The organism is Halobacillus hunanensis, from assembly GCF_900166655.1.
Taxonomy (GTDB): domain Bacteria; phylum Bacillota; class Bacilli; order Bacillales; family Halobacillaceae; genus Halobacillus_A; species Halobacillus_A hunanensis.
Window position 1 is genome coordinate 1 of sequence record NZ_FVZB01000004.1, and the last position, 57,288, is coordinate 57,288.

Genomic DNA, 57,288 nt, shown 5'->3' on the forward strand with positions numbered 1-57,288 from the left:
AAAGCAGCATAGAAAAAGAAGGTAATTAAAGCCCACACTTCTTTAGGATCCCATCCCCAGAAACGACTCCAAGCTTCTTGGGCCCATATCATTGCAAAAATTAGCGCACCTAGTGTAAAAATAGGAAACCCGATAGCCACTGCGCGATAAGATATTTCATCAACAAGTTCTGGGTTCACTTTTTTCAAGAAAGGCTGAATTGCTGCTCCAATGCGCTTTCTTAAAAATAAACGTACAAGCCAGTAAATAACGAGGCCCCCAAGGAAGGCCCACAGTATGGTATTGAATTTAACAGCTGCATCCACACCACGCATCCACTCTGGCACATTAAAAAGTGGAGTCATATTATCGGTCAGTAACTCGCCGTCCGTTGGCCCAGCTATAGCTGGCATTTGGTAAGTAATCTCCACAGTTTGTCCTTCAACAGGAGCTTCGAATGTGGCTTCGTAATTCATCGCATTGAAGGTTGAAGAGATGATGATAAACGCTAAAGCTGCAGCTAGCATATAAATCACGCTCTCTAACCAAAAAGTATGCTTAGACCCTTTACTTTGATCCGTTTGGCGGATTAGAAAGATCAATCCTGCGACAAAACTAATCGATAAAATAGCTTCCCCAAGTGATGCCGTTGTTACATGGATATAAAGCCAATGGGATTGCAATGATGGAACAAGTGGGGATATTTCACTTGAAAACATACTCGCAAAAGCTATAATTAGCAGGGCTATAGGCAGTGCAAACAATCCTAGAATGTTGATACGGTAAATAAAATATATAACAATAAACCCCAGCACAAGCATCATGCCAAAAAATGTTGTAAATTCATACAAATTACTAACAGGAACGTGATTACTCGCAACCCATCTTGTAAAGAAGTAGCCGACTTGACTAAGGAAACCTATAATAGTCAATACTATGCCAATGTTACCTGCCGTTCCCGCATTCTTCCTTTTTTTATCACGAATCGTTCCTCCGAAGAAAAATGTAGCAATTAAATAGATAATAAAAGCAGCATAAAGCAGGTTACTGCTTATTGTAGTCAACTCCATTTTAGATCCTCCTTGATGGCCCCTTAGAGGCTAATTATCCATCTCTTGTTGATCCTTAGGTGACTCTATCCCCGTACCGTCAATCACTCGTTCAATATCACGTTTTAATGCAAACCAGTTCTTGTTCGTATGGGCCGCGATCCATACTCCATTTTCCTTTGGTTTAATCCATATCCTTCTATGATTCCAGTACATCCCTTGAATGACGCCAATCATGAAAATGGCTCCACCTAACGCAATGAAAGGAAGCGTATAATCCTTACGAACCGTCAGTCCGGTTACATCCCGTACATCAAATTCGGTTAGGCCTATTTTATAATTATTTTGACCCGTCGCATCAACATTGACACCAATTCCCACAAAACTTATCTCTGGTTTCGATTCACCTGGTGGATACACATTAAATACAAATGCTGGGTTTTTTGGATATTTAGATACAGACACGGGTTCACCGTCTTGGAGTTCATATTCCGGGTAGTAAGAATCAAGAACCACACGATAGCCACTATCGAGTTGGTATTCCGATTTTGGTTCAGACAAATTCACAGTAAATTGCCCATAAGAGCTATCTTCATTGTTTTTATCATGAATCTTGAACGTCATTTCTTTAAATTCATTTAATTGATAGCTTGCCTGATAAAGAGCAAACCCACCGAATTTAATGGGATGATTCACGCGAATTTGATCTTCTTTAATTTTTTCAAGCTCAGGATCTCCGCCGACTAAAATAGGATCTGTTCTTTTATAAATAACAGCATTCGTTTGATAGGTCTTCGGTACGGGCCCTCCATTGTTTTCAAGGGCCTCCTGAAATCGTTCGACGTCCTCGTCGTATGTTTCTAGAATAAACTTTTCATTCTTGATGTAATATTGTCCCTCCGTACCGTTTATAACAGCCGTCTCACCCTCTCGGACCCAAATGTAATCATCAACATAAAGAGCAGGAATGAATCTGAGCAACGTCCCCAGTAGAAAGATAATTAAACCAATGTGGTTGACATAAGGTCCCCATCTAGAAAAACGGTTTTTCTCTGCCAAGATATGACCATCTTGCTCCTTAACCTTAAAATGTCTCTTTTCCAAGTTAGCCTTCAGTTTCTCCCTATCAACAAAACTAGATTCCGTCACACCGAATATTCTTTGCTTTTTCATAAATAGATCATGACGTTTAGGTTTTTGTATTCTCAGTGTTTTATAAAGAGGTACAAACCGATCGATACTAGCAATAACGATTGAAATGCCAATCATCGCAAGTAAAAGCATATACCACCAGGAGCTATATAAATTGTGAAAGCCTAACTGATAATAGATCTGTCCTGCTAAACCATATTGATCAACGTAATGGGTTGAGGCACTAACACCAGGAGGTATATACATTTCTTGTGGAAATATCGTTCCAACTGCTGAAGCGATTAAGGTAAGTACAATAAGCCACACTCCAACTTTAACTGACGAAAAGAAATTCCATACTTTATCGATGATTGTGCGATTATACGTTTGGGATCTCCTGGCACTCCCATCATATCTCATATTTAATAAGGATTGATTATCGACCCCATAGTTATGCTGATTTGCTATAGGCTTACCACAGGCTTCACATAGTACCGTTCCCTCTGGATTCACATGCCCGCATTCACATTTAATGTTTGTCATACACAAACCTCACAATTCAAAGGTTCTATGCCTTTTAAGTTATCTATTGTAAATACCCGTGGAGTTGTTTTGGCTAATCGCCCTTGCTACGAATTATTTCCTTACCGACAGCAGCAATATACTAATGAGGCTGAATGCAAGTAAAGCTAAAAAGGGAATGGTTATAAAGCCAAACCAATTGATGTATTCAGAACTACAAGGAACCCCTTGCGTACAGGGCTTTATTTTAGCAAACCCAGGTACCTTCTGCTCCATATAATGAAAGATGGAAACAAGTCCTCCGATGATGGATAAAGGTAATACATATTTTATAACTTTCCGATCATTGAAAAACGTAGCAATGCCAAGGATGATACTCATCGGATACATAAAAATTCGCTGAACCCAACAGAGCTCACAAGGAACAAACCCCCGAATATCACTGAAGTAGAGACTGCCAAGGGTGGCAAGGACAGAGATGATCCAAGCCATGTAGAGAAGATAAGACGGACGGTTTTTCTTATTTTCCATAGCCTTATCCATTATTATCATCAAGATTTTGGTTGATTAAACTAGTAATTGCTTTGTAATCAAACGGGTTTTCTAAGATTTGACCATTGATCATGATGGTTGGAGTTTGTTGGACGTCATATTCGTTGACCAGATCCGTATCGTTTTGAACTTCTTGAGAAATGGCACCTGAGTGAAGATCCTGTCTCATTTGTGTTAGATCTATGGAAGGAACACTTTCCTCAGCTACCTCAAGAACTTTTTCATCTGACAACCATTTTTGATCATGATTTACGTCTGGTTGGGCCTCAAAAAGAGCTTTATGAAAATCCCAAAAAGCTTCCGGTTTTTGTTTGTAAACGGCTTCTCCAGCTTGGGCAGCTAATTTAGATCCTTCTCCATGAAACGGAGTATTAATATAAGTAAAATTGGCTTTTCCAGTATCAATGAATTCCTCTTTTAATTGCGGATACACACGCTTACTCCATTTCTTACAGGCAGGGCATTTATAATCACCGAATTCAATGATTTGTACAGGTGCATTATCCTCTCCCATAGTGGGGTGGTTTTTTATCGAAGGGGATTCACTTGTCGTATGGCTTTCTTTTTCTCCTGCACTTTCGCTTTGGTTATTTAATAAAACAAGGGTGGTAATCAACCCTATAATTACTAAAGTAACCACCATAATTATAGGCATAGGATTCTTTTTAGACATGGACTTCACTCCTTAACGGTTTATTTTTTAGCAAGATACGCTAGATTTAGAACAACCCTATCATGAAAATTGATTGGGGTTTACGCATGATTATAACGATTCCATGACATTTAAGGCTTTCTACGATCACTCTCTTTTTTTCTCTTATTTCGTTTTAAAAGGATGACTATGAATATCGTGTATATAATAGATATACCTACAGCCATGAGGGTTATAGACACAAAAAATGGATCAATCATAAAAGAACTCCTTTCTTTGAAAAAATCTACTTCTTTAAAACTTTTTCAATTGAACCGATTATAGTTTAACACCCAAATATATACCCATTCAAATAATTATTTGAATGTTGGCATAATGTTATCTTTCATTTTACAACCTTATGTTCTAGTTGAGAGGAAACTAGTGTTAACCGATGAGTATCTCATTCCTTTTTAAGATCTAGCATTATGAAATGTGATCTCGAAAATAACAAAAGGCACTCTGGGAAAGAGTGCCTCATAAATGAAAAATAGCTATTAAAGGAACAAATCAATTTACTCGTTTACAAAATGCTCTGGTAATTCATCAATTTGTGCATCCTTCGCTCTCTCCAATCGTGCCCATTTAAAGAATACATAGGTTATCGCCGTACCATAGGAAAACTCCTGAACGACCTTCATAATGATACCCCCTAGTCGCTGATCCTGTAGTGGGCCAAGCCATGGGAAAAGTTGGGGTGATTCAAAGATAGAAGGATATATTACATCTCCCCCAAAAATAATTAAAGCACAGGCTGGTGTTATTAACAGTCCATTCGCAAACATATAACCAAGTTTCTTTAAATAGGACATGTCGTTAATTTGACCTTCTGGTGCCAAAACTTGGATCCACATTAAGAATGCAGATGTGTTCAAGACAATATGTAAGATCTCCAGTAGAATAAATTCCTCCAGAAAGTATTCATAGATTGATGGTATATGGTAAAAGGACCAAAGTGCATTAAATAATATTAAATTAATCAAAGGAGACTTTAAAATACGTAAAATTTTTGGTTTGAATATTTTTTCGTCCAAAAAATGATAAAACCCTTGTGGCATACCTAATAGAATAAGGGGGGGCATGACAATATACATCAAAGATGTTTGAAGCATATGCGCACTAAATACAAGATTGTTGGATAAGATAGCAAGAGGGCCTGCTAATGTAATATAAATGGTTAATAACCCTAATAGAAAACATATCTTCTTCCTAAGATTACGTTCTCCTAAACGTTTCTTTGATATTTTACGCATTGTCCTAAGGTAAGCAATGTAAACCACTATTAAAGACAAAAGTAAAATGGGATTTAGTATCTCGAACCAAGTGTACTGTTGAAATAAATTCCCTTCACCAGTTGCCCTTACATCTGGGTTATGAGCAAATGCTTGAATGGGTAAAAAGATAAACAAGAACAGTGTTAAACCTAGTATGTTTAATCGATTCTTTACTTTCATATTTTTATCTCCTTGTTTTTCGGCCATTTCCTATTTACATAGAAAAAAATTCCGAATTGGTATTTTCAAAAAACAATGTAAACAAACGTTGTCTCTGAATTTAACATGCTTTATAAACTTTTTGAAGTGCGTTTTGTGTTTACTTATAAGTTTGGTTTACGGACCAACTGGATAAACCTCCTCAATAAATCAGTGACATAATTGGTGTAAATACCCGCGTTGACATATGCGCAGTAAACGCATAAAATATAAACTAATAATCAAATAATTATTTGAATGAGGGTGGTAAAATGAGTAAAGATATAGTGAACGCTGGGTCTCCCGATACATGTGATACATTTTGTTACGATGAAGAGATCGTTAACCGGATACAACCTCAAATGGATAACGTTCAGGGTGTAGAGTTGATTTTTAAGGCATTATCCGATGCCACACGTTTAAAAATTGCCTATGCTTTAACATTAGAAACGGAGCTATGCGTGTGTGATGTGGCCAACATCATTGGTTCAACCACGGCAACGGCTTCCCATCATCTACGATTATTACGAAATATGAAATTGGCTAAGTATCGAAAAGAGGGGAAGCTTGTCTTTTATTCTCTAGCTGATGAACATGTCCATCAGTTAGTGTCTATCGCGATGATTCATTCAAAAGAAGGTGATTCTAATGGAAGACCATAAAAACGTTTATCGTCTTCAAGGATTATCCTGTACAAATTGTGCCGCCAAATTTGAAAAAAACATACGCGATATTCAAACCGTTAATGATGTCGATCTTAACTTTGGCGCATCTAAAATAACAGTCCATGGGGATGCATCGGTTGAACAGTTGGAACAGGCAGGAGCCTTTGATGGAATCAAAGTTTATCCTGAACGCCAACGACAACCAGAGAAGAAGGAACCTTTTTGGAAGAACCGTGGAAATGTCATGACGATGGTTTCTTTATTCTTCATTGTGATTGGATATGTTCTATCGTTTCAATTAGGGGAAGATGACGTCATAACGATTGGCACGTTTGCGACAGCAATCTTAGTTGGGGGTTTTGAATTATTCAAGGTAGGTCTGAAGAACCTAACCAAGTTTCAATTTGATATGAAAACCTTAATGACCATTGCCATTATCGGTGCTGCTGTTATTGGAGAATGGGGGGAAGGTGCTGTTGTTGTTTTCTTATTTGCTTTGAGTGAAGCACTGGAAGGCTACTCCATGGATAAGGCACGCCAGTCCATTCGATCTTTAATGGACATCGCCCCCAATAGGGCTACCATTAGACGTGGCGATGAAGTTATGGAAATGGACGTTGAGGATGTTCAAATCGATGATGTTATGCTTATCAAACCAGGGCAGAAAATCGCTATGGATGGTGAGGTCGTCAAAGGTCAATCGTCGATTAATCAATCAGCGATAACAGGAGAATCCATACCAGCCCATAAAAACGTTGGAGATGAAGTATTTGCCGGAACGTTAAATGAAGAAGGTGTGTTGGAAGTTCGTGTGACCAAGCACGTAGAAGATACAACGATTTCCCAAATCATTCATCTAGTTGAGGAAGCACAAGCTGAAAAGGCACCGTCTCAACAGTTTGTCGATAAATTTGCCAAATACTATACTCCGGCTATTATAACGATTGCTTTCCTTGTCGGTGTTATTCCTCCCCTTTTCATGGGTGGGGTATGGTCCGAATGGATTTATCAGGGTCTAGCTGTTCTAGTTGTTGGTTGTCCTTGTGCGCTTGTTATTTCAACTCCAGTCGCCATTGTTACGGCGATTGGAAATGCTGCACGTAGGGGCGTGCTTATTAAAGGTGGAATTCATTTAGAGGAAACCGGGCGTTTAAAAGTCGTGGCTTTTGATAAGACGGGGACCCTCACTGAAGGTGTCCCTGAAGTGACAGATATAGTGTCTATATCAGGAATCGAACAGGAAAAGTTGTTAGGTGTTGCAGCTGCTATTGAAGAATATTCACAACACCCCCTTGCTTCAGCAATTATTCGTAAGGCTGAACAGGATAATACGGAGTCCTATACAGCTGAAGATTTCCAATCCATTACAGGCAAAGGTGCAAAAGCGTCCATCAAACAAACGACGTACTATATTGGAAGTCCATCTTTATTCCATGAACTAAGCTCTATTTCAAACGAAATACAACAACAAGTCAAACACCTACAAATACAGGGTAAAACTGTCATGCTGGTTGGGAACGAACAAGAAATAAACGGCTTAATAGCTGTGGCTGATCAAGTTCGCAAGGATAGTCCGTCCATCCTTCAAAAACTGCACAAGTTAGGTGTTAAAAAGACGGTGATGTTAACAGGAGATAATGAAGGTACAGGAAAGGCCATTGGTCAACAGTTAGGGATAACCGAAGTGAAAGCTGAACTCTTGCCCCAAGATAAACTGGATGCCATTAAGTCTCTTCGGGAACAACATGGAAATGTCGCAATGGTGGGAGACGGTGTGAATGATGCCCCTGCCTTAGCAACGGCTACGGTTGGTGTGGCTATGGGGGGAGCTGGAACAGATACAGCCCTAGAAACAGCCGATATCGCTTTAATGGCTGATGATTTAGATAAGCTTCCTTATACCATATCCTTAAGCCGGAAAGCTTTAAATGTGATTAAACAAAATGTGACCTTTGCCCTTGGAATAAAAGTTATAGCTTTGTTACTAGTTATACCCGGTTGGTTGACTCTATGGTTGGCAATATTCGCTGACATGGGAGCCACGCTTATTGTCATTTTAAATTCCTTACGATTAATGAAGTCAAAATATGGTGGTTAAATATAAATCCCCTTTTCCTTTTTGGAAGGGGATTTTTTAATAATTAAACGATCGTAATCTCGTTAAAACCGAATAAATCATTTTTTTGAGTGGAACATATAGGGAAGGAAGTAAGGGGAGGATCAAACATGAAATTGAACAGCCCTAGGTTTGGAGCATGGTTTAGTACATTTGCCTATTTATTGGTTGCTGCCATTAAAGTTATAATTGCTTTACAAGCTGCCTCAGTTGCGTTATTAGCAGACGGCTTAAATAATCTTACCGACATTGTCACCTCTGTAGCGCTTATTATTGGGTTATACATAGCTAAGAAAAAGCGTGATGATAATCATCCTTATGGACATTTACGGGCTGAAAACGTAGCTTCCCTATTAGCCTCATTTGTCATTGCTATGATCGGTTTTCAAATCTTATTTGATACAACTCGTTCCATTATTAATAATAATTACGCTACCCCAGACCCCTTAGCTTCTTGGATTGCTTTTGGAAGTGGAGCCTTCATGTTTATTGTTTATTTTATAAATCGTAATATAGCTTCTAAAGCCAATAGCCAAGGTTTAAAGGCCATTGCGAAAGACAACTTTTCCGATGCTTTAGTGAGTATTGGTACGGGGATTGGAATATTAGGAGCACAGTTAGGTCTTTCTTGGTTGGATCCGATTACAGGTGTTGTGATTGGTCTTGTAATCCTATGGGCAGCATGGGAGATTTTTGAGGAAACTTCTTTGATTTTAACAGATGGAATTAACCCTGATGACATACAAAAATACAAGGAGACTATTTCCAATATTGATGAAGTCGAAAGTGTGAAAGACATAAAAGCAAGGACTTCAGGTAGTAAGGTTATAATAGATGTAGCCATTACACTTCCCCCAAATCTTACGGTTAAAGAAGTTACCCATATTGTTAATAAGATAAAAGAATTAACAAAAGAAAAGCATGATAGTCTTGTCACGTTGGTAGAAACTGTTCAATGCAAATAAAGTTACTTGCCTTCAACGTCTGAAAGCCGCATTTTCAATAAAGAATGCGGCTGTTTTAAAAAATTATTTCGTTATTTAGCAATCGCGTCCCTTTTGTGGAACTAGAATATGTACATTTAAAGGAGTAACCTACTCCTTATGAGATGGCATTTGTCAGCCACCTTCTATACAAGTAGTCGTTGAACTTCCAACAATAGCATTGAGTTCTTGAAGTAAAGGAGTCAACGCATTAGCTTCAACCATTGTCCCTAAAGCTTTTTCAGCTAGTGGAATATTGTGTTTCTTAAAAACATCGACTGTATTCCCCCAAACTTCAACGATAGCTTTGGGTGACATATTTGATTGTATAATCACTTTGATAACCTCCTTTTTATTGGCGTGGGGCAAACAACATAACAGAAACTCCAACTAAGCATATACCTGCACCTACCCAGTCATAAAAATCAGGCGTTTTTTTATCAATACCCCATCCCCAAAGGACAGATAATATTATAAAAACACCTCCGTAGGCCGCATAAACTCTCCCGAAAGAAGGGAACGTTTGAAACGTAGCTATAACACCATACATAGCTAAGGATAAGCCACCTAACATCCCCCAATAAAAAGGTTTTCCTTCTCTCAGCCACAGCCAAATAAGATACCCACCACCAATTTCAGCTAACCCAGCTAAAAGGAATAATACAATTGTCATAACCAACCCTCACTTCATTTTTTACCGTTTTTAACCTTTTACATAAGACATTCTACAAACTTGCCCGGACAAAAAGATGGATTGGCCATAAAGGGGAATTCTCTTCTTTCACATGATCTAGTCAGGGATATTTGAAGTTAACTTCCAGCTGAAGTATAAGGTGTGTAGCAATAACAATAGGATTAGACTTATAGCGAAAAACAAAAAGCTAAAGCTGTAAGGGGTATTAATAAAAAGCGCTTGTTGGAGTGAAGTAACTAACATAATCACCCCTACACTAATGGTTGTTTTAAGAAGGAGCTGCTTCAACCTTTGGGGTTTACTAAACAATCTCATAAGAGTAGTGGCTGTAAACCAGTATATAACAACCAGTGCAGTAAGAAAGATCATGTTTTTAGAATCTAATAGTAAGCCCGTAATGAAACTGGAAATATAAAAAAACACAATGTAAATAACAATAAAAAAATAAGGAAGTTTATGAGCTGATTTCATGAAACATAGATTCTCCTTTTTATAGTTAGAATATTTAATGTTTCAAGGTCTTTTGTCACAGACAAAAGACCTTTATATTATTGAATTCCTATCATCAAAGCAAAATAGAATGATAAAACCATAAGTAAGGTAGCGCTTGAAGTCATGGCTACCGATTCCCGTTTAACGGCTGCCATAATAGTTATCGTCGTAAATAACACGCCCATAATACCTAAAAGAAGACTCATGGGTCCAAAAGAAAAGCTTACGTTAAATATTCTTAAAGACTCTGCATTTTGAATGGTTTCAACTAGATCACTTTGCGTAAAAGTTGTGTATAGGGGGGAAGCCCCATAAGATTTTATTAAACTATAGATTTGATGCGGAGGCCATGACTGCCCCATGAATGCGGTCAGGCCAAAGATAACCAAAGCATACATACTTTCTAATCGTGCCCACTTCAAGGGGTTAAAAGATACATCATTGTTCCTTTTTCGAAAAATAATTCCATTAATTATCGCGAATAATACTAAGGAAACCATGAATAAATGCTTAAAAAGCAAGGCCTGTCCATAGTTTACGGTTAAACTATTCTGATACTCTTGAAAAATGGAGGCATTAGGATCATCATATGAATTAATATCAATACTCATCGTAAAATAACCTGCCACAGAAACAATAATCAAACAAACCACTGCAACTGGGGTAAACCATTTAAGGAATCGTAACCAATTCTCCTTTGTTTTGGAAAACCAACTTGCTACAAAAAGAATCCCTATCCACACTATGACAGCTAAAAAGTGAAACGTATGGGCTAGAAAACCCTGCCATTCTGTAATCGTTGCTGCATGACTGGATCGTGTGTAGCCAACAAGCATTAACAATGTCAATAGTAGAGCTAAACCAAGCAATATAGGATTAGTTTTGAAGTTTTTAGGTAGTAAAACTCGAATAAGAAGCGCTGAAATAAGGGTAATGAACACCCAGGCTTGACCCACTTCAAACGTGAATAAGACATTTTTAAAAATGAACCACATGTCACGATCTCCCGAAAAGATGGCCGTTGTTCGAATAACGGGAAATAAAGCAGCTAGAGGGATAACCCCTGTTGCTATAAAAAGTATCTTTTTAGGTATGTTAATCGGTGGTTTATGGGTATCCGGCACGAGCAGAAGGATGAGTGCCCCGACTAATACTGAAAAAGAAATATATAATAAAATTTCAGCTAACGTTAATACAATTATCATGTTGAACCCACCCTTATTGTCTTTTCTTACTAAACAGCATCCAGAACAATAATAAGGCCCCGGCAATGAGTATAACTATAATCATTTCATACATGAATGGAGATGGATTGGATTCATTTTCACTCTTAACCTGCTGTGAAGCATTTTTTCCATCCGTCCCTTGTTGTTTGGAGGCTGAATTATCCGGGTTTTCGGTTTCTGAATTTGCCTTTTCTTTTTGTTCAGAGTTGCCTGAATTCTCTGTGTCAGGTGATGCCTCTTGAGTCGTCGAAATCGTAAAGCTATATTGTTTTTCAATTAAATGGCCATCGGCCCCAAGGATCTTCCACTTTACCTGGTATGTACCTGATGCAAGGTTTTCTTTAAAACTAGCTTCCAAAGTATTACCTTTGACGGTAACTGAGTTTGGTTCAATACTTTCTCCCTGTTGATTCAGAACATACAGCGTACTTCCTTTTTCAATTTTCGTGTTAAAAGATAATTTGATACGTTCTACGGGCTCTTCTAGAGTTGCACCATCCTTAGGTGTGGAATTTTCTAATACAGAGTGTGCTTCTATGGTATTCATTGGGATCATACTTACCATCAATGCTAATACTATAAACGAAGCTAAGAGTTTTTTATTCATCGAATCTTCCTTTCATCTTTTCTTTTTTAAAAGGAGTTTTCTTAAGTCTCTAACAATAGCATCCATTTCACCGACATCTACTCCTATCTTTTTATGACTCCTCCTTCCTTCTGGCGTGACTTAAAGAAACTGGTCCCGTGAATGAATCCACCCGTAAAGGTCTATTTACCTAACATGTTTCTTCAATTTAGATAAATGGAATGAATATCCTTTCACTCATGCTTGCCCCCTTTTTCTTAACGAATTCTTAATCAGAATAACACCTTAACAATAAAGAACGCTTTCAAATCTGATAATTGTTTGAAAGTGTTCAAAAACGAAAGATAGGTCACTTTTTCCCCCAAAAAAATGCCCCCAAGGCTAAGCAATGGAGGCATACGATTTAATGGTCATGTTGGTGGGAATGATCTTCACCTTCATTTTTACATAAAAGAGAATCATCATGAGGGTGCTCACGTGTTTCCATTTGGACCGTTACATGGCCTATATCTTTATCCTTTAGTTGGGATTCAACATTTCTTAATAGTTCCTGACACTCTTGGACTGTTAAATTCTCCGTAACTACAGCATGACAGGAGAGAGCATTTTGCCCACTTGTAATACTCCATACGTGTAGATCGTGAATACCTAGAATCTCGGGAATCGCTTCGATCGTGTCGGTAACGTCTTGAATGTTTACGTTTTTAGGTGTGCCTTCCATTAAGACGTGAACAGAATCTTTGGCTACACGCCAACCACTAATTAATACAAGGACAGCTACAATGACACTTGCGAGAGGGTCGGCCCACCCCCATCCTAAGAACATGATGAGTAGCGCAGCAATAACAGCACCCACAGATCCTAATAAATCACCTAATACATGTAGAAAAGCAGCTCGCAAGTTTATGTTTTCCTTGGTATCCCCTTTACGCATCAAAATCCACGCAACAATTACGTTTACAAGGAGACCAATAAAACCTATCGTAAGCATTCCAGCAGAAGCAACTTCAGGCGGATCCGAAAAGCGCTGATAGGCTTCATAGAAAATGTACAATGCAATTAATATGAGTGTAACCCCGTTGAAGAGGGCGGCTAGGATTTCAAATCGTTTGTATCCATAAGTCTTGCTATAGTTGGCTACTTTTTCTCCCATTATAAAGGCTAAAAGGCCAACCCCTAACGATACGGAGTCACTTAGCATATGTCCTGCGTCAGCCAAGAGAGCAAGACTGTTGGTTAAGATTCCCCCAATGGCCTCCACAATCATATACAAAGTAATAATAATAAAACTAATCATTAAAGCTTTTTTGTTTGCGCCATGCGTATGATCATGACCATGATCGTGTCCCAAACTCATACCTCCTATGTTAATCCCTTATTTTCAAATGTTTATTAACAGTGACTTGCGTGCTTAATCGTTTGGTTTAGCATATTCATAACATGTTCATCATCATGGGAATAATACAGACTTTTCCCATCTCTGCGGAATTTTACTAACCGTAAGTTCTTTAGAAAAGTCAGCTGATGGGAAACTGTTGATTGACTTAGGCTTAGATGTTCAGCAATTTCGTTCACAGCATATTCATTTTGAAACAGTAAATGGAGAATACGAATTCTCGTTGGATGACACAATGCTTTAAAGGTTTGTGAAACGACAAATAATGTTTCCTCATCAAGTTCTTTTAGGGACCTGTCGTCCACTTTATCCTCAAAATCATGTAACTCCGTTACCACGGCTTTACCATTATTTTTGGTTTGTGTTGCATCATTCATAGCAATATCTCTCCCTTTCTGAAGTTATCCCCTACATATGTATACATTAACATATGAACATATTACACGCATGATAAATCAACGTCAAACATAAATAAGTTATTAGGGGGATACATTCATTTTACGCTTCTGATTAATGTCAAAACAACTATGGAGAGATAGAATGGGAACAGCATGGATTATGGGGGCTTTTGCCTCTGGATTAGGAATAGGAATCGGCGGAATTTTTGCTTGGATTTTTAAAGGAGTTCAACAAAGCTTTATATACGCTTTGTGCACGGGCCTTATCATTGGATTGTTAGCTTTTGAAATGATTCCTGAAAGCCTCCGCCTGGGCGGATGGGGGGTGTTTTTTGTAGGGGCCATTGCTGGAATCACTCTTTTTCGGTATATTCATCACTCTATTGATAAGGTTACAATCATTACCCGAAGCCCTCAAAAAGATATCTTTGTTCGAACAGGTATTATCTTAACCATTAGTATTTCTGTTCATAATTTTCCAATGGGATTTGTACTTGGTTCAAATATAGGAACAGAGTTAGCTGGTGCCATGGTGCTAACTCTCCTTTTACATAACATTCCCGAGGGGATTATCATATTCACACCCTTATTTTTATCGGGGTTTGGGATTCTAACCTGGATGTTGTGTACAATGGTTGTTACGCTCCCCATCATCATAGGTTCTCTATTGGGACAATTTATCGATATTAGTTTCCCTTTTTTGTTAGCCTTCATTGTAAATATAACGATTTCCATTATTTTCATGGTTGCCATACAGGAGATTTTTAAAGAGTCTATACAACAATCCTCATGGACGTATAGCCTTATTGTGGGTATGGTAGGAATTGGGGGGATCTATTTATATTTAACATTAAGCTGAGCCAAAATAACCTCTTTAAAAGAAAACATTCAAGAGAAAGTATCCTTACCATCTCACTTTATTTACAGTTTAAGATTGAGGGGAAAGGATATAAAATTGAAAAAATATATGTCTCTAACTCTTAGGACCACTAATTAAACCCTACTAAAGCCACAGGCTGTTGAGATGATCCCAACAGCCTCTTTTTTATGCTACTGATTCAACTACCGAAGGGAAAACCATTATTTAACGATGGAACGGCCATATTATAGGATCACCCTTGCTCGTCTTATCCCTTAACGAATTGGGATTATGTGTAAGTTGTTTAGAGAAAACATAAAGTGACCATCATGATAGTGGAAACATTCGCCAGATTTATTACAAAAGGGTTAATGATTTTAAGTATTCATTACAATCATTTAATCTATACACTCTAATTATAGGTAGTGATATTATGTAATCTAGCAACCTTAATACTTATTGAGGAACCATAAAGCTTGATACATTCAAAACTAGCATTTTTATCTAGTTAAGTAACTTTGTGGTACAGAAAAACTTTGGACAGGGGTATTAACATGAAAAGAATCACATTAATTGTAGCCATGATGGTTATCATGAATGTATCAATTGTTTCCACAGCTTTTGGTGCATCAGATAAATTCCAGCCAAATTTAATGAGCAAATCTGCTATCATGATAGACTCAGAGACGGGCGAAGTGCTCTACGAAAAAAATGCCAATAAAAAAATGTATCCGGCTAGTCTAACCAAAATTGCAACAGCTATCTATGCGATAGAAACGGGTGATTTGGATGACGTTGTCACCGTTAGTGAAAATGCAAGAAACACGGTGGGCACAAAAGTCTATTTGGAGAAAGGAGAACAAGTTACCCTAAAAAAGTTGCTTCAAGGGCTGCTGATTAATTCCGGTAATGATGCGGGTGTTGCGATTGCGGAACACTTGAGTGGGAGTGTAAAGCGTTTCTCCACTGAGCTCAACCAATATTTAGAAAACGTCATTGACGTTAAAAATACCAATTTTGTAAATCCACACGGTCTTTTTGATGCTCAACATGTAACTACAGCGAAGGATTTAGCTAAAATTACACAGTATGCAATGAAGAATGAAGTGTTTAGAGAAATATTTGGCACAAAGAAACTAAAATGGAACGGCGAATCATGGGATACTACCCTTTATACTCATCATAAATTAATGAGGCAAAATCCATATAAAGGAGTAACTGGTGGAAAGACAGGATTTGTTAACCAATCAGGATTTACTTTAGCAACTACCGCAGAAAGAGAAAACATAAGCTTAATAGTAATCACTCTAAATAGCAATTTCCAAAGAGGGGCTTATAACGATACTACAAAACTACTAGACTATGGATTCAAAAATTTTCAAACTTCTACTATTCCCGAAGGAACCACGTTTATAGTTGATGGTGTAAAGTATAAGGTCCCCGAAAGACTATCCTATACAAAACCCTTGAATAGAAAGGTAAGTAAAGAAATAAAAGATGGAAAGTTAAAGATTATTGATCAAAAAAATGGTTCAATCCTAACTTCCCTTCAATTGGATAAGGTTGAACCTAAGAGAGAAAAGGTATTAAAGGAACAAGATTTAACATCTAAGAACGTTGATACCGTAGGGGCAGTTCTCAGTAACCTCCCAGGGGTAGTATCACTCCTTGGTAAGGCATTGCATCACCCGTTATTATTGAATACTCTTTCGCTCTAATCACCTATCGATTTTAATAGATGTTGGTATGCTTGGCATCGATAGGTGACCTTTTTCATACCATACTGCGGTTCGAAAAAAGTGCAAACCCAGGACTTATTTCAATTCCTCGTAGTTTACGCCCACCACTAAGACAAATAAAAGCTTAACCATCAGAATGGAGAACCATACTTCAAAATTTTCAAATCCTAACCTGGATAAACTACTAATCAAGAACACGGGGGACAAAAACACCCTTTTTCACAAGAATTCGGAAGGTTAGTTCTGGACGATGAGCATCAAAATGTTATTGTGAACAAATCCCTATTTCCGGGTTAGAAGGCAGTTGAGATGCACTTTATGGAGCATCAAAAGCAGCAAAACTAGGTTTCACAAACGTATAACAAATTGTCCTTAGAAATACAGAAATTAGCAGAGGATGGGGCAAACATCATGATCAAAAATGGATGGATGGAGGAACCACCTAGAGCATTAGACAGGGATGAATTGGCAAAGAAAAAATAATACCCTATTACATGATGTGGGAAGAACTTATATTAATTCAGTTCTAGTTGGCCTACTGCACGTACAGACTGACCGAAAAGCAAAGAACGCTTTCCGTCATTCTGTACGTGTCGCTTCTCCCTAAAATTAGCGATAACTACGGACTGTCAATTTTTTAAGGGGTGAACGAGTCGGCATTGATAGCAAAATCGAAGAGGGCACACCTTGAAGTCAAAAAGCAGGACTTCAAGGTTGCGTTAGATACGATAAGCAGACTTGACGTCTGCTTTTTATTTTTGCTTCAGCATTTCTGTCCCTTTTGCATTCCGAATCGTATCACTCGCAAGTCCACTAAGAAAAAAACAGGTCGGGTCCCGTATGCCCTACCTATTTTTTCTAAGTGAACGAGCTAGCAGCGCAAGGGGCAAAAAAACTTTTCGCTTTTAATAAGTAAAAGCGGAAGCGAAAACTTTTTTGTGCGGAAACCCTTGCGCTGCTGTCTATGCTCCAGATTCGTTCTCCATGTCAAAAGGGCAGAAATAATTCCCTTTGGGGAACCATCCGTTTCGGATGCAAAAGGAAAGGAGTAAAAACATGCAAAGAGAAAAGGAAGAATTTAAAAATAGGAGTGAATATCATGAAGAATGAATTCGTTAATCCAGTAGTGGTTCCAGATGAAAATTCGAAGGTTATAGCGAAGGCCGAGGTTCCTGAAAGAGTTAAAGCGGTCGCAAAAACATTAAAACCACTTGTTGGGAAAAATGTTTCCCTAGCTGTTTTAGAGAGAGAAGTGTTTAAACACAAGCCTATCCTTACAATGAATGAGCTTAGGGACATCACCAACCGTGAAGGTGAGATTGATTTTTTGGATAAAAGTTTCCCCATCTATATTAAACAAGGAGACGATTGGGTTTATCCCCATTACACCATGTTAATTAATCTTCATTTGATCGAGGATAACGGGGGTTTCTCTGATCAATCAGTAGTCAGGGTCATTTCCCTTAAATACAAGGGTGTTGAGGAGACAGTACAGGGATTGCGTAGTGTGTACGTAGTTTTATGTGGAATATCAGAACAAGTGGAGAAGGAAAAAGAGCAAGAAAAGGAAGATAGACGTTCTATAAAAACCCGAAGCTATGGGCCTAAACTGTAGACCAGCTAAAACACTAGATAAGGAAGGGGGATTCATCTTCCTCCTTCTGATATAATGAAGTATAAAATTGAACCATATGGTTCAAAAATGGAGGTTGAACCAAATGCCTGAAATTCATGAGGTCAATATAGATAAAATTACGCAGGAGCTGCACAATGCCTTTTACTTATTCAATAAACACTATTTCAATGATGAGTTGCCGACTCCGGCAATCACCATACAATCATCAGGACACAAACGGAAATCGATGGGATGGTGTACGGTTGTACCCGTATGGGGAGATAAAGAAGGCAAAACCAAAATGTATGAAATCAACTTATCAGCAGAGTTCCTTGATTTGGACTTTCACGAAACGATGGACACCTTGCTTCATGAAATGGTACATCTTTATCACAAAGTTAATGACATTCAGGATTGTAGCCGTAAAGGGACGTACCATAATAAACATTTTAAAAAGAAAGTGCTAGAAATTGGATTTGAATATCAAAGCGACAAACCCGACCCTACTCACGGTTGGACTTATGCAAGGTTGGGGCAAAAAGCAAAGTATGAAATTTCAAACATGAATATAAACGCTGATGTATTTACCATCTCACGGCGTGGTTCTATGTACTTTAATGCCTTAGAAAACGGTCAATCAGCAGAAGAAGCCGAAGCCCAATCAGGGAGGGAAACGTCATCGGCAGGTAAACCATCATCCTACAAGTGGGTTTGTTCTGGCTGCGGGCTTATTATGCGGTCATCAAAACAAGAAGTGAATGTAAAATGTGGTGACTGTGATATAACCCTAGAAAAGCAATAAACATTCAGTTTTTTTATCTCCCGGAATTATGGCCAAAAAACATTGTTCGCTTATTCGGAACTTGGTCAATCAACCAGGACAAAATATCGTTCGTCTTTTTGAATGAAATTGTTCTAGTATTCCTGGACAAAAACAACAAAATTGAGATGGAAAGACGAACATTGCACAAATCTAAAGCAAATTAAATTTTTCTACTACAATAAAAAGGAGTTTTGTTATGATGAAAACGTGCTGTTACTGCGGAAGTCCGGTTGAACCCTACGAACAACATTACTACTGTGATTTTTGTGAAATGAAAATTGGAAAGACGGATGTACAACATGACGGCAAGCGCAAAAACTTCTTGCCGGAATCCCAACCATCCAATATTGATGCAGAGAAGTCCACACCTGAATTAATGACCTATACAACTATTGAACTTATGTTCATGCTCAAAATCGCTCGTAAAGAGCGATCAGACACCTACCATGCTCGTCATACGTTTATTCAAGCCATGAAAACGGGTGCTGATGAGTTTCAAAACGGTGAACGTTACACCTATGATATGTATGATTACTGGACAAGAAAGTGCTTTGTCCTAGAAAATCTGATACGTGAACGGATTGGATACATCCCACACAAATTAACAGAATCCTATATTCAAAATCTTGCTGCAAGAATGGAAGAATCGACAAAAAAGAGGATGACACTAAGGAAGGCTAGAAGTATTTAGGAGACGAAAAATATAATAGAGCGTATCTAGTCACAACAATGTTGTTTAAAACGTGGTTGAACTGGAACAAAAATGCGAAGGGGTATTAATAGGTATGAAAGCAAAATTATTTGAATTCTTTATTACTGACTTTGAAGAAGTGTACGCAGTAATGGATGATGAAAACCAGCGATTACATATTTCTGCTGTAAATTTCAATTACAACATTACATTAGATCTAACAGGAGAATTAAATGAGCAAATTGAACAACAAACGAAGTACGGAGAAATCAGCTTTAATAAAAAGATTGTACAAGTTGTAGAGAAAATCATTAAAGAATTGAAGCTAAATTATAAAGTTAATGCAAAGTAAACACCTCAAAAACCCACATTTTATGGTAAATAAAAAGAAGCCATTTTCGATCGTTTTTTCAAAATGGCTTCTTCCCGACAGATTTCAATTTTGTTTTTATAAAAAAGTTTGATTATTTTTTACCTGTGTTGCTCAACAATCGCGCCTCTTTTCCGGAATAACAAAACTTTATTAAAAATACTCTTTCATTTTACCATTTAACTTTTTTCCTTGATATTCTAGCAACTTCGTATCTTTTCCAAGTCGTATGGTTATCTAAAGTGCAACCCAATACATCTCTTAAACCTAATCTATTCAACATATTATCTTCTTCTTTTGTTATCACACATCCGATGAGATTCTTATCAAGAAATTCATACAATTGTTCATCACTACTTTTGTTACCCAGCATTTTTAATATTTCTCGTCTAATTACATCACGAGGTACAACATGGTCATGTCCTTTCATTCTGTCTTTTTTCTTTTAACATATTGTTCATAAGCTTTCTCAGACCACCATGTACAACCTTTATATTTTCCATCATATTCTGTCCAAGCCCATAAAAAGTGATCAAGCAATATATGAACATTAGCTAGTGGCAATTCGGACAACGTATAGAGTTGATAAATTTTTGAAAGCGATTTAACCATATCCCGATTTGGTTATGAACTTTCTATTTTTCTCTGCTATCCTTCCCACATACACTCACCTACTTTGGTTACTTATTCAACAAACTGTCTATTGCGGAACATTTTTATTGTAACGGAAACATCTTTATTGTCACTCGACAGTAAAATAATGAAGAAGGGGTAGCACCCCTTCTATTACAATTTGATACCTTGCTTGGCTTCCTCCGTCACTTCTTCTTTCCTATCCTGCTGTTTTTCCTGTTTCGCCTCATTGCCTGTTAAAAACTTGTTTAAACTTTGCCGTGCATCTTGATCTTCATTAAAAAATTGCTGAACCTTATCCATTTTACCTTGAAGGCCTTTATTATTTTTAGAGAGATTTTCATTTTCTTTTTTTAAATTCTTGATCTCTTCTTTTAAATCTTCAATTTCCGAAGCCTTAGATGTTTGTTCGTCATTATTTGTTTGACTTTGTTCTGGCGGAACGTCTTCCTTCTGGTTAAGGTGATCTTCTACCTTTTGAGTTATTTCTTTCACTCTATTATTCAAATTTAAAACAGCATTGTCGATCTTGCTTTGAGCAAGCTCTTTAACATGGTCTACTTTCTCATTAACCTTCTCTTGTACGTCTTCGACTTTTCCTCGGGTTTTTTCAGCAACATTATTCTTCGATTCCAAAACCTTTGCCTTAAACTTTTTGGCAAATTCATTGGCCAGTTCTTTTAATTTCTCTTGAAAATCTTGAATCCATTCTGATACGGAAACCCCTTTATTTTGTTGCTGCTGTTGTGTATAGGATTCAAGCAAACTCTCAACTTTCTCGAAATGCTTATCTAGCATAGATTCAACTTGATTTTCACTTAATAAAGATTGACCGTTATCTTTTGCTTCCAACTGGCGGTTAATGACGTTCATTAATTCCTGACCGTGCTGCTCCATAGCTTCATTCATAATTCTTTGATTCATCGTGCATCTCTCCTTTGTTATTTTTTATTTAAAAAATAATTCTTGAATTTTTTAAGGTAATATTTTTTTACCATTACAAAATTCTTTTTAGTAAACATCTCACGGTTCTTTTGTTTAAACTTATTCCATGTTTGATTCGCTTCATTGTCTTCTTTTATCATTCTAATTTGTCTTTTTACGTTAAGAGTCACGTAAAAGCTAACCACTGCCAAAAATAGATAAGTAAATACATTATATGGACCAATTGTACTCTCCAAAAAATCCATTATCATTATCTTGTTCGCCCTCTAACCATGGCAAAGCGAGTAGCCATTTTCCCCCCATTGATCATGGTTCTGGAAGAACCTGTTCCATACCACATATGACGGAGAACAGATGGTCCGCGAATGATTAACACACACATGCCAATTAGCAACATGAATTTCCACCATGTAAAGCTGTCACTTGTTAAAATTTCTGTTATGGCAACCATCAACGCCATTTGTACAATAATTGTTGTTAGCTGCGATAAAACTTCACGCCACCAAACCGACATGTAATTGTTTTCATCTGAACAGACAGAGATAGCAGCCCAAATTGAAAGTAATTCCAGAACCAGTAAATCGACATGATAGATACATATTTTGATTGTAAATGCAACAATAGCAACTGTTACAAACCCTAAAACGATTAGAAACACAAAGCCATCACCGATGATGTCGCCAATACTTCCTTTTGATAAGTAATCCGTTACACCTTCTGCGGTGTACTTTCCCATTTCCCCAAACATCCAAGTTCCAAGGGGTGTTATTATGTCTCTAACAAGAAAAGTTAAAATGAAAGGGAGAATGGGTATCAATGCAGAAGCTAGCACAGCACGAAGGAGAATATCCGATAACCCAACTTGATGGGATGCACCTGCATTAGTTTGAATCGTATATTCAAGGATTTTCCATAGAAGAATCACGAGCATAACTCCTGCACCAAAGCTAATAAATAATAGATACGTTTCATTTAAGAACCCTGTCAATCCTTTGTGAGTAAAAACTATGTTTGCTAACCATTGTAGGGCTGATTCTAAGACATCCGAAATTAAGTTCTCAAAGAATTCCTTTATATTATCCGTTAAATTAAACACTCAACTCCCTCCCTCATATTTAACTAACCTTATTGATCTTCCATCCCCCATCCTTTAAAACCATTTCTATTTTCAATGCACTATCTCTTAAAGTAGATTCAGTAGCATCTATCCTTAACAATACTTGCTTTTGTTCCTCGTTTATTCGGTAATCAGTTATTTCATAAATGTTCCTAAAAGTAGTTTTTTTCTCCTTAATTTTTGTGTTAAGAAAAAAAGCAGATTCACTTTGATAAGATTTGTTATATTCTTTTCGGTTATCTATAGCTTGATAGACCTCCTTTTTGAAATCATCAGTGAAATAATCAATCATTTTTTTATCAACAGCATTTTTGATTTCTCCATTGTTGAGACTTGCAATGGATTCTCCATTCTCATAAAGTGAGAAAAAGTCCTTCAGTGCTTGCTTGCTCTCTTTTGCTGCTTTCTCAGGGTTAAACCCTCCCCCACCACAAGCAGCAAGTAACAATGTCATTACTAACAATGGCAATAAGTATTTTTTCAACGTCAACACTCCCTATCCGTTCGCCTCTTGATTAAAGAAGTTTTCGGCAGCATCCATCTGATTCTCTTGTTGTTCTTCCCTCTTTTGTTCCTGACTTTGATCGAAGGCTTGTATTTTTTCTTCAAACGCTGTCAGTACTTCTTCTGTCGGTTCATTCTCATAATCAACTTGACGAACTAAAAATTTATTGTCTTGATTTGATTGGGGGATAATACCCGGGAACAATTTATATTGAAATGCTTTATTAGCAATTACAGGCCTTTTGCCAGCGATAATCACAATTGATTCGTGATCGGGCATGGTAAGGATTTCATCCAAGTTTTTTAAATTCCTGCCTGTGTAATTAAAACTTTCAGATGCGGAGTTACTTTCACTTTTCCCCCTACTTTTTGATGTTGACCCTGTTTCCACCTTGACTGTCGCTTTACCCATTTGTTCCATGAAAAATTTACCACTTGTTTCATTCACGTTCCCCAAACAGATTTTCACCGCACAGTTACCAATAATGGATTCCGATTTTTCTTTACCGTAAATCGCCTGTAGCTGAGTAATATTTTGAACAATCGTTCCCACACCGATACCATAGCCACGGCATGTGGCTAAAAATCGTTCATAGTCATCAAATCGCCCAAGATTGGGAAACTCATCTAAGATAAAAAAAACAGATTGAGGGAGCTTTGCATTGTTCTCTGCACCGATACGATAAAGTTCATTGAACATCTGATTAAAAAATAGGTTAATCAACCCTTCCCATGTACTATCCATCACGGGAATAATTACATAGACAACTATTTTTCGCTTTCCTACATCCCCCACAAAAAAGTCAGAGAATGAAGTAAAAGCAGCAACCTCATCATCTACAAAATCGCCAATCGTAGTAAGTAAAGAGATAACGATGCTTGCACGGGTTTCTTCCTGTGACTTCATAAAACCGAGTTCATAAGCACGTCTGGCAGGGTTACGCCGATCAAGCATTAAAAACTGTTCATCGAGTTCACTTACACCCTTGCTTTTGTCTCTTTCGGGGTCAAATTCCTGCAAAAAGTCCAGTATCCCTGTCATATTCTGTTCTGATGGCTTCATTTCATTGATTGAGTAAAGAATCAATGCTTTGAGTAAACTTAATTGTGAGTTATACCAAATATCCTTTTTCTTCGGGTCGTTTTTAGCTGCAACAATGGTATTAGCAACCGTTGCTGCATGTATATCTTTCTTTACGTAATCAAAGGGATTGTAACGATCACTGCTAACCATATTACTGAAGTTGACGACACGAACATCATAGCCTTGTTTGCGCTTGATTTCAGATGTCTTCTCATATACCTCACCTTTCGGGTCGGTGACCACTATCGAACACTCTCGTTCATTCAGCACATTTGTCATCACATAACTTTGCGTTTTATAAGAACCTGGACCACCTACAACAAAGTGGTTACGATTCGGGGCACTACTGTCTGTTGGCTGTATCATGAGATTTTTTTGAAATTCCCCTAAGATGATGCCGTTCGTTTTCAATTTAGTCCCCTCCCTTGGTTTCTATTGATTCCATTAATTCATGAAAGACATCCTTTCTTGTTGCTCCTTTAAATTCGTTGCCTGTAAATATCTCCTTCGGTTTAGCAAAGCGAGCTGAACCATGATACCGTTCGTTCGGATCGACTTCCCACCCTTCTTTTTCCTTTCCTAATGTAACTGCAAGGTAAGCTGAATAAAATATACTTCCAATCAGCAGCATGTAAAAAAGAGGATTTGGATTCACATCCAAAGGATTCAATAAAATAGTGAAAGCTTTATCTTTAATCATGTTTAGATTGAGATTCCCCATGTTTTCAGCAATGAAAGGAAGCAGGTGTCCGATTTGCATGGTGATCTCAAAAAGGAATAAAAAGCAAAGAACGAAAACCAATATCTTTTGCTTTATCATTTTAAACTCCCCCTTAACTTTGGCTGACAGGTTGGATATACCCGTATGATTCAAGGGCTGTGATGATATAGCCATCATTTTTTGTTTTCACACCTGCTCGGAAAAGCTGATGCCGTTCACTCGGTGTGCTGCCCTCGATTTCGTAAGAACTCGTCATATAAACAAGGACATCCTTTGTGTTTTCTTTATCTGGTGGAGAAGAAGCAACATAAACCTTGATTCCTTTGACGTTATTCTGAAATTTAACCTTCGGAACTTCTCCCCCACCCATGCCATTTAAAGTTTGAATAACGTCTTTACTAACTTCTCCTTTTACGACTTCAAATCGTGTTAAATAATCTTCATTTCCATAATCGAAAAGCGTTTTAAATGTATCCTTAATGAACTTCTCTTTGTCTTGTGATAGGGATTCTTCAGAACCCTTTTCTGTCTTACCTTGTTTCTCCCCTTTTGTAATTTCTCTTTCCTCTTTTTCATTCGCTGATGCTTGATGATCGGTACTTAACGCACCGATATAGAGCAATAAGAAAATAACATTTGAGAGAATCAACGCTCCTATAATGAAGTATTGTTTCACCTTATCTCAACCCCATTAATATTGGTTTTAGTGTTATATTTAGTGTTAACTTATGTATTAGTTTTAATACTAAGTTAAGTACTAAACCTAACTTTATTATTAAACCTAATGTAGATATTATTGTTGAATTTAATTTTAACTTTAAAAATTTGCAATTCTACCAAACCCAACAAAATGTTTTGACCAGTAGCTGCTGTTTAAATTTGAAAACTCGATACCTGAACCGTTTGCATTGAACATTTTCCCATTACCGACATAAATACCAACATGCGTAATATGTTTTTGCGTTTCATAGGTTCCCGTAAAGAAAACCAAGTCCCCTACTTGCGCTTGCCCGGGTGGAATCTTCATGCTAGCAACGTATTGGGTTTGTGCTGTACGAGGAATATTGATGCCTGCCTGCCCAAACGCCCACATCATTAGACCAGAACAATCAAAGCCGACCGATGGGCTTGCCCCTGCCCACACGTAAGGGTCTCCTTCGAACCTAACCATGTTGTCAAGAATATTTTGCAGAGTAGCATTATCAGCCATTTTTATGTTGGTGTTGCCTTGATTGTTGCCGCCTGTTAAATTCTCCATGACATGGACTAAATATTGTGGGTCGCCGTAATCATCCCAACCCAAGCGTTTTGCTTGTTGTTGGGCGAATGTTTTGGCTAACTCCGGTGTATGCTTTCCTCCATGTTCAGCGATGAAGTCGATATAGCCAACACCGAAATTATAGCTTTGCACAATTGTTTTGAAATCGACTCCTGCTTCTTCACCTCTTTGAAGTAAATCAGCAAAATATTGTACTCCCACTTGAACACTTCTTATTGGATCTTGTATTGTATTGGGTGGTAATCCCAAGCTCTCTGATGCTTGCATAATATCCAATGTGTCAGAAGCTCCAAGTTCTTGAGCCATCAAAGCTAATAAAAACTCTGTATATTCGGCTACTCCATACTTTTCTGTATACGTTTCTAAGAGAGGTCTCCATTTGGCAATATAATCCGGAACTTGTGCCTTTCCGTGAATCGTTCCAACGTTTCCATAATTGGGTTGCTGTTCACTCTTTAAACCCAATGCGGCTGAAGCTAGAAGCAGGATTAAAATCAAAAATGCATACACGGCTTTTTTCCAGTGCTTTTTAGCGATCATTGCTCCTTTGACTGTAGCAACAGCAGACATGTTCACTTCCTCCCTGCTCTATTTCTTCAATTCTTCTAATCTCTTTTCAGCTTTCTTCAGTTCTTCGTTCAATTTTTCCTTTTCCTTTTCATCGTCCGTATCCTCTATTTGCTTTTTCAGATCATCAATTTGCTTCTCAATTCCTTCGATTTTTTTAAGCCGTTCGTTTTCTTGTCTCTTTTCTTCAATTAACTTCGTTAATTCCTTATCATCAAATTGATTGGCCAAATATTCCGCAGAGTGTAAATCGCCGTTTTCTATGAATGCTTTTCCCATTCGATGGGCTAGTGTTGCATCCTCAATAAAACTCTTACGGCTATCTAACACTGATTTGTTATAAGCCACAACAGCTTTTGCATCAGACAAACGTTGATTTTCCTCTAGTTTTAAATCAAGTATTTTTTCCTTTTTCTCTTGTTCATACATAGTTGATACAACGTTTTCTACGGTTTTATTTGTCGGGTTCGTATCCAGGGCAAGTTGGTATTGTTCTTTTTTGATGAGAAAAGCAGCAATCTCTTTTTCGCTTTTGCCTGCCCTTTTCATAATGTCTACCACTTGCTTATAGTCCTGATCGTGAACAGCTTGGATTTTTTCAATTTGTAATTCCTTCTGTTCTAATTTTTCACTATACTCTTGAGCAATGGCTTTACTTTGGGCGTTGGTTAACGTGTAAGCCCCTGTCACCCCTAACAACAAAGCGACAAGCGAACAAACGACAACCGCATAGAAACGATTCTTTAATCTTTTCTCAATAGATGCAATGTCTTGGAAGTATTGATATTGGGTGTATTCGTAGCTTTGTTGTAGGTCGGCTTTTAGTTCGGAAAGGTTTTCAGATTCCTCAATGGTTTTAAGTAACTTAATGACTTGCTCTTGTTCCCTCTTTTTAAAAACTAACTTTTTCTGCTTATAGGCTTTCATCCCGTGTCGCAAAAAGGCTTCATAAGACTGACAGGAGATAAGCGCATACGCTAGGGCTTTATATTGGTCGATAGCTTCGTGTTCTCCAAGTGCGCCTTTATTTATAACATCCACATAGGTAAAGCGAACACTGGTCATCGGGCGAAAGAAAACGGTACTTGGATGCAGCGAATAGGTATATTTACGGCTTAAAGGGTCAATTTCTAAAACTGATTTAATCGCTGCTATTCGAACAGGTAAGGTTTCCTTTTTTAATTGTTCAAGAGATATAAACTGGTCGGGAATATCGTACGTCAACTGCACCCTGCCCTTTTCCATCGTTGCCTGTTGAAGATGAAGTGTATCCGGCTCTTGATTATGAGCGTGTTGTAGACTATCTAAATTGATTTCCTCAGCTTCTCCGTTTTCGATTAGTTGTACAACCGCCTGATCTTTGGCAATTTTAATATTTCCTTCACCAAAATTCGCAATTTTCAAGGCTTCACCCTCCCTTTCGTTTATGACATAACATGTTCTTTGGATTCTTCGATTTCTGCGTTTGAAATTCTGATATTCTCCGTATAGTCAGGCTCATCGACAGCCGGTAGATCATACTCTTTTTCGTACCTTGCTTGATCCCATAAGCGCAATTCTTCTTGTGTCAATTGCACCTTCATAAAGGCTCGGTTTGACCCGTGGATAAAGAGGGCTTCCCCTTGCCTTTTGGCACTCAACAACCTTTTTTCTTCCTTCGAGAAATTTTCTTTTAATCGGCTAGTGACTTCTTCTACCCCGACATTATCAAGTCCAAAAAAGACTTTGGTAAAGCTGTTTTCAATAACAGCAGCCCCTAAATCATTAGCAGCATCTAATACGTCCTGAATCTGCTGTGTACCGGCTATTGCCCCTGCATTATATTTTCTAAATCGCTTGTAAGCCGAATAGAAAAATTCCATCGAATCAGGGTTTTTGGAAAGAAAGTGAAACTCATCAATGAAACAATAAACGGCTTCATCTCGATTTTTGGTTACTTCATCCCACAAAAACGAAAACGTATTGAGATAAGCTGCAGCTTGAACATCGTGTTCATTTTGCAGTCGCTTTAAATTGAAACTGACGAGCTGATCGTTCAGATTCACATTGGTATGACCATCGAATATGGTGTTCGAACCTGAACAGTAACTTTCTAGGATGTAGAAAAAGTCTTGTAATCGTTCAAAACGCTCGATATCCTTTTGCCTTAATATTTGTAGCTGTTCATATAAATCACTTAATGTCGGGAATCCCTCTGACGGGACCTCTTCGATCATTTTGTATTGAAAAATTTCTTTTGCATCGTAAGTATCTCTGATGACTTTGTCCAGAAGCGCCTTTTCCACTTTTGATAGATCAGGTTTTAATACATTGAAAAACGCTTTCAATCGTTGAATTTTATTCTTCACAATCATTTCAATTGTTTCATTGACTTCATCGCTGCCTGTATCCGAACTAAAGATTTGAAACGGATTAATCTTCGTTTCCGAATTAGAAGAAAGGTTAATAACCTGCCCCCCTAATTTGCTGACAATGCTTGAATACTCATTTTCAGGGTCAATGATGAAGATGCGATTTCCCATAGCAAATAGGCGCATGATCTTTTGCGTCATATAGGTGGTTTTTCCAACACCCGATGTCCCAATAATCGTCATGTTTTGGTTTAATGTCTTGTTACGGTCAAGGTAGTCTACAGCGATTAACGACCCTGTTTCCCGATTGACCCCTTCCACTTGAGCCGTAGGGGTTAGCTCCAATATTTCTGCATCGTCAAACGGCATAAAGGAGGATGCAGCCTCCGTGTTACTTAATCGGGATGTATAATCGGTCAACAAGTTTTGTTCGATCGGCAACGAGGACCAGAAAGCGTGATACATGGCTTTCGTTGGTGTGAGTTGTTGCAGCCTTAACCTTGTCAACGTTCTCACTACTGAGTCATTCAAGTTATCTAATTCTGTTAAACTATTAGCTTGAAGAAACAGATACGTATGTTGTTTAATGTAAGTCGTTTCGGCATTTAAATATTTGTCCAGTTGAAGATTGGCAGATTCAATCTGCTTTTTTAACTGTTTCTTCAGATACGGGTCAACGCTTTTTTCCATTTCCACTTGCTTGTTTTTAATGGATTCATTGTAATGGTGAACCATCCTGGAATCATCGGCTGATTCCAAGTGCTGTGAAATGGTGATATTTCCCCTTTTTCTTTTTAAGTCATTTAACCAGTTTCCACTTCGCTGATTAGGATAGCCTGTTATTGCTATTACTCGAATGTAGTTACTTCCTGCTTCAATATGTTCTGTTTTTTCTTCCCACGAAAAGGGATAGATTTCATCTAGCGTGTGTGTATCTAGTACGTTATCAATTTCATCTGAAGACAGGGAATCATCGATTTGAATATCTTCCTCAACGCTTTCACGCTTTTTCGGTTTTGCAAAAGGGAACAGTAATGATCGAATAGCTGACATATTATCTCTCCCTCCTTCTGTGTTGATTATCTGTGGTTAAAGTTCATAAACCAATACAGAATGTTTTTGTATTCATCGGCACTTAATTTTCGTACAACTAAGTCGTAGTTCGAAAACGTATTTTCTAGTGATCGTTTCAATTCAGCCGTTTTCTCATCCAGATTTTTACTTGCCATTTCCAACGATTCTAGCGATTGATCTTTCATTTTCTCGCTGATGACAATAAGGTGTTCTTTTGTTGTCATTTCCGATGTGTCATTGAATCGCTCAAAATGTTCAATATAAGAAGCAATCAAGTTTTGCTTAACGGTGTCTCCTCGTTCTTCTGCTTCAATATACCGTTTTTTCCAAGCCAGAATGTACGGCACAAAATTGACAGGAACAGTCATATCCAATGTCTGTAAGGATGTATTCGTTGTATCTCCCGAAAAGTGACTGGTGAGAAACGCTGCATAATCATCAAATACATTTGCCTGTTCAACAGTATTGAAGAGTTCCATATTAATGCCTGTTGCGGACATGGCCGCAACTAAATGATTATTATTTAAAACGATGTATTCAAGATACTGCGCTTTAATTAAGGACATGTCTTGAATCGATTGTTGCACTTGGGTTTGCCTTTGCTGCTCTCTTTCATGCAAAGACATATCATAAGGCTTATTTTTACTCGCTTTGTTTTTCTGAAGAAACATTGCTTTTCATCCTTCATTCAAGAAAATGATTTCTCGGTTTTGTTTTGGTATAGAATAGCTTTTGACGATTCTTATAGTCTTGCTGATATTTCAGCCATTGCAGAAGTGTGATATTCATACGTTCTCGTATAGGTTTCATCAAGACAAGAGCGAATCCAATAGAGCCAACAATTAAACCTATAACCCCCCTGATAATTAACAACCAGAGTGGGTACGGGGGAATTAACACAATACCCACACCGATCAAAGCGAAAGGCAACACTTTAGTCACAAAGTTCTTTAAAGAAATACCTGTAATAATGTTGTAGTCTGATTCGACTTCTTCAGGAAAAATAAAAACTTTTTCTTGCGGTTCTTCCATACAAACACCTTCTTACGTAAAGAGATTGTAGACCCACGGAGCAACCCATATAATCGCAGCCCCTAAAGCAACTGCCCCCATCACTCGACCGATGGAACGAAACACTTCATCTTTCTCTTGTGGATTCTTCAACTTGTGCATACTCGTCACGATGATATAAAGACTGACGACTATGCCCACACTGACCACTAACCCTGTCAAAACGCCTTGAATCGTTAGTAAAGCACTATCTATCTTTTGTTCTATCATTCGTCATCCTCCTTAATCCGCCTGATTGAAAGTGTTGTTCTTTGTTCTTTTGTATTAGATTGGTAATCTTCCAACCTCTTACGGGTGTCTTCCTTCGTCAAAAGCTCGGTTAATTTGTTGAGTTTTCCTTCTTTGTTGATTACCTTCCTCGGTTTCAATCTCATGTATTTGTGACTGGTATCTTTCCAAAGCTTTATGTTGGTTGACTCCAAATAAATCAAACATACCTTCCAACATAGCATTTCCGGCAAATTGAACTTCGGATGCCCCTCGTTTCATCTTCAATACTTGTTCTGTCAAATCGGGCATAGAGACATTTTCCAGCGCTTTAACTTCTTTTAATGAGGCCCCATTGTTCAGCATGTGTCTTTCCAGTTTGTATTTACTGATATCGATTCCAGTTTCAGACCGATTTTGCATCACCTTTTTTCTAAGGGATGGCACCGGCTTGCCGTAAGTATGAGCCCAATGTTCCTTTTGGGTTTCCGGAAGTGACTGAAAGTCCTTATATAAAATGCCCTTTTCTCTCTTACGATCTGTGAGGATTTTCTCACCCATGAAGGTTTCAAATGACAGTTTTACCATGATATTCACCTCCAGTTATATCCAATTCGAGTCTATCACACAGCTTGATGATCCTCTATCGTTTTCACAAACAACCGATCGAGAACATCACTATCATAATTCTTCCAGAACGAACGAGGTGTCCCTGTAATGACATAAAGCCACTCAATAATGGTGCTACGTTCGCTTTGGCCCATTGATTTCTCTCCTTTCTTTTTTTGGTTTCATCCTTAATAACATCATATCAAGTATGAATTATTTTGTAAATAAAAAACAGCAAATTCTTACTGTTTTTTAAAGTCCCAAATCAATGCTGATTTGTGCCATTATTAAATTTAAATAATATCGCTCACTCATGTTCATTTCTTCAGCATTATCTTGGATTTGTTCTTTTACTTCTTCCCCAAATGTTAGATGTAAAAAATCTTTATTAGTTGTATGAAAAGATTTTACAGTTAATGTTTTGTTCATTACATAATGAGCGATCAGACTATTTAATGATATTGCATTTTCAGTACAATATTTCATAAGTTTATTTTTGATTGTTTTATCAATTGTTATTTGAACATTAGCTTTTGTTGCACTATAAATTGTTGCATCCTCTTTTAATATATCCTCCCCTAAAAACTCATGGGAATGTTTGTAGAAGTAATCACAGACTAATAAACCGAAAAACCTTCTTCTTGATAATCCAAAGTGATCGAGCTGATCTAATCGGTCTTTAAACTGTTGGTTTACGGTAATGTTTGTGGCATGAGTCAAACCATGAATATCCATCTTAATTTGATCTACTTTTTTTCTGGTAATCTCACCTTTTAATATATTAGATAAAGCAAGGGAAATTATATTTCGTTTGCTCGTCCCCATTCTTTTCGCTAAACGACTAATCACTTCATTTATTTCTTTATTTACAAGGACGCTGATTTGCAACTGCATGTCCTGCCCCCTAATTCTCTATTTTATTTGAAGGAAAGTTTTGTTATAATATTATTCAAAGACAATTCGTATCAAGGATATTTCATAAAATATGATACCATGTCTTAAATAGCAGAACAAACTGCCTATTTAGAAAATTCTACAAAAATAAAAAAACCCCTGCACTCAGTTTCATTTGGTTCTTGTTTGGCGACAGCACCAAATGAAACTCCCAAGAAAGCAGAAGGTTTTTATATAGCTATCATTTATATTCTTTGTTCATTGTATCAGAAATATTCATGAAAGTGAAGATAAAACCTCTGTTTTTTCCTTGTCACATTTTGGGCGTTATTAGCGCAGGGAACAAAAAATGGAGGTTTTTATAATGGAAAATCAAACAGCAATTTTAACAAAGCCAAAGAAACCAAGAGGAGAATTACGGTTACCGCAACTTCACTTTGTTGCAATGGACGATTGGGTTGACAAATTAGGAGAAAAATCATTTGTACTCTGGTTGAAATTATTAACCCATGCCGACCGTCGTGATCCAGAGAGAATCCAAGATATAGTACCTTATGATATTGAATCTTTAGCCAAAAAACACTTAGGAATGAGTAAGGCAAAATTTTACCGATTGATAAAACCCCTCTGGAATTATGGGCTTGTTGATCTCATTGAATATGAAGCATCAACAAGAAAAACTCAAAAACCTGTGAATGTCATTATATATGAATATCCTCAAAATGATTATGGGCTTGCTATTAAACCATTAGAAAAACTACGTGATTACGAAACAGACTATAAATCAAGTGGAACCAAGTTCGGCAAAAAAGGAGGACGTCCAAAAATAGAAAAGGACACAACTTCTAACCGTTTTAAAAATAAAACGGTAGGTAAATACCACTTAAACCGTTTCAAAAGTAAAACGGTAACCGTTTCAAAAGTAAAACGGTTGACCGTTTCAAAAATAAAACCCAATAATGTATCAAATGAATCTAGTAATGTATCAAATGAAAGTAATAATGTTTTAAATAATTCATCATCATCAATAGATAGAGATAACACCATACATAGAGAATCACCTAAAAAAAATATTGATGATGATGAGAACATAAAAAAACTAAATCTCTTATTCAATGAAAATAGTAGTTATCAATATCTCTATGATTACCTTGACAATAAGAAAGTTAACCATCGGGATATTGAAGACACCATTATTAAATGTTCCGAGCTTGAAATCACATCATTCACAAGGGCCGATCTTGATATACAATGGCAACGAGTTATAGAGCAACTTGACAAGGGAAGTATTACAGTTTTTAGTAAATTCTTTGCTAAGGGTCTTGCTATAATCAAAAAAAATAAGGGCATCAGAAAAAATCATCATGAACAAGTCCAACGGGATCAAGATGAAGATGTTGAAAGAAAACGAGCAAGACAGCAGTTAAGATCAACCCTTTATTATAACTGGTTAGAAGAATCCTAATAAGTCCGTAAGGAGAAAAATGTAATGGATAAATACTCTATTTTTAATTGTTTGGACTTAATAAGAAAAAATAGATACGTATTAAAAGAAACAAAAACTCCATCCCCTGAAGGTGATGTTATTATGTTGATAGACGATCAACTCAAGGTATATATATCTAACCAATTGGGAATAGAAGATGACTTAATGATTGGAAAAATGATAGATATTTATTTAGAAGATAAACCATTTAACTATGAAGGCTATAGTGTTTCTATAGATACAGATGGTTTCATTCAATTCTTAAAAGGTAATAGCAATAACCCTTTACAATAAATAGATAACTGAAGCTGTTGAAAAAGCAAATAATGAATTATTATGATCGGTTAAACAGGACGGGTGAACCATGCTTTCTAATATTGGAAGAAAAACACTGGTATCATCTATAATTGCGGTGTACACGGTCGATCCCCGTCCATAGGCGTGCTGTGCCTTGGACTGGACGTGATGAAAAGGATGTCTACCAGGTGCTAACTCTTCAGGAAACATAAATTTATTCAGTGGACAGAGGAGGCCCCTGAAAAGATTGAGTATTTACGTTCACCATGATTGACGCTTAAAACGCCCATATTTGCTATGTGTGGTGTTTTATGTCTAAATAAGGGTTATTTATAAGGGGAATTGTTTAAAAACGCCTATAAAGCCTAAAATGGCAATTTGCACCCTATCAATATTTATTGAGATGGGACGAAACTTCATTAATCCACCTTTGTGGAGGGATTTTATGATTCGAAAGAATAATGACTGAAGAAGAAAAGCAAAGTGAATTTGAACGATTGTGGCAGATAGAGGAAAAACAAAGCGAAATCCTGAAAAAACAAACAGGAAAAGGATTGTATGAAGAAGTTGATATTACCGACGACGGAAGGATTTAGAAGGCAACGATTAATCAGGCAGCACCTCTTCTAGCTATATTGTGAAATTAAGATACAAAAAGGTGATTAGTATGAATCAAGACATGGGAAGATATCTTGATGAAATGTATTATTTTCCCCCTTGTCATAAAAGTGCTAAAGAATGATAAAAAGCTTTTCCAAGAATTCAAAATGAGGAATGTCTACTTAGACAAAGTGGATTCGGTTATCGAATCCGTACAAACTGATCTCAACCATGTGAAACAACAAATGTATTCGGTTTATCATGTAGATATCAAACAGTTGAATCAAAAAGGTGAAGTATTACAATACAAATGGACTACAAGAGACCAGGACGGGATTATTGAGCTTTCGTCTAGCCAACTCCGGGAACATACAAAAAATATGCTGCAAGAATACTTCTATGGCTCCTTAGCAAAACCTTATAAACCAAAAGTTCGAACATGGGATGAATAACATGTTCTTAAGTATAGGAAATGTGTATATGTCCTGTTTTCGAGGTACACTAAACATAGAAGTAGCTAAATTAAGAAGGCCCACGGTGCTTTAACAACGCAGGTCACAACAGACCGAACTATCAAGAGGATAAGGCTTTAATGGTGTCCTTTTGCCATCACATAAGGGGGTCTGTTGTTAGTGCTATTGAACATGATATAGGCAAGCAGCCTTTCCCATTAAGGAAAGGCTGAAACAAACTACTCAAGGGCGGTTTAGGTCGTTCAGGTGTACAAAGTTGCTGTCCGTGGTATAATAAGCATAGAAACAACAAATAATCATAAAATAAAGAAAGACCGCAGGTGCTACTAACACCATACGGTCTAAATACAATATGATCAGTTCCCCTACAAGGGGGGACGGAGCAGTAAGGAACAGACCTCACCACGAGCCGCTAACTCAGAAGGTGGGGTCTATTTTTTATGGTTTATGATCGTAACAACAAGTGTTGCGAAGGCGATCATCAAAAATAGAACTTCAAAGGTTGTCAAAGGCTAACACCCCCTTTGCATCCGACATGTCCAAAAGACACGACAAACAGCAGGAATGCGCCGACCCCGACCTTGAGAAAAACCGAACCATTGTACATTAATTATAACATGTAACCATTGTTAAATGGGGCTTATACAATGATTTGTAGTTTTAATTTATAAAAAACATCTACATTTAAAATTAAATTTAATATTGTTATTAGTATTCATATTAGATTCGATTTCAGTACTAATATGAGTATTGATGTTAACACTTACATTAGTGCTAAATAATATACTTAACGGCCCCTTTGAAAACGGTCACTTCTACAGCCTCTCCGTTCTTTTCCGTTTCCAGAATGATTTCATACTGGAATACTTTCAGTAACTTCCCTTTCATCACTTTTCCATCAAGAAAACAAATCGAAATGTTTTCCCCTATTTTGTGGATATACCCGTACTTCTTCTTTTCGCTAGTTCCCATTACCTTATTTCCCCTTTCCTTTTGCTAAGTCGTTCTACTACGAGACACTTTTCTATACAAAGCAATGACAGCTCTGTTTTCTCTTTCCCATTCCTGATTTTTCAGCATTGGAATATTAAATGCTTGTTCCATTTCCGTCATGAGCGTGGCAAAACGACGATCCTTTTCTCCGGTTGATAAACCACATGTAATTGTTTCTTCATACCTTCTATTGAATGCTTTTAATGCTGCTCTTTTTTTAGTCATTCAGGTACCTCTCATCTATGACTTAAAAACGGATTTCAAGAACTCATTAACGAGGTTAGATCGTGCCCCTTTCCCGTGCTTCTTTCCGAATTTCTCAAATTCTTTTGCGATATCCTCATCGAGATGAATACTCACTTGCCGTTTCTTTACTGGCTTCTCTTTTCCTGTGACCGCAGAAACAATACTTTCTATGTTGTTAGTGTTAGAACTGGTTTCATTATTATCATTAGTATTAGTGTTAACACTTTCATTAGTTTTATTTTCAGTACTAGAATTAGACTTAGAGTTATTATTAGTACTGGATTTAAAACTTATATTAGAATTATCTTTGACGTTCTTATTGTTTTTAGATTCAGTGTTATTATCCGTTTCATTATTTGTATTAGTGTTAGTGTTCTTATTCTTATCAGTATTAGCGACTTTTCCAAATCCGGCCAACCCTTTTTTATTACTCATCCTCATTGATCTCCTTCCATAGTTCAAAATAGACATTTGCTTTTTGTATATTTTTACCCAGGGTAGCAGGTAAATTATCATACGCCACGGAACTTGCAAATCGGATGGTTGAAGGAATATACGTATCAAACATTTTCACGCCATTTTCTATGGCGTATCTGCGTGTTTCTTGCATGACTTCTTGGTGCAGTGTTGTTTGGTAATTCACCATTGTTGCAAACACACCGAGCAAGTTTAGGTCAGGATTATATTGCTCTTTAAAATCTTCAATGGTTTGCAGCACTTTTATTAACGATCTCATTGAGTATGATTCTGGATTGTAAGGAATCAACACTTCATCAGCAAATGTAAAGGCGTTGCCGACCATCAGGGACAAAGAAGGTGGCGTATCTATAAAAATATAATCGTACTCATTTTTTAATTTAGCACATGTCTTTTTCATGATGGTAAATGGTTCAGGGTATTGATCTCTGTCTCCGATCACTCCGAAGTCAAATCCTACTAAATCATCATTAGCAGGTAAAATATCAATATAATCATGCGCCTTTACAATGACTTCTTTAGGGTCCGTTTCTTCAAGCAATACATTGTATAATCCCTGTTCAAAATCATTATCTGGATTAAAGCCGAAGGTTAGTGCAACATTCGACTGATTGTCCGCATCAATGATGAGGACTTTCTTTTTTTCGGTAGCTAAAACTCCTGCCAAATTCGTTGCTGTTGTCGTTTTCAACGAACCGCCTTTGTTGTTATTAATACAAATAACAGTACCCAAATTAATACCACCTCTCAAATTATATTTAATGTTGTTACTTATTATTATACTTTGACTAACTCTAAAGTCAACACTTACATAAGTACTTTTATTGAATCTAACCATAAAATTAAAATTAATACTAAATCTAATCATAATTGTGATTTTAAATTTATTTCTAAATCTTATTGGAGTGAAGAATAAGTTTATAGGGGTCACCCAAAGGGTCTACTACCAGTTTCTAAGATAGCCAAGTACGCTATCTAACAAATTGGTGTATCTCGCTTCCCTCTAAAATCGTCGATAACAACGGGCTGTAGCAAAGGGGTAGGTCGTGAAGCAAAAACAGTCCGATAAGTTCCTGTCGATTTCTTAACGGGTGAACGATGACAAAACCATCAAGACCGTTCAAAAGGGATAGCAGGCTACGCCTGCTTTTTATTATGGTTATTTTTCCTTTTGCACTCCGAATCGTACAACGCCCTAAATCTTCTAACCTTCCAATGGGGCAGGTACCGTATGCCTTTCCCCATTGGAAGCTAAGAAGATTATGAAACCATCAATAAACTTTCACGGCATAGCCTTCGCTTTCGCTACGGTATTCCATGTTTTATTGACAGTTTCATATAGGGGTTGTGAGATTCTCCATAGCAAAAGGGAAAAATAATCCCCTTTAGGGGACTTACTCCGTTTCGGAGTTACAAAAATCAAAAATAATTTCAAAGGAGCGAAAAGCAAATGATAGTAAATTTCAATAGTGCCAAAGCAGACAAAGGAAAATATTTTGTTCATACCAAAAAAGGGGGAAGTCGCAATGCTGAAAGGATAGAAGGTAAATCTGCATGGTGTGTGCAGTATGAACAAACCGATGGAAACAAAGTTCCCTTGTCTTGGGTAGGAAAAGGTCTGGTTGTTGAAATAGAAAAGAAAGGTGGTGAACGGTAATGAGTAAAAAAATCTATGAAATGATTACGAATCAGATCATAAAGAAGTTGGAGGAAGGGACAGTCCCTTGGAAAAAACCTTTTAAAAATGGTGTAGCTATTAATTGGAAAACACAAAATCCATATCGCGGCATTAATACCATGCTTTTAGAGGGTGGAGAGTACGCCACATTTAAACAAATAAAAGAGAGTGGGGGAAAGGTTAAAAAGGGAGAGAAAAGCCAAATCGTTGTTTTTTGGAAGTGGTTAGAGGTTGAGGATGAAGAAACAGAAAAAGAAAAAAAGATCCCATTTTTACGTTATTATCGGGTCTTTGAAATTAATACACAAGTTGAAGGGTTAGAAAGTAAACGAGACACAGAAAGTTACAATCATAATCCCATCGAAGAAGCTGAAAAAATTAAACGGGAATATGTAAATGCGCCGTCCTTTAGTTTTATATCTGGTGCCGCATATTACAAGCCTTTCGAAGATAAAGTTAATGTCCCACCTATAAAAGATTTCGAGGATGTAAACAAGTATTATAGTACGCTGTTTCATGAACTTATTCACTCAACTGGACACAAAGAAAGATTAAGCAGGGAAGGTATCACAGGGACTATAAAATTCGGGAGTGAAAACTACAGCAAAGAAGAATTAATTGCAGAGCTTGGGGCTTCCATGTTGTGTGGAGTAACGGGAATAGAAAATACAACAATTGATAACAGCGCATCGTATATTCAATCATGGTTGCGAGCATTAAAGAATGATAAAACATTAATTATAAGGGCGTCTCAACAAGCGCAAAAAGCCAGTGACTACATTCAGGGCCTAACATTTAAATATTAAAAATTCCCCTTCATGGTGATTCCTTTGAGGGGAATAAAGGAGATTGAAGAAGATGAAATATAAAACGAACAAAACAGTAACAATAAATACTTACAAAGGAAGTTTTGAAGTCTCTGAAAATTGGTTGAAACAAAACACTGAAGGAATGAATATAAGTGAATTTCTAAGTAGCTATACTTGGGATGATGGAGAAAGGTTATACAATAAATTGTTAGAGGAAATTGAATGATAAACGCTGTTTACCCGGTTTCGATTCTGACCGGGTAAACTGTTACGCATGGATGAAAAACTAAGGTTTTTCTTTGGTTTAAAAAGCAGGCATCGAGCCTGCTTATTGGTTGCTGAAGCAACCATGAAAACAAGGAAAAAACACTGACGAGTTTTCACTATTCAATTCAAATTATGACTCCATGATGTAAGATTTATAGATTAACATTAGAGGGATGATATTTGTTGGGTTTATTTTGATTGACGTATTGAGAAAACATTTTAAGTAATGCCTCTGTATCTTCAATGGATAAATGTTCACATTCAAAATACTTTTCAAGTAAAGCACCTTTTTGGATAATTCTTCTGGTTCGTTCTCTACGTTCTTTTGATTCGACCTTTTGACGATCACGACTGATTTCAAGTTCCAATTCATTAATTTTTGCTTGGATTCGATCAATCTTATTCATGAATAATTACCTTAATATTGTTTTGCGTATTGATCTGAAGATGATGTTTCTAAATTTGAATTTTGTTCGTCAAATTGATCTTTAAGGTAACTAATTAGTTCAATTGCTTTTTTTTCATCTTCATAATCTAGGTTAAATGTTTTTAAAAATTGTTTACCAATTTTATTTTCAAACTTCAGTTTTTCTTCTTTGATTTGTTTTTGAAGTTCTTCGATTTTCTCTTGCTTACTTTTAATTCTATTTGCCATCAGTTAATCGCTCCTTTGGGGTTTTATTTTATTGTGGCATAATTCAAATAATATTGCAATAATTTTCCCTGTTTGCTATAATGTTCCCAAGTTCAATGAACGAAGGGCGCACTTATGCACCGTTTTTAACGGTGCGCCAGTACCTGTCAAACTAACGTTTGAGAAGGATAACGCCCTCAAATGATATGTGGTAAAATTCGCTTCGCTCATGTTGAAAAAGAAAGGAGGATGTATGTTATGGCTATTTATCATTTTTCAGGTCAAATGATTTCAAGAGGTAAGGGACAATCTGCAACGGCTGCGGCTGCTTATCGTTCTGGTGATAAATTACATAGTGAAAGATACAATAAAACCAATGAATACAAACGTATAGTACAACCTGAATCATTTATGATGAAGCCTAAACATGCACCTGAATGGGCAAACAACAGAGAGCAATTATGGAATGAAGTTGAAAAAGTTGAAAATCAAAAAAATGCCCAATTAGCAAGAGAGTTCAACGTGGCATTACCTGTTGAATTAAGCAATGAAGAACAGACTAAGTTAGCAAAGAAATTTGTCCAAGAAGTATTTGTCGATGAGGGTATGGTTGCCGATCTATCCATTCATCGTGACGATGTAAATAATCCGCATTTTCATGTCATGCTGACTACAAGAGGGTTTAAAGAAAATGGAGAATGGGATGCTAAAGCATCGAAAGTTAAATTAGAAAATGGCAAACAAAAACGAATCAATAAAAACAATTGGGGCGACCGTGATACTTTTAGAAAGTGGCGTAAACAATGGGCAGATTATGCCAATCAATCGTTAGATCAAAACGATATCAACGAAACAATAACTCATCGTTCTCATGAGTCTCTTAATAAAGAAACTGTTCCAACGATTCATGAAGGATATCAAGCACGTAAAATGGGTGATGAATCAGATCGTGTAGCCGTTAATAAACAAGTGAAAAGACATAATGACAAAGTACAGTTGTTAAATGAATATAAACAGGAAAAACAAAAACTCGAAAAATCCGAACAACTTTCCCGTTCCTTTTCTCCGAAAGAGAAAAAGGAAATTTCTAAATCTGCAAAGTCATTAAAAATGTTTGTTTCTTTTAGAAATATTAATGAAAAAGAAAAGATGCTAGCCAGATGGAAACATTCAACTTTGACGAAAAATGGGCAAAGTGATAATCGTGAAACACTGCAAAAAATTAAAAGCATTAAAGATAAGTTAGAAGTGGTTGATAACATTTTAAACAAAGAAGCAAACCGTTTCATCGAAAAACATTATCCTGCATTATCAAAAGAGATGTACAATGATTTTTCTGCGAAATATTTAGTTGATGTATCAGTGAAGGAAAATAAAATTTTTGACCAAGATGAAACGATGAAGATTTTAAAAGAGGGTCAACAAGAAGAAGTCAATCACGAGTTATCTAAACTGGTTCAAAATCGTCATTATTCTTATGAAACTTTAATTACAAGAAAAGATCAGTTGACCAATCAATTTGAAGCTTTACTTCTTAAATACAGAGTCGATTTTAATAAGCCTAGAACATTCGAAAGGCTTACACCAGAAGTACAAAATGACATCCGATCAACACATGAAACGCTACAATCAACGAAGCATGCTGTTAACTTTTTAGAAACGTATTATAACGACCAAATCACTCGGATGTATGACCAAGATGTTAGCAAGCAAATGACCATCAATGAAAAGGAATTAGTTGTCGGCTACAATGAGTATTTTAATAAGACCGTGCCATTGAATGGTGAAGGTCATCCTAGCGAGATATTCAAGTTTAGCACCGATGAAAAAGCACAAATCATTGACTTGCTTCATGATTATCAAAACGGTCATCTAAACACGGAAGCTGACACTGAAACAAGGTTCGCTGACATCCTTTCCGGCAGTGCATCCATTCAGCATTATTTTATTGCTGAATGTTTGGAAACAAAAGATTTTGATGCGGATACGAAGTCGAAATTAGAGGATATTTTATCTTCTTATGAAGGTAAACATCAAGACTATATTTCCTTTAATGATACAAGGCAAATGACTTCATTATCTAGCATGGTTCAGGCAACTCAAAACATTGTGGAGAACAGTTTAAAGCAAGCTGATTATGATGAACGAGAAAAACTGCAAGAAATGAATCGTCTGCAAAGTCAACGTAAGCGTAAAGGGTTACGATAACTTTTTAAACAAGGAGATTGATTTAAAGTGGGATACGTATTAATCCTCGCAGAAAAACCGAGTCAGGCTAAGGCTTATGCAGATGCTTTCCAACACACGAGCAAAAAAGACGGGTATATTGAAGTGAATGATCGCCGTTACTTTAATAACAAAGCTGTGATTACATGGGGGTTCGGTCATCTTGTTTCTTTAAAGATGCCTGGTGCTTATAAAAAGGAGTGGGAAAGATGGAGTTTAGAGCATCTTCCCATTCTTCCAGACCATTACAAATTTGAGGTGCCCAAAGATAAGAAAAAACAATTCAATATTGTGAAGGGCTTACTACAGAAAGCAAGTGAAATTGTCGTGGCTACTGATGCTGATCGTGAAGGGGAAAATATTGCTCGCAGTATTATTCGGAAGGCCGGAGCTGAAAATAAACCTACAAAACGGTTATGGATTAATTCGTTAGAGGTGAGGAAATTCAAAAAGGATTTCAAACCCTTCATTATGGAAACAAGTATTTGCCTATCTATGAAGAAGCTCAAGCTCGACAAATTGGTGAATGGATCGTGGGTATGAATGCTTCCCCTTTATATTCATTACTGTTACAGAAAAAGGGTATTCGGGAAACCTTCAGTTTGGGAAGGGTTCAGACACCAACGTTATATTTGATCTACACTCGACAACAGGAAATACATCATTTCAAGCCGGAACCGTTTTATGAACTTTTCGCGAATATCAAAGTTAAAAACGGTACCTTCCAAGCAAAATATAAAGATCGTTTTTCCAAAAAAGATGACCTAATAAATTTCATGAAAGATCAAGGTTTACAATCCGAAGAAAACACCACGATTACAAAGCTCACCAAAGAATCTAAGAAAACCAAATCCCCTAAATTGCACAGTCTTTCCACCTTGCAGACAAAGGCAAATAAAAAGTGGAAATACAGTCCAACGGACGTATTGAAAATCATGCAAAACCTTTACGAAAAAAAGCTGTTAACGTATCATGCCATTATTCCAACAAAGACGATTCCCAAAACGCAAACCATTGATGGACTCAATGAAAAAGAAAAGAATATTTACTTTGAAGTTCTTCTTAATACATTGGCCATGTTTGCACCGGACTACCTTTATGAAGAGACAAAGGCTGAAGTTGATGTAAAAGGGGTCGTTTTCCATGCAAAAGGTAAAGTCGAAAAAGACAGAGGATGGAAAGCGTTGTTTGCCAATGAACAAAGCAAAAATGTTGATCGGGAGCAGGAGACAAAGTTACCACCATTAACGGAAGGTGAGAGCGCACTTGTTAAACCTGAAATTAAGGATGGTATGACGCAGCCCCCAAAACCATATACGGAAGGTCAGCTCATTAATATGATGAAAACCTGCGGTAAAGCGATTGACGATAGTGAATCACAGCAAATTTTAAAGGATATTGAAGGACTCGGCACCGAAGCAACCAGGGCGAATATCATTGAAACCTTGAAAAAACAGGAGTATATCAGCGTTAAGAAAAATAAAGTAAAGGTCACAAAGAAAGGTGAAATCCTCTGTCAGTCGGTAGAAGGGACACTTTTATCAAAAGCTGAAATGACAGCCAAATGGGAGCAGTTTTTGCGGCTGATCGGTGAGGGGCAAAAAACGAAAGAGGGCTTCCTAAAAAACATCGATAAATTCATCCATGAATTAATTAATAAAACGCCTGAAGCGTTGGATGCAACAACCATTGAACAGAGGATTGAAGAATCGAAGGAAGAAAGTAGTCTCGGGAAATGCCCGTCTTGTCGAAAAGGGAATATAGTTGATAAACGTAAATTTTTCGGTTGCACAGAATATAAAAACGACTGCCGTTTCACATTTCCGAAAAAGATAGCAAGCAAAAATATATCTGAAGCTAACATTAGAAAGTTATTGGCTAAAGGGAAGACCAATCTCATCAAGGGATTTGCAAGCAAAAAGGGAAAGTCCTTTGATGCCTATCTCATATGGGAGGATGCAGCAGCCGGAAAAATCAATTTTGAGTTTGATAATAAAAAGTCAGGACGAAAGAAAAAATATACAGTTTCCTGATTGGAAGAGGTGATTATTTTGGAGTGGCAGAGGTGCCCCAGATGCAATAGTCGTAGAGTAGGTGAGCGCGGTTCCTTAGGTTGTTTTGGATCCATTTTCATAGTAGGTATATCTATTGGAGTAGCATATATCTCAACATTTTATATATTCGATATTCTTAGCGTATTGATTTTCGCGGTAATACTAACTACTTTAATCTGGTTAAGAGACAAAATGTTTCTTCACCTTTATTGTAAGGACTGCGAACTAGTTTTTTCGCCGTCCAAAAAAGATGTGTCCTAAAGGGGTACGTAGATTGAGGGGATACTTTGGAAAATATAGCAAATCTACCACTTTAGTTGAAAAATTCATATGTGAGACTGAATGGTTTTTTCCATTCGGTCTTTTTTATTGTTCAATTAGAGTACACCCTGCATAAACAAAATAAAACCCTGTAATGTCAAGGTTTAAAATGTTCATTCAGAGTTGTTCAGTCATCCCGTAAATCTTTTTATGTTTTATAAGTAGTTCAGTGAAAAAAGTTCCTACCGTAAGGCCATTGAGTAATCGTGTGGTATAATTTCGTTATAAATCCAATATATGTAGGAGTGTTTCTTTTGAGCGAACTTCGGGAGTTCTATTATTTAGACAGTAAGCTATCTGGAAATTATCTAACCCAGATAGAAGATGGTTTAACGCAATATAAATATGAAAATAAAATGGAAGGAAGTCCAAATCATTCATTCGAAATTTCAACAGGAGCTCTTGGCGAAATTTTATCTAGTACTCTAGGAGTTCCACTTCCTGATTTTTCTTATCGAAGGGATGGAAAATCTGAAAAAATTAAAATTGAAGAATTCAAGACCTTAAATGAGGTTTCACAACTTTCTCGTTTGGTAAAGTATTTGGAACCTGCAATGATTGATATAAAAGAAAAATTAGATAGAGAATCTTGGGGACAACTATCCGAAAATCAATTTATTAAGTTCGATTGTGAATTAAAGGTATCAAATCTATATTTATTCACTGAGTTTACAAGGAAACTTGGAAAAAAGTCTATATTTAATCCTGGGAATGATGAACAATTTAATGAATACGTAGATCATGCTGAAACTATTGAGGATAAGAAATCACAAAAAATTATTCTTAAACCCAACTTTTCGCCAGATAATAATAAATACTATTTTGTGTCTGAGATAAAAAAGAGGTTCTTAGATGAAGACGTAGAATTAAAGGATTTAAATACTGAAAAATTCACTGTAATAGGTAAAATTGATAAAAAAATTGAGACTTCTGAGAAAGAAATTGTATTTGACCTTACTGAAACTGGGATGTTAGAGGTAATGAGAAGCAAAGAAATAAAACAGTTTATAAAGCAGTTTAATCAAAGTATTGATAATCCAATGATGACAAAGTTTTTTTCTACTGAACAGGATATTTACGCAATAAAGCCTGCTATGAAATTTAAACCATTAGCATTGTACAAAACATAATACAAAGTATTAAAAGCTTAATTTTATTTTTATGGTTTGGAGCACAAACGCAATCTGCGTATGCCTTACTCTCATACGTTACAATTATTTTCTCCTGATTGTCACGCCAAAACCCCTCTATATCAGCCTAAAATCCTTGTGAAATCTTACCCTTTATATATTTATAATCTATAATAAGCATAGTGTTACAAAATAAAGGAGGTTGTATAGTTGGGAAAAAAATATAAAGATAGTTGTATTCAGATATTAAAAGAAAAAGGTCCCCTTTTGGGCAGTGAATTTCGCAAAATTCTTGTTGAAAGACAAGGGATTAAGGAGGGGAATGCTAGAGCCATCATAAACAGGTTGAAAAACAGTGGAGAATTCCTTAGCACTGATCCCGTCAAGTTAAGACATCAAGAGTTGATCTACTACCTTCCTTTTCATGATTTAAAAGCAAAGTTAAAAAAAATAATGCCAGATCATTCATCAACACTTAATAGAATATATCAAGCCTTAGTAGAAGAAAATGGATTCTTGTTATGGTCCGAATTTGCAAAAATTTCTTCTGGGGTAGTTGATTCATCCCAATCTTCACGTAAGTCGGCAACCAACCTATTCAATGATTTGAAATCCCTTGGGATTGTTGAGGAATTGAAACATCATGAACACATCCCGGTGGTAGTTGCATCCGAAAAATGGTTTCCCCAAAAAACGGATATATTAGTTGCTATAAGTAAAAGGAAACAAAAATTATCCTTTACTAAAGGCTTAACTGATGATCTTCTGAAATGGCTAGAAAGTATGAACTTAATTGGTTGGGAAAACTCTTACACTAGAGATATACAAGATTATAACATTGGATACAATGGTTTCTATTTTGATGCTATAAGTTATACATACTTGTGGGGACTATATCGGACAAATCAAAAAGATGAGTTGTTTGAGCCTACTCGGAATAAAGCAGGATCCCCGGTCTTAATTGAGTCTATATTGCACCGAACCACTAAACGTCATGATATTACAGGTTTCATTAGTAGGGTAGATAACTATTGTGGTCCAATAAAGTCGAATAAAAATCTAAAAGTTATTCCCATTTGCTTTGTAGATACTGTTGAAAAAGATGCATATAAACTTGCTAGAGAGCGCGGAATACTTATTATGAAACTAAGTGACGTATTTGGAACGAAATTAGCTCAGTCACTCCAAGAGCTCCAAGAAATCGACCCAGAAAAGGTAGATCCGCAAAAGTTATCCACGATACTTGATAATGCAAATAAGTCAGGAAGAGATGGCGATTTTGGAAACTTAAAGGGTTACGTTTTTAATTTTTTAGTGGCTTCTATATTCAATGATGCTGGTTATAAAACTAGTATAGGGCTTCGCTATAAGGATCTTGAAGGACGAAAGTGCGAATGCGACATAGTCTGTGAAGATGTAGATGAGATTATAGCTTGTGAAGTTAAGGGGTACGATGAAGGAAAAGAAGTTAAATTAGGTGAACACGAAAAAGAGCCGGACAGCGTTAAAAAATTTTTTGAGAGAACATGCTCTATCATTAAAAAGGATAGTGGTAAAACAATTATTCCGGTATTTATTACTTCTGGTAGTTTTTCGCAAGACGCAATAAATTACTTAGAGAAGAAAAATAATAGTAAAAAAATGAAGCCACTATTAAAGCGTAATTTTCCCTCTAGTATCTACTATGATCGTAAGGGTTTACTAGATTACTTTAGTAGTAAAAGCAGAAAATTCAAAGAACATAAACAAGTCCTTAAGGAATATTTTAAACAAGAAAGCAGGTAATGAACTACCTCTCGCCCCAAGAAAGTGAGAAGTCTACTTCATTAAGAATCAGCCTAAGTCCATATTTGAAATAATGAATTTAATAATTCTACCTTTGTTACATAAATGAAACCGGCTGTTAACGACTACTTAAATATCTATAAAAGGTAGCTCTGCTAACGTCAGCTGCATACAGTATTTCCTCTATACTATACTCTTTACTATCATACATTCGAAAGGCCATATCCAGTTTGGATTGGTCTTTTTTTGGTCGACCACCTTTTCGTCCCCGAGCTCTTGCAGCATCTAAACCAGATCTCGTTCGTTCAGATATAATGTCACGTTCAAACTGCGCTAATCCACTAAAAATCGTAAACACTAATTTTCCCATCGCTGTTGTGGTATCAATATTTTCATTAATGGATACAAAGTTGATGCCTTTATCCTGAAAGTCGTTGACTAGATCTACCAGGTGTTTTGTGCTACGACCAATTCGGTCGAGTTTATAAACAACTACCGTATCTCCTTCACGTAGATACTTCATCATTTCCGTGAATGCTGGACGATCTTTTTTTGTTCCGGTAATTTTTTCCGAATAGATATTTTTCCCTTCTACACCATATTGCTTTAATGCATCAAACTGCATATGTAAATTTTGATCCTTTGTACTGACTCGGGCATATCCAAATAACATATTTTGTAACTCCTTTTGAAATTCATTACTTATATGTTATCAAAAAGGATGATTAGTGTATATAATGATACTTTGTTTTTGGTACGGATTTTGAAACTTAACGGATGCTGGTACAAGGATGAAAAATTATTTGATTTGAGTCGTTGAGTGATTGTATCAAAAACGAACACTTATGACAGCAGTAATTTCGTCTGATATAATTTATATATAAAACAAAGGTGGTGTTTTATATGCTAGAGCGTGAAGGCGAATCCCAAGGAAGGAAATATGCTTGGGTAGATAAATGGGTGAAAATGACGGGTGATCGAGCAAAAATCGATGCTAAAGCAAATAACACATATATTGTTTACGAAACAGAAGACGGACTCGTGAAAGAATATCCGGATGGAACCATTGTGAATTTTGACAAAAAGCCAAATGGTGATAATTAATGAGGTCCGCCAAGCTCCCTCCCATGATGTATATCTTTGCTGGAAACAATGGGAGTGGAAAAAGCACGTTACGTAACCTGTTAATCGATAAGTTAGGTATAGACATCAATATTGATCCGGATTCCATTGCTCGCAGGTTGAATCCGCAAGCACCCGAGACCAAACAATTCGCAGCAGGAAAAGCAGCAGTAAAATTAGTCTATGAGTGTATTGAGGAAGAGAAGAGCTTTTCGATTGAAACGACGCTTGCTGGGAAAAATGCTATCCACCAAATGAACAAAGCCAGAGAAAAAGGCTTTGAAGTCACAATGTTTTACGTTGGACTGGGCCACGTAGAACAAAACATTGAACGAGTGGCCTTACGTGTAAGAAATGGTGGGCATCATATCCCGACAAAAGACATTTTGAAAAGAGATTCGACTTCCAAAGAAAATTTACTTCGCAATTTGTATCTCGTTGACAATCTCGTCGTCATCGATAACAGTAAATCAGATGGAGAACTAGTTTTAGAAACCTCCAATGGCCGTATAACTTTTGTAGCCAACGACCTGCCTGACTGGGCACATCCAATAAAACAGAAATACAATGCTACAACATAAAAAGATTCTCCTGTCTTATGTAAGAGGAGAATCTTTTATGTAATATCGAATCTATGGAACTTCCCCGATCTATTGTGTCGTCTTATAATTGAATTATTTAACAGCTATTATAATGAAGGTTTTGGGTTATAAAGTTGTTTTTTACTCCACTTCGCGTATTATAAAAACTGTTACACCTGGCTTTCCTCAAGTTGTTTGACCAATTTATAAAAAGTGGTCTTTTTAACTTCTGCTTGCTCCATGGCCCGCGTTGCTGTAATCTTGCCATTCTTCCATTCATAATAAGCTTCCATGAACTCATCCGTAATCTTTGCTTTAGGACGGCCAAAAGTTATTCCTTTTTGCATGGCCACGTCAATTCCCTCACGCTGTCGTTTTCGAATCCGGTCCCGTTCTTCCTGCGCCATCCAAGAAAGGATTTGCAAAACGAGATCGGCTATAAAGGTTCCCATGCTGTCCTTATATTGGGTGGTATCAAGTAATGGCATGTCCAATACTACAATGTCGGCCTGAAGCTCCTTTGTAATGGCATTCCACTCCAGCACAATCTCCTCTTTATTCCGACCGAAACGATCAAGGGAATGAATGTACAGCACATCCCCCGGGCGAAGGATTCGTTTTAAGAGCTGGTATTGTTCCCTTTGAAAATCCTTACCACTTACTTTATCAATAAATATATCACGCTTATTGATCTCTTGCTCTTTCATTGCAGCGACTTGACGTTCCTCACTTTGATCTTTACTGCTCACTCGTATGTATCCATACTTCCGATTCTCCATTTAAAGGATAACCTCTCTTTCATTTGGTCTTTCTCCTTTAATTGTACCCTTTTCCGTTCGTAAATGTATATAGAAAACAACGAACGTCCGTAATTAATTTTCATCCTTTTACGAACGTTTAATTTCATAGATTTAAGATATTTGTAGACTGTTCGTAAAGGTGTACTTTTACAAACGTAACAAAACCCAATTCCAGAAAAGGGCCAGATTGTTTAATAAAGAAGGATTTAGTTTTGGGGACATCGAAGAGATACCTAATAAAAGTAAGTTCTGAAAGGAGAAAAAATGCCACAATGCTTAGTGATACCATTAACTATAATTATGAAAATAAAATTGTTTCGAGAGGAGATAATTTTCCTTCAGTTGATACATCAAAGAATATGCTGAATTTAATTTGTGTTCTATTACACCTAAGAGTAAGTAAGGGTGAAATTATAAGGATTCTGGCAATTTCAGAAATTGAATTTGAATCAAAGATTGCTTTGTTGGATAGGGAAGGACTTAAGAATACTGCCCATATGATCATTAATAAGCTGTGCCCCATTATCTTCAATTACCCGTCTCATTATAGACCGAATGTGACCTTCATAACCCGGAGCACCATTAGCTTCAGTCAATTCCTTTAAAATATCCAAAATATTCACCATCCAAAATTTTGTTTTACTTATAGGATGGTGTTAATACAAAAATTTATTCTTTTATATACTTTTTATTGGCGTTCTCGTAAGGCCCAAAGGGGGGGATCCCCCTCGATGCTTCTCTTTGACTATTTTCTGAACCTCAGAGAATTTCAGAAACAGGAGAATGTCTCATCATGGATAAAAAAAGGAAAACGCCTAAAACTGTATGAAAAACGAAAATTATGGAAAAGTAAACAAGGTTATGCTAAATAAATTTTAATAATACTTTAAAAGGAGGGGTTTTATGGTACAACTCCACTATTTAAACTATATTAATGGTGAATGGGTTGGCGACGGTTTTAATAAGGTTAAAGTGGTTAATCCGGCAACTGGAGAAAACATCGGTTCGGTCCCTAATGCTGATGAAGAACATGCCAAACAAGCAATTGAAGCAGCGTCTCAAGCACTTCCTGAATGGTCTAAGAAGTCAGCAGCTGATCGGGGTGATGTGCTTAGAAAATATTTTGACCTCATTATGGAGCATGAGGATGAAATCGCTGAAATTATGACGAAGGAAAATGGCAAGCCGTTAAAAGAATCTAAAGGAGAAGTACAATATGCGGCTTCATTCATAGAATGGTACGCCGAGGAAGGTAAGCGCATCTACGGACGGATCGTTCCTGGAAAAAGGGAAAACCACCGTATTAAGGTGACTAAACAACCCGTCGGCGTTGTTGCGGCCATTACACCATGGAACTTTCCAGCAGCTATGATTACAAGAAAACTTGGCCCTGCTTTAGCCGCAGGTTGTACATTTATCGTAAAGCCACCTGAAGAAACACCTTTAACATGTATGAAACTAGCAGAACTAGCCGAAGAAGCATGCATTCCGAAAGGTGTTTTCAATGTCGTGAATGGTAATCCAGAAAAATTCTCAGAAACGGTTATGTCTGATATGCGCGTTCGTAAGTTAACATTCACCGGCTCAACGCCTGTCGGTAAGTTGTTAATAAAACAGAGCGCTGAACAAGTCATGAAACTTTCCCTTGAACTCGGCGGCCATGCACCGGTGATTGTATGTAATGATGCAGATCTCGATCAAACCGTCGAAATGTTAATGGCGGCTAAGTTTAGAAATAGTGGCCAAACCTGTATCGCGGCTAACCGCGTTTATGCTCAATCAAGTATTTACGACGAACTTGTTAGACGAATGACCGCCGAAGTTGAAAAGCTTAACGTTGGCAACGGATTTGAAGATGATATTGATGTCGGCCCTTTAATCAATAAAGAAGGTTTTGAAAAAGCAGGACGTCATGTAAAGGATGCCCAGGAAAAAGGAGCTAGGGTAACCACTGGTGGTGAAGGTCAAGCAGATACAGATAAAGGGACTTACTTTTACAGGCCAACCATACTAGCTGATGCCAATCATGACATGGTTATTATGAATGAAGAAACTTTTGGGCCGATTCTTCCCATTGCAAAATATGACCAAGATGATGAAGCAGTAAAAGCAGCCAACGATACCCCGTTTGGTCTTGCAGCTTATTTCTTTACCCAAAATGTATCAAGGGGCACCCGTATCTCAGAGGGACTTGAATACGGAATTATTGGATGGAATGATGGCATTCCATCGGCAGCCCAAGCACCATTTGGCGGTATGAAGCAAAGTGGTTTGGGTCGTGAAGGCGGGCAAGAAGGCATCGAAGAATACTTAGAGGTAAAATATATATCGCTTAGTATTTAATGAAGAAGCATTTGTCTTTATTTGGAGGACAAATGCTTTTCTAATTATTACTGGATGCTTTTTTTAGTACCTCCAACCTTCAATCATCCCATTGGAGGTAGTAAATCACATAAATACATACCCCAAACTTTTCAGAAAGTATTAGTTTACTAAACGAACAGGACAACCATCACAAAAAAGATATGAAAAAGTGATCCAATTGTCATCAAATCACGATAGCTAAGTAAGACAAGGCAGATCAATACCTTAAAGGGAAAACAGGAAAATTGTTAACCGCGCGAAACGAACATTAAAGATATTTGATCATTATGCAGTTGAGGGAAAAAGTATCCCAGACTTTCCGCGAAAGATTTAAGTATATGTTGATATGTAGAGGCAACAGCAGCTGATCTACGCTCTCTGGCAATGTGTGATTCAAACATTTGGTCACTGTGTTGCCGACTACTACCAAGTAACTTACTTATGAGTTTTTCAAAAGTAACTCTCCCAAGACTGTCGGATGACTGATAAGCAAGATGGGAGGGGAAACCTTCTCTTCTTTTTGTAAATTAAGCAGAAAAGGTGATGAATATGAAGTGGAGAACATATTTTACAATTGTAGGCTTGGCAGCCCTCTTGCTTGCGGGGTACAACTCAAATGTGTGGGCAAATTTCACCTCTCGCTATGATCCAGCTCAGCAGGCAGACAAGAACGTTCCTTCAGGAAATGAGGATTCTGATCTCTCATTAAAATCAGAAGAATTTACTGTCATTAATGAATCAGGGGATATTAAAGATGTTGATTTCGAAACGGAAACACCAGACCAAAACAACGGTATTGTCCCTACCAATTTGAAGGTCCCAAGTATCGATATCAACGCACCTGTTACTAAAGTAGGCGTGCTCGATAACGGACAAATGGGTGTGCCGAAAGATGATACAACCGTGGGCTGGTTTGAGCCAGGAACGAAACCAGGAAATACAGGAAATTCAGTTGTCGCCGGACACGTTGATAACCAATCAGGTCCAGCTGTATTCTACTACTTGAAAGATTTGCAAAAAGGCGACGAAATCATCGTCACAAACGACGAAGGCAAAGAGCTGACCTACGTGGTCCAGAAGCTGGAAAGCTATCCAGCGGACGAAGCACCTATTAAAGAGATCTTCGGAAAAACAGACAAGAAAAGGCTTAATTTGATCACCTGCACAGGTGTCTTTAACTATGAAAAAAGAACGTATCTGGATCGACTCGTCGTTTATTCTGAGCTAAAATCATCACTTGACGAAGAGAAAGGTAAAGAAAAAACGCAAAAAGATACAAATTATGACATAAAGGCACCAACCAATGTCGAAGTAAACGGAACCTTCGTCACATGGCATGCCGTACGTGTAGATGGTGTAGCAGGTTACCGCGTATACCGCAGTGAAAACGGAGAAGACTTTGAAAAAGTCGCAAGCATCTCCGAACATGAACGCAAAACGTATACCGATCCTAAAGCATCGAAATACACTTATTATGTAACAACGGTATATTTGGATGGAACTGAATCTGCCCCATCCAATCTCGCCAAAGCCGAATAAAACAGTCACCTAAACATACCATTAGTACACTATTTAACATGAACCTCCACCCCAGTACATCCAAAGTATGGAAGTGCTGAGGTGGATTTTATACATTTGCTATCTGATTGCAGAATTAGAGCAAACAGTGTTCGTCAAGATCCCCAGTCTGGTTATAGTTTCATTTTAGTGGGAACATTAATTCGCATTTACCTTCTCTGCATCCTCCCGATAATAGGTAGAAAAAACCTCAGCAAAAGCCTCGATCGAATTATAAAGTTCGTTTAAGTTATTCTCAACGCCGCCAAACTCTAACAACATAGCACGGTTCGTTAGATCTTGGTTGTAGACCCCGTTTCCTTCTAATTTCGATTTGACAAAGACTCCTCGGCTAATCCCGGGATACTTTTGTTCAAGTGCCGCATTAATCTCCTTAGCAACTTCTAAATTTCGTCCAAACTTTTCACTTGCTTTACCGACTACGAAAAAGAGTCGTGCATAGTCTTTTCCGTTTATCGTTGTCGTGGTAACACTTCTGGGTTGAGAATCTCGGTGAATATCAATTAAATATGATAAGCTTTCATTCTGTGAAAGAGCTTTTTGGACAAGTCCTCTTGAAAAGTCATATGATTGAGTATAATCCCAATTTTTCTTCTTTAATCCTTTCGTTACGTTTGTTTTATTATGTTTAACACCTATTCCCCGACTTTCTAATTCTTTCTTCAGTTTAGCACCGACTGCTATGACATTGACTTTTTCATTCGTGCTAGATGCATCTTGAGGGAGATCACTTTTAATTAAGGGTTTAAAAGCTTCCCAGCTGTGTGATTGATAGATATAAACTGACTTTTTGGGTATTTCTTTTTTGGGCGGAGGGTCTTCCTCTTCAGTTAATTCTAGCTGGCTTTGGTTGACTTCTTGGTTCTGTAATTGTTCTTCTGTTGGTGGAGGGGACTCTATCGGAAGAGTACTTAAATCAGTTCCTTGGCCTGCTATGGCAATTTCAGTGTGATAACGTTCAAGTCCTGGAATCTCTCTTCCTAACAAACTACGAATATCTCCAACATCTACGTCTGTAACCATTTCCATCCAGTCAAACTGTTTCGTTACTTTGTCAGAATAATGCACCCTTAAAGGTGTCATCTCCTGCGCCATGATAAAAAGTGCCGTCTCCTTAGGCGCTGCCTTTGAAATGGAATAAATAAAAGGAGAAACGAAATATTCCTTTAATCCAGTACTTGTGATTAGAGTAATGATTAGATATAGAGCAATAATCATAGGCAAAGTATATTTGATAATTAGTCGCATAGATTTTGGGATACGTTTTTTATGCATTTATACCTCTCCTAAACTAACAATTTAATAGTTTAGTCTATGCATTTCTATTAATCTATATTAATCCTTTAAATTCCTTGCGTTAATCTTTTTATTATTAGAATATTTTGGTTTAATATTTATCAAATATACTTGTTTCATTCTGGAGTGATAGCAAGTATCAGAGCAAGTATCTTATAAAGACCTTATATCTCCTTCTTCAAATTCGAGAATAGCAAAGGAGCCAATAGCTTCTATGACCTCTGATGGAGGAGGAACAATGAGTTTAATTTCGTTATAATGTAAAAAGGATTAGATATTTTGGAGGGAGTTTTATGCCTACGCCTAGCATGGAAGATTATATTGAACAAATCTATTTACTTATTAAAACGAAGGGATATGCTCGTGTTTCCAATATTGCAGAAATTCTGGGTGTTCAACCCTCCTCAGTAACAAAAATGGTTCAAAAATTAGATCAAGAAGGTTACCTAATTTATGAGAAATACCGTGGAATTACACTTACCCCATTTGGGAAGAAAATGGGAAAACATCTACTTTATAGACATGAATTATTGGAAAGCCTTTTTCGCATTATCGGTGTTGAAGAGGAAAATATTTATGAGGAAGTGGAAGGGATTGAACATCATCTTAGCTCGAAAACGTTAGGTCGTATTATCGACTTGGTCCAATTCTTTCGAGAGGATGAACAACGGATTCAGGATTTACAGGAAATTCAAAGAAAAAATAATAGTGAACAGTAATGTATTTCTAATCTGAATAGCTAATTTCAAATCTCATAAAGTTAAATAAGCAAACTAAAAAAGAGGTAGGGTTTTATACAATTTTAAAACACAGGCAGTCATCATTATTTTGACTACCTGTGTTCATTTGCTTTCTATCGACTAGCTTTAAGCAGTATTCCAGGTGTTCTAGACAATTAATAAAGAATGATTTATTAAAGCAGTGTACTTCTGACTAACATTTACTTTTTTGAGACCATCCTAGCTT

General features: G+C 37.0%; 64 protein-coding genes and 1 pseudogene. 27 read left to right on the forward strand and 38 right to left on the reverse strand.

Annotated elements, in window-relative coordinates; translation table 11 throughout:
* From ccsA to B5354_RS00400, 5 genes are all read right to left on the reverse strand, one after another.
* On the reverse strand, positions 1–1,049 hold a 1,049-nt coding region (gene ccsA, locus B5354_RS00380), incomplete at its 3' end, for a cytochrome c biogenesis protein CcsA (protein WP_079524890.1).
* Between the two features lie 30 nt (positions 1,050–1,079).
* Positions 1,080–2,702: a cytochrome c biogenesis protein ResB gene (gene resB, locus B5354_RS00385; RefSeq protein WP_079524892.1), complete on the reverse strand. Its 1,623-nt coding sequence runs from the start codon at positions 2,700–2,702 to the stop codon at positions 1,080–1,082.
* A gap of 93 nt (positions 2,703–2,795) precedes the next feature.
* On the reverse strand, positions 2,796–3,224 hold the full coding sequence (locus B5354_RS00390) for a disulfide oxidoreductase (protein ID WP_245804680.1): 429 nt from the start codon (positions 3,222–3,224) through the stop codon (positions 2,796–2,798).
* Complete coding sequence (locus tag B5354_RS00395) at positions 3,217–3,906, reverse strand: DsbA family protein (RefSeq protein WP_079524893.1); 690 nt, start codon at positions 3,904–3,906, stop codon at positions 3,217–3,219. The genes B5354_RS00390 and B5354_RS00395 overlap by 8 nt, the downstream gene beginning before the upstream one ends.
* A 533-nt stretch (positions 3,907–4,439) precedes the next feature.
* Positions 4,440–5,378, reverse strand: a complete 939-nt coding sequence (locus B5354_RS00400; RefSeq protein ID WP_163531422.1) for a cytochrome c oxidase assembly protein — start codon at positions 5,376–5,378, stop codon at positions 4,440–4,442.
* 290 nt (positions 5,379–5,668) lie between these two features.
* On the opposite strand from B5354_RS00400, the gene B5354_RS00405 reads away from it, so the two are divergent.
* The 3 genes from B5354_RS00405 (at position 5,669) to B5354_RS00415 (ending at position 9,142) form a co-directional block, all read left to right on the forward strand.
* Entirely contained in the window at positions 5,669–6,058 is a 390-nt protein-coding gene (locus B5354_RS00405) for an ArsR/SmtB family transcription factor (protein WP_079524897.1), read from the forward strand.
* Positions 6,045–8,159, forward strand: coding sequence for a heavy metal translocating P-type ATPase (locus tag B5354_RS00410; protein WP_079524899.1), 2,115 nt, complete (start codon positions 6,045–6,047; stop codon positions 8,157–8,159). Before B5354_RS00405 ends, B5354_RS00410 begins: the two co-directional genes overlap by 14 nt.
* 128 nt (positions 8,160–8,287) lie before the next feature.
* On the forward strand, positions 8,288–9,142 hold the full coding sequence (locus B5354_RS00415; protein WP_079524901.1) for a cation diffusion facilitator family transporter: 855 nt from the start codon (positions 8,288–8,290) through the stop codon (positions 9,140–9,142).
* 153 nt (positions 9,143–9,295) lie between these two features.
* Here B5354_RS00415 and B5354_RS00420 read toward each other — a convergent pair whose 3' ends face one another.
* The 6 genes from B5354_RS00420 to B5354_RS00450 all read right to left on the reverse strand — a co-directional run bounded on the left by B5354_RS00420 (position 9,296) and on the right by B5354_RS00450 (position 13,931).
* Positions 9,296–9,496, reverse strand: coding sequence for a hypothetical protein (locus B5354_RS00420; protein ID WP_079524903.1), 201 nt, complete (start codon positions 9,494–9,496; stop codon positions 9,296–9,298).
* 16 nt (positions 9,497–9,512) lie between these two features.
* Positions 9,513–9,833, reverse strand: coding sequence for a YnfA family protein (locus B5354_RS00425; RefSeq protein ID WP_079524904.1), 321 nt, complete (start codon positions 9,831–9,833; stop codon positions 9,513–9,515).
* A gap of 569 nt (positions 9,834–10,402) precedes the next feature.
* Entirely contained in the window at positions 10,403–11,551 is a 1,149-nt protein-coding gene (locus tag B5354_RS00435; RefSeq protein ID WP_079524908.1) for a copper resistance D family protein, read from the reverse strand.
* Positions 11,552–11,564: 13 nt separating this feature from the next.
* Positions 11,565–12,179, reverse strand: a complete 615-nt coding sequence (locus B5354_RS00440) for a copper resistance CopC family protein (RefSeq protein WP_079524910.1) — start codon at positions 12,177–12,179, stop codon at positions 11,565–11,567.
* A gap of 382 nt (positions 12,180–12,561) precedes the next feature.
* A complete protein-coding gene (locus B5354_RS00445) occupies positions 12,562–13,515 on the reverse strand; it encodes a cation diffusion facilitator family transporter (RefSeq protein WP_079524912.1) in 954 nt (317 codons plus the stop codon).
* A gap of 35 nt (positions 13,516–13,550) precedes the next feature.
* Entirely contained in the window at positions 13,551–13,931 is a 381-nt protein-coding gene (locus B5354_RS00450) for an ArsR/SmtB family transcription factor (RefSeq protein ID WP_079524914.1), read from the reverse strand.
* Positions 13,932–14,094: 163 nt separating this feature from the next.
* Here B5354_RS00450 and B5354_RS20620 point away from each other — a divergent pair, with 163 nt between their 5' ends.
* From B5354_RS20620 to B5354_RS00485, 7 genes and pseudogenes are all read left to right on the forward strand, one after another.
* On the forward strand, positions 14,095–14,811 hold the full coding sequence (locus tag B5354_RS20620) for a ZIP family metal transporter (RefSeq protein WP_079524916.1): 717 nt from the start codon (positions 14,095–14,097) through the stop codon (positions 14,809–14,811).
* Between the two features lie 554 nt (positions 14,812–15,365).
* Positions 15,366–16,529, forward strand: a complete 1,164-nt coding sequence (locus tag B5354_RS00460; RefSeq protein WP_079524918.1) for a D-alanyl-D-alanine carboxypeptidase family protein — start codon at positions 15,366–15,368, stop codon at positions 16,527–16,529.
* Between the two features lie 378 nt (positions 16,530–16,907).
* Positions 16,908–17,033 (forward strand): annotated as a pseudogene (locus tag B5354_RS00465) (DUF3231 family protein); the annotation flags it as partial.
* 616 nt (positions 17,034–17,649) lie between these two features.
* Positions 17,650–18,165, forward strand: a complete 516-nt coding sequence (locus B5354_RS00470; protein ID WP_079524920.1) for a hypothetical protein — start codon at positions 17,650–17,652, stop codon at positions 18,163–18,165.
* A 103-nt stretch (positions 18,166–18,268) separates the two neighbouring features.
* Positions 18,269–18,967, forward strand: coding sequence for a SprT-like domain-containing protein (locus tag B5354_RS00475; RefSeq protein WP_079524922.1), 699 nt, complete (start codon positions 18,269–18,271; stop codon positions 18,965–18,967).
* Positions 18,968–19,184: 217 nt separating this feature from the next.
* Entirely contained in the window at positions 19,185–19,679 is a 495-nt protein-coding gene (locus B5354_RS00480; protein ID WP_240339844.1) for a hypothetical protein, read from the forward strand.
* 94 nt (positions 19,680–19,773) lie between these two features.
* Entirely contained in the window at positions 19,774–20,031 is a 258-nt protein-coding gene (locus B5354_RS00485) for a hypothetical protein (protein WP_079524924.1), read from the forward strand.
* Positions 20,032–20,221: 190 nt separating this feature from the next.
* Here B5354_RS00485 and B5354_RS00490 read toward each other — a convergent pair whose 3' ends face one another.
* From B5354_RS00490 to B5354_RS00570, 16 genes are all read right to left on the reverse strand, one after another.
* Entirely contained in the window at positions 20,222–20,479 is a 258-nt protein-coding gene (locus B5354_RS00490; protein WP_079524926.1) for a hypothetical protein, read from the reverse strand.
* Positions 20,480–20,835: 356 nt separating this feature from the next.
* Positions 20,836–21,591, reverse strand: a complete 756-nt coding sequence (locus tag B5354_RS00500) for a hypothetical protein (protein WP_139377027.1) — start codon at positions 21,589–21,591, stop codon at positions 20,836–20,838.
* Positions 21,592–21,877: 286 nt separating this feature from the next.
* Positions 21,878–22,723 (reverse strand): conjugal transfer protein TrbL family protein, encoded by an 846-nt coding sequence (locus B5354_RS00510; RefSeq protein WP_079524934.1) that lies wholly within the window; start codon positions 22,721–22,723, stop codon positions 21,878–21,880.
* A gap of 19 nt (positions 22,724–22,742) precedes the next feature.
* Positions 22,743–23,228 (reverse strand): hypothetical protein, encoded by a 486-nt coding sequence (locus tag B5354_RS00515; protein ID WP_079524936.1) that lies wholly within the window; start codon positions 23,226–23,228, stop codon positions 22,743–22,745.
* Between the two features lie 12 nt (positions 23,229–23,240).
* The gene (locus tag B5354_RS00520) at positions 23,241–24,743 is read right to left on the reverse strand and encodes a VirD4-like conjugal transfer protein, CD1115 family (RefSeq protein ID WP_240339845.1); all 1,503 of its coding nucleotides are present in this window, start codon (positions 24,741–24,743) and stop codon (positions 23,241–23,243) included.
* Between the two features lies 1 nt (position 24,744).
* Positions 24,745–25,152, reverse strand: a complete 408-nt coding sequence (locus tag B5354_RS00525; RefSeq protein WP_079524938.1) for a hypothetical protein — start codon at positions 25,150–25,152, stop codon at positions 24,745–24,747.
* A 13-nt stretch (positions 25,153–25,165) separates the two neighbouring features.
* A complete protein-coding gene (locus B5354_RS00530) occupies positions 25,166–25,729 on the reverse strand; it encodes a hypothetical protein (protein WP_079524940.1) in 564 nt (187 codons plus the stop codon).
* Between the two features lie 141 nt (positions 25,730–25,870).
* Complete coding sequence (locus tag B5354_RS00535; RefSeq protein WP_079524942.1) at positions 25,871–26,902, reverse strand: bifunctional lytic transglycosylase/C40 family peptidase; 1,032 nt, start codon at positions 26,900–26,902, stop codon at positions 25,871–25,873.
* Positions 26,903–26,920: 18 nt separating this feature from the next.
* Complete coding sequence (locus tag B5354_RS00540) at positions 26,921–28,303, reverse strand: coiled-coil domain-containing protein (RefSeq protein WP_079524944.1); 1,383 nt, start codon at positions 28,301–28,303, stop codon at positions 26,921–26,923.
* Between the two features lie 20 nt (positions 28,304–28,323).
* Positions 28,324–30,303 carry a VirB4 family type IV secretion system protein gene (locus B5354_RS00545; protein WP_079524946.1) on the reverse strand — a complete coding sequence of 660 codons (1,980 nt, stop codon included), beginning with the start codon at positions 30,301–30,303 and terminating at the stop codon, positions 28,324–28,326.
* A 26-nt stretch (positions 30,304–30,329) separates the two neighbouring features.
* Positions 30,330–30,995: a TrsD/TraD family conjugative transfer protein gene (gene trsD, locus B5354_RS00550; protein WP_079524948.1), complete on the reverse strand. Its 666-nt coding sequence runs from the start codon at positions 30,993–30,995 to the stop codon at positions 30,330–30,332.
* 13 nt (positions 30,996–31,008) lie between these two features.
* Positions 31,009–31,356 carry a hypothetical protein gene (locus tag B5354_RS00555; RefSeq protein ID WP_079524950.1) on the reverse strand — a complete coding sequence of 116 codons (348 nt, stop codon included), beginning with the start codon at positions 31,354–31,356 and terminating at the stop codon, positions 31,009–31,011.
* 12 nt (positions 31,357–31,368) lie between these two features.
* Positions 31,369–31,605, reverse strand: a complete 237-nt coding sequence (locus B5354_RS00560) for a CagC family type IV secretion system protein (RefSeq protein WP_079524952.1) — start codon at positions 31,603–31,605, stop codon at positions 31,369–31,371.
* 78 nt (positions 31,606–31,683) lie between these two features.
* A complete protein-coding gene (locus B5354_RS00565; protein WP_079524954.1) occupies positions 31,684–32,190 on the reverse strand; it encodes a hypothetical protein in 507 nt (168 codons plus the stop codon).
* A gap of 35 nt (positions 32,191–32,225) precedes the next feature.
* Positions 32,226–32,366, reverse strand: coding sequence for a hypothetical protein (locus B5354_RS20330; protein ID WP_163531423.1), 141 nt, complete (start codon positions 32,364–32,366; stop codon positions 32,226–32,228).
* A gap of 97 nt (positions 32,367–32,463) precedes the next feature.
* Positions 32,464–33,105, reverse strand: a complete 642-nt coding sequence (locus B5354_RS00570) for a hypothetical protein (RefSeq protein ID WP_079524956.1) — start codon at positions 33,103–33,105, stop codon at positions 32,464–32,466.
* A gap of 364 nt (positions 33,106–33,469) precedes the next feature.
* On the opposite strand from B5354_RS00570, the gene B5354_RS00575 reads away from it, so the two are divergent.
* From B5354_RS00575 to B5354_RS00585, 4 genes are all read left to right on the forward strand, one after another.
* A complete protein-coding gene (locus tag B5354_RS00575; protein WP_079524958.1) occupies positions 33,470–34,570 on the forward strand; it encodes a hypothetical protein in 1,101 nt (366 codons plus the stop codon).
* A gap of 24 nt (positions 34,571–34,594) precedes the next feature.
* Complete coding sequence (locus B5354_RS00580) at positions 34,595–34,885, forward strand: hypothetical protein (protein ID WP_079524959.1); 291 nt, start codon at positions 34,595–34,597, stop codon at positions 34,883–34,885.
* Between the two features lie 464 nt (positions 34,886–35,349).
* Positions 35,350–35,484, forward strand: coding sequence for a hypothetical protein (locus tag B5354_RS20800; RefSeq protein WP_275897963.1), 135 nt, complete (start codon positions 35,350–35,352; stop codon positions 35,482–35,484).
* A gap of 99 nt (positions 35,485–35,583) precedes the next feature.
* Positions 35,584–35,940, forward strand: coding sequence for a YhjD family protein (locus tag B5354_RS00585; RefSeq protein ID WP_079524961.1), 357 nt, complete (start codon positions 35,584–35,586; stop codon positions 35,938–35,940).
* Between the two features lie 452 nt (positions 35,941–36,392).
* Here B5354_RS00585 and B5354_RS21005 read toward each other — a convergent pair whose 3' ends face one another.
* The 5 genes from B5354_RS21005 to B5354_RS00605 all read right to left on the reverse strand — a co-directional run bounded on the left by B5354_RS21005 (position 36,393) and on the right by B5354_RS00605 (position 38,410).
* On the reverse strand, positions 36,393–36,470 hold the full coding sequence (locus B5354_RS21005; protein ID WP_420810429.1) for a putative holin-like toxin: 78 nt from the start codon (positions 36,468–36,470) through the stop codon (positions 36,393–36,395).
* A gap of 265 nt (positions 36,471–36,735) precedes the next feature.
* Positions 36,736–36,933 carry a hypothetical protein gene (locus B5354_RS00590; RefSeq protein ID WP_079524963.1) on the reverse strand — a complete coding sequence of 66 codons (198 nt, stop codon included), beginning with the start codon at positions 36,931–36,933 and terminating at the stop codon, positions 36,736–36,738.
* A gap of 24 nt (positions 36,934–36,957) precedes the next feature.
* Entirely contained in the window at positions 36,958–37,179 is a 222-nt protein-coding gene (locus B5354_RS00595) for a hypothetical protein (RefSeq protein ID WP_079524965.1), read from the reverse strand.
* A 15-nt stretch (positions 37,180–37,194) separates the two neighbouring features.
* Positions 37,195–37,635 (reverse strand): hypothetical protein, encoded by a 441-nt coding sequence (locus B5354_RS00600; RefSeq protein ID WP_079524967.1) that lies wholly within the window; start codon positions 37,633–37,635, stop codon positions 37,195–37,197.
* Positions 37,628–38,410 carry a ParA family protein gene (locus tag B5354_RS00605; RefSeq protein WP_139377028.1) on the reverse strand — a complete coding sequence of 261 codons (783 nt, stop codon included), beginning with the start codon at positions 38,408–38,410 and terminating at the stop codon, positions 37,628–37,630. The genes B5354_RS00600 and B5354_RS00605 overlap by 8 nt, the downstream gene beginning before the upstream one ends.
* A gap of 717 nt (positions 38,411–39,127) precedes the next feature.
* On the opposite strand from B5354_RS00605, the gene B5354_RS00610 reads away from it, so the two are divergent.
* Genes B5354_RS00610 through B5354_RS20335 form a run of 3 tightly spaced genes read left to right on the forward strand, consistent with a single transcriptional unit; the run spans position 39,128 to position 40,390 of the window.
* On the forward strand, positions 39,128–39,334 hold the full coding sequence (locus B5354_RS00610; protein ID WP_079524971.1) for a hypothetical protein: 207 nt from the start codon (positions 39,128–39,130) through the stop codon (positions 39,332–39,334).
* A complete protein-coding gene (locus B5354_RS00615; protein ID WP_079524973.1) occupies positions 39,334–40,161 on the forward strand; it encodes an ArdC family protein in 828 nt (275 codons plus the stop codon). Before B5354_RS00610 ends, B5354_RS00615 begins: the two co-directional genes overlap by 1 nt.
* Positions 40,162–40,213: 52 nt before the next feature.
* Positions 40,214–40,390 carry a hypothetical protein gene (locus tag B5354_RS20335; RefSeq protein ID WP_163531424.1) on the forward strand — a complete coding sequence of 59 codons (177 nt, stop codon included), beginning with the start codon at positions 40,214–40,216 and terminating at the stop codon, positions 40,388–40,390.
* 193 nt (positions 40,391–40,583) lie between these two features.
* Here B5354_RS20335 and B5354_RS00620 read toward each other — a convergent pair whose 3' ends face one another.
* On the reverse strand, positions 40,584–40,838 hold the full coding sequence (locus B5354_RS00620; protein WP_079524975.1) for a hypothetical protein: 255 nt from the start codon (positions 40,836–40,838) through the stop codon (positions 40,584–40,586).
* 11 nt (positions 40,839–40,849) lie between these two features.
* Positions 40,850–41,086 (reverse strand): hypothetical protein, encoded by a 237-nt coding sequence (locus B5354_RS00625; RefSeq protein WP_079524976.1) that lies wholly within the window; start codon positions 41,084–41,086, stop codon positions 40,850–40,852.
* Between the two features lie 237 nt (positions 41,087–41,323).
* On the opposite strand from B5354_RS00625, the gene mobQ reads away from it, so the two are divergent.
* The 5 genes from mobQ to B5354_RS00645 all read left to right on the forward strand — a co-directional run bounded on the left by mobQ (position 41,324) and on the right by B5354_RS00645 (position 48,581).
* A complete protein-coding gene (mobQ, locus tag B5354_RS00630) occupies positions 41,324–43,273 on the forward strand; it encodes a MobQ family relaxase (RefSeq protein ID WP_163531425.1) in 1,950 nt (649 codons plus the stop codon).
* Between the two features lie 27 nt (positions 43,274–43,300).
* Positions 43,301–43,834 (forward strand): toprim domain-containing protein, encoded by a 534-nt coding sequence (locus tag B5354_RS20955; protein ID WP_338035456.1) that lies wholly within the window; start codon positions 43,301–43,303, stop codon positions 43,832–43,834.
* Complete coding sequence (locus B5354_RS00635; RefSeq protein WP_338035457.1) at positions 43,777–45,324, forward strand: type IA DNA topoisomerase; 1,548 nt, start codon at positions 43,777–43,779, stop codon at positions 45,322–45,324. The genes B5354_RS20955 and B5354_RS00635 overlap by 58 nt, the downstream gene beginning before the upstream one ends.
* A 596-nt stretch (positions 45,325–45,920) precedes the next feature.
* Positions 45,921–46,796: a DUF6414 family protein gene (locus B5354_RS00640; protein WP_079524980.1), complete on the forward strand. Its 876-nt coding sequence runs from the start codon at positions 45,921–45,923 to the stop codon at positions 46,794–46,796.
* Between the two features lie 210 nt (positions 46,797–47,006).
* The gene (locus B5354_RS00645; protein WP_079524981.1) at positions 47,007–48,581 is read left to right on the forward strand and encodes a hypothetical protein; all 1,575 of its coding nucleotides are present in this window, start codon (positions 47,007–47,009) and stop codon (positions 48,579–48,581) included.
* Positions 48,582–48,699: 118 nt separating this feature from the next.
* Here the strand turns inward: B5354_RS00645 and B5354_RS00650 are convergent, their stop codons facing one another.
* Complete coding sequence (locus tag B5354_RS00650; RefSeq protein ID WP_079524983.1) at positions 48,700–49,254, reverse strand: recombinase family protein; 555 nt, start codon at positions 49,252–49,254, stop codon at positions 48,700–48,702.
* 230 nt (positions 49,255–49,484) lie between these two features.
* On the opposite strand from B5354_RS00650, the gene B5354_RS00655 reads away from it, so the two are divergent.
* Positions 49,485–49,685, forward strand: coding sequence for a hypothetical protein (locus tag B5354_RS00655; RefSeq protein ID WP_079524985.1), 201 nt, complete (start codon positions 49,485–49,487; stop codon positions 49,683–49,685).
* Positions 49,685–50,284 (forward strand): ATPase, encoded by a 600-nt coding sequence (locus tag B5354_RS00660; protein WP_139377029.1) that lies wholly within the window; start codon positions 49,685–49,687, stop codon positions 50,282–50,284. The genes B5354_RS00655 and B5354_RS00660 overlap by 1 nt, the downstream gene beginning before the upstream one ends.
* A gap of 170 nt (positions 50,285–50,454) precedes the next feature.
* Here the strand turns inward: B5354_RS00660 and B5354_RS00665 are convergent, their stop codons facing one another.
* Together B5354_RS00665 and B5354_RS20340 are read right to left on the reverse strand one after the other, a co-directional pair.
* Entirely contained in the window at positions 50,455–51,063 is a 609-nt protein-coding gene (locus tag B5354_RS00665) for a recombinase family protein (RefSeq protein ID WP_079524987.1), read from the reverse strand.
* 470 nt (positions 51,064–51,533) lie between these two features.
* The gene (locus tag B5354_RS20340; RefSeq protein WP_163531426.1) at positions 51,534–51,698 is read right to left on the reverse strand and encodes a hypothetical protein; all 165 of its coding nucleotides are present in this window, start codon (positions 51,696–51,698) and stop codon (positions 51,534–51,536) included.
* A gap of 289 nt (positions 51,699–51,987) precedes the next feature.
* Here B5354_RS20340 and B5354_RS00675 point away from each other — a divergent pair, with 289 nt between their 5' ends.
* Positions 51,988–53,427 (forward strand): NAD-dependent succinate-semialdehyde dehydrogenase, encoded by a 1,440-nt coding sequence (locus B5354_RS00675; protein WP_079524991.1) that lies wholly within the window; start codon positions 51,988–51,990, stop codon positions 53,425–53,427.
* Between the two features lie 570 nt (positions 53,428–53,997).
* The gene (locus B5354_RS00680; protein ID WP_163531427.1) at positions 53,998–54,987 is read left to right on the forward strand and encodes a class F sortase; all 990 of its coding nucleotides are present in this window, start codon (positions 53,998–54,000) and stop codon (positions 54,985–54,987) included.
* Positions 54,988–55,164: 177 nt separating this feature from the next.
* Here B5354_RS00680 and spoIIP read toward each other — a convergent pair whose 3' ends face one another.
* Complete coding sequence (gene spoIIP / locus B5354_RS00685; protein WP_079524994.1) at positions 55,165–56,301, reverse strand: stage II sporulation protein P; 1,137 nt, start codon at positions 56,299–56,301, stop codon at positions 55,165–55,167.
* 314 nt (positions 56,302–56,615) lie between these two features.
* Between spoIIP and mntR the strand changes: the two genes are divergently transcribed.
* Positions 56,616–57,041 (forward strand): transcriptional regulator MntR, encoded by a 426-nt coding sequence (gene mntR, locus B5354_RS00690; RefSeq protein ID WP_079524996.1) that lies wholly within the window; start codon positions 56,616–56,618, stop codon positions 57,039–57,041.
* The last annotated feature ends 247 nt before the right edge of the window (positions 57,042–57,288 follow it).

What these genes read in the sequence shown, in the direction of transcription:
- mobQ (WP_163531425.1), top strand. Translation starts at nt 41,324, where the DNA reads ATGGCTATTTATCATTTTTCAGGTCAAATGATTTCAAGAGGTAAGGGA.
- B5354_RS00480 (WP_240339844.1), top strand. Translation starts at nt 19,185, where the DNA reads ATGATGAAAACGTGCTGTTACTGCGGAAGTCCGGTTGAACCCTACGAA.
- B5354_RS00610 (WP_079524971.1), top strand. Translation starts at nt 39,128, where the DNA reads ATGATAGTAAATTTCAATAGTGCCAAAGCAGACAAAGGAAAATATTTT.
- B5354_RS00440 (WP_079524910.1), bottom strand. Translation starts at nt 12,179, where the DNA reads ATGAATAAAAAACTCTTAGCTTCGTTTATAGTATTAGCATTGATGGTA.
- trsD (WP_079524948.1), bottom strand. Translation starts at nt 30,995, where the DNA reads ATGTTTCTTCAGAAAAACAAAGCGAGTAAAAATAAGCCTTATGATATG.
- B5354_RS00615 (WP_079524973.1), top strand. Translation starts at nt 39,334, where the DNA reads ATGAGTAAAAAAATCTATGAAATGATTACGAATCAGATCATAAAGAAG.
- B5354_RS00650 (WP_079524983.1), bottom strand. Translation starts at nt 49,254, where the DNA reads ATGTTATTTGGATATGCCCGAGTCAGTACAAAGGATCAAAATTTACAT.
- B5354_RS00595 (WP_079524965.1), bottom strand. Translation starts at nt 37,179, where the DNA reads ATGACTAAAAAAAGAGCAGCATTAAAAGCATTCAATAGAAGGTATGAA.
- B5354_RS20330 (WP_163531423.1), bottom strand. Translation starts at nt 32,366, where the DNA reads ATGGGCCAAAGCGAACGTAGCACCATTATTGAGTGGCTTTATGTCATT.
- B5354_RS00460 (WP_079524918.1), top strand. Translation starts at nt 15,366, where the DNA reads ATGAAAAGAATCACATTAATTGTAGCCATGATGGTTATCATGAATGTA.
- B5354_RS00655 (WP_079524985.1), top strand. Translation starts at nt 49,485, where the DNA reads ATGCTAGAGCGTGAAGGCGAATCCCAAGGAAGGAAATATGCTTGGGTA.
- B5354_RS00565 (WP_079524954.1), bottom strand. Translation starts at nt 32,190, where the DNA reads ATGGTAAAACTGTCATTTGAAACCTTCATGGGTGAGAAAATCCTCACA.
- B5354_RS00390 (WP_245804680.1), bottom strand. Translation starts at nt 3,224, where the DNA reads ATGGATAAGGCTATGGAAAATAAGAAAAACCGTCCGTCTTATCTTCTC.
- B5354_RS00415 (WP_079524901.1), top strand. Translation starts at nt 8,288, where the DNA reads ATGAAATTGAACAGCCCTAGGTTTGGAGCATGGTTTAGTACATTTGCC.
- B5354_RS00590 (WP_079524963.1), bottom strand. Translation starts at nt 36,933, where the DNA reads ATGGGAACTAGCGAAAAGAAGAAGTACGGGTATATCCACAAAATAGGG.
- B5354_RS20620 (WP_079524916.1), top strand. Translation starts at nt 14,095, where the DNA reads ATGGGAACAGCATGGATTATGGGGGCTTTTGCCTCTGGATTAGGAATA.
- B5354_RS00680 (WP_163531427.1), top strand. Translation starts at nt 53,998, where the DNA reads ATGAAGTGGAGAACATATTTTACAATTGTAGGCTTGGCAGCCCTCTTG.
- B5354_RS00545 (WP_079524946.1), bottom strand. Translation starts at nt 30,303, where the DNA reads ATGTCAGCTATTCGATCATTACTGTTCCCTTTTGCAAAACCGAAAAAG.
- B5354_RS20335 (WP_163531424.1), top strand. Translation starts at nt 40,214, where the DNA reads ATGAAATATAAAACGAACAAAACAGTAACAATAAATACTTACAAAGGA.
- B5354_RS00490 (WP_079524926.1), bottom strand. Translation starts at nt 20,479, where the DNA reads ATGAAAGGACATGACCATGTTGTACCTCGTGATGTAATTAGACGAGAA.
- B5354_RS20800 (WP_275897963.1), top strand. Translation starts at nt 35,350, where the DNA reads ATGACTGAAGAAGAAAAGCAAAGTGAATTTGAACGATTGTGGCAGATA.
- B5354_RS00450 (WP_079524914.1), bottom strand. Translation starts at nt 13,931, where the DNA reads ATGAATGATGCAACACAAACCAAAAATAATGGTAAAGCCGTGGTAACG.
- B5354_RS00585 (WP_079524961.1), top strand. Translation starts at nt 35,584, where the DNA reads ATGAAATGTATTATTTTCCCCCTTGTCATAAAAGTGCTAAAGAATGAT.
- B5354_RS00580 (WP_079524959.1), top strand. Translation starts at nt 34,595, where the DNA reads ATGGATAAATACTCTATTTTTAATTGTTTGGACTTAATAAGAAAAAAT.
- B5354_RS00395 (WP_079524893.1), bottom strand. Translation starts at nt 3,906, where the DNA reads ATGTCTAAAAAGAATCCTATGCCTATAATTATGGTGGTTACTTTAGTA.
- B5354_RS00470 (WP_079524920.1), top strand. Translation starts at nt 17,650, where the DNA reads ATGAAGAATGAATTCGTTAATCCAGTAGTGGTTCCAGATGAAAATTCG.
- B5354_RS00665 (WP_079524987.1), bottom strand. Translation starts at nt 51,063, where the DNA reads ATGGAGAATCGGAAGTATGGATACATACGAGTGAGCAGTAAAGATCAA.
- B5354_RS00525 (WP_079524938.1), bottom strand. Translation starts at nt 25,152, where the DNA reads ATGATAAAGCAAAAGATATTGGTTTTCGTTCTTTGCTTTTTATTCCTT.
- B5354_RS00625 (WP_079524976.1), bottom strand. Translation starts at nt 41,086, where the DNA reads ATGGCAAATAGAATTAAAAGTAAGCAAGAGAAAATCGAAGAACTTCAA.
- mntR (WP_079524996.1), top strand. Translation starts at nt 56,616, where the DNA reads ATGCCTACGCCTAGCATGGAAGATTATATTGAACAAATCTATTTACTT.
- B5354_RS00400 (WP_163531422.1), bottom strand. Translation starts at nt 5,378, where the DNA reads ATGAAAGTAAAGAATCGATTAAACATACTAGGTTTAACACTGTTCTTG.
- B5354_RS00660 (WP_139377029.1), top strand. Translation starts at nt 49,685, where the DNA reads ATGAGGTCCGCCAAGCTCCCTCCCATGATGTATATCTTTGCTGGAAAC.
- B5354_RS00485 (WP_079524924.1), top strand. Translation starts at nt 19,774, where the DNA reads ATGAAAGCAAAATTATTTGAATTCTTTATTACTGACTTTGAAGAAGTG.
- B5354_RS00555 (WP_079524950.1), bottom strand. Translation starts at nt 31,356, where the DNA reads ATGGAAGAACCGCAAGAAAAAGTTTTTATTTTTCCTGAAGAAGTCGAA.
- B5354_RS00475 (WP_079524922.1), top strand. Translation starts at nt 18,269, where the DNA reads ATGCCTGAAATTCATGAGGTCAATATAGATAAAATTACGCAGGAGCTG.
- B5354_RS00675 (WP_079524991.1), top strand. Translation starts at nt 51,988, where the DNA reads ATGGTACAACTCCACTATTTAAACTATATTAATGGTGAATGGGTTGGC.
- resB (WP_079524892.1), bottom strand. Translation starts at nt 2,702, where the DNA reads ATGACAAACATTAAATGTGAATGCGGGCATGTGAATCCAGAGGGAACG.
- B5354_RS00620 (WP_079524975.1), bottom strand. Translation starts at nt 40,838, where the DNA reads ATGAATAAGATTGATCGAATCCAAGCAAAAATTAATGAATTGGAACTT.
- B5354_RS00600 (WP_079524967.1), bottom strand. Translation starts at nt 37,635, where the DNA reads ATGAGTAATAAAAAAGGGTTGGCCGGATTTGGAAAAGTCGCTAATACT.
- spoIIP (WP_079524994.1), bottom strand. Translation starts at nt 56,301, where the DNA reads ATGCATAAAAAACGTATCCCAAAATCTATGCGACTAATTATCAAATAT.
- B5354_RS00560 (WP_079524952.1), bottom strand. Translation starts at nt 31,605, where the DNA reads ATGATAGAACAAAAGATAGATAGTGCTTTACTAACGATTCAAGGCGTT.
- B5354_RS00500 (WP_139377027.1), bottom strand. Translation starts at nt 21,591, where the DNA reads ATGAATGAAGCTATGGAGCAGCACGGTCAGGAATTAATGAACGTCATT.
- B5354_RS00535 (WP_079524942.1), bottom strand. Translation starts at nt 26,902, where the DNA reads ATGTCTGCTGTTGCTACAGTCAAAGGAGCAATGATCGCTAAAAAGCAC.
- B5354_RS00405 (WP_079524897.1), top strand. Translation starts at nt 5,669, where the DNA reads ATGAGTAAAGATATAGTGAACGCTGGGTCTCCCGATACATGTGATACA.
- B5354_RS00425 (WP_079524904.1), bottom strand. Translation starts at nt 9,833, where the DNA reads ATGACAATTGTATTATTCCTTTTAGCTGGGTTAGCTGAAATTGGTGGT.
- B5354_RS00435 (WP_079524908.1), bottom strand. Translation starts at nt 11,551, where the DNA reads ATGATAATTGTATTAACGTTAGCTGAAATTTTATTATATATTTCTTTT.
- B5354_RS00445 (WP_079524912.1), bottom strand. Translation starts at nt 13,515, where the DNA reads ATGAGTTTGGGACACGATCATGGTCATGATCATACGCATGGCGCAAAC.
- B5354_RS00570 (WP_079524956.1), bottom strand. Translation starts at nt 33,105, where the DNA reads ATGCAGTTGCAAATCAGCGTCCTTGTAAATAAAGAAATAAATGAAGTG.
- B5354_RS00410 (WP_079524899.1), top strand. Translation starts at nt 6,045, where the DNA reads ATGGAAGACCATAAAAACGTTTATCGTCTTCAAGGATTATCCTGTACA.
- B5354_RS00575 (WP_079524958.1), top strand. Translation starts at nt 33,470, where the DNA reads ATGGAAAATCAAACAGCAATTTTAACAAAGCCAAAGAAACCAAGAGGA.